Origin of the sequence: Variovorax nitratireducens (assembly GCF_051216545.1) — a bacterium.
Taxonomy (GTDB): Bacteria; Pseudomonadota; Gammaproteobacteria; order Burkholderiales; family Burkholderiaceae_C; genus Variovorax.
The window spans coordinates 1-52,925 of record NZ_JBPJZO010000010.1 but is presented as its reverse complement, the minus strand read 5'-3'; the positions used below and the strand labels follow the sequence as shown (position 1 = coordinate 52,925).

Sequence of the window (52,925 nt, the reverse complement as noted above, 5' to 3'; positions counted from 1 at the left end):
GCGCAAGTTGTCGGGCAACCCCGATGACCCGCGCCGATTCTCAATCAGCGATCTCGAAAGCTACGTCCAGATCACGGGCGACACGACGCCCATCCTGTACCTGGCGCAGAAATTCTGCGTGGGCAATGACGAGAAGCAGCGCGCCGCGCTGAGCGCCTTGGCGAACCTAGCGCCGCAACTGCAAGCCCTATTGAAAGCGGCGGGGGTAGCAGGTTGAAAACCATCGTCATGTGGCTCGCCATGCGCGGCCTTCTCAATCAACGCTGGTTCCGCGTGTGCGGCGGCTGGCTCGTTCGTAGGTCTGGAGCATGGAAATGAGTTACGACAACGCGCCCGCGGCAACGCACTTCAACTATGTCGTTTTCTTCCCGCAGACAAACCGCGTGAAGGTTGGCGTCACCGGCAACCCGCGCAAACGCGTCGGGTACTACAAGCAAGAAGCCACGCGGCACGCCCTTGGCTACGTGACCATGTCGGTCGGCCGAGCGCAACCCAAGCACTTCGCCCGCATCGTCGAAACGGAAATCTGCCGCTACCTAAAGCCTTACGCCATCCCAAAGCACCGCGAGTGGTTCGAAATGGATGCAGAGGGTTTCGAGGACATGAAGGCCATGACGAAGCGCTTCCAAGACGGCGTACGCGCCGCATTCGCGACGAGGGCCGCACATGCTTGACTTGAAACTGATCCGCATCGACGGGGGAACTCAATCGCGCGTCTCTCTCAATCAAGAGACTGTCGCCGAGTACGCCGAAGCCTACAAAGCAGGCGCACAGTTCCCCGCGGTGACAGTCTTCTTTGATGGCACCGACCGTTGGCTGGCCGATGGCTTCCATCGCTTCTTCGCCGCGAAGGCTGCGGGGAAGAAGACCATTCTCGAATCGATCATCCCAGGGACGCTGCGTGACGCCGTGCTGTTCAGCCTCACGGCAAACGGCACGCACGGCCTCAAGGCCAGCAACGCGGACAAGCGGAAGGCGGTTGAAACGCTGCTCAATGACTGCGAGTGGGCCGGCTGGAGCGACCGGAAGATCGCCGAACATTGCGGCGTCAGTCACCCATTCGTGGCAGCCATCCGCAATCCTGTCGTGGCTGAAAAGCAAAAGGCGAACCGCGACACCAGCATCGCCAAAAAGGTTGCCAAGGTGGAATCGGATTCCACTCCGGTCGCCGCAGCGAGCGCGCCCAAGCCCGCGCCGAAGGTGAAGCAGGAACCCGAAGACGCAGAGTATTTCGGCCCGTCGCAGGAGGAAATCGACGCGGCGCTTGAGGACGCAAACCAAGACATCGAGACGCTTCACAAGTTGCTGGAGTCTGACGACAAGCTCGCCGCGCTGAAGGCTGAGAACGATCAGCTTCGCGCCGAGTTGGCGGTAGTGAAGATTTCGCGCGACGGCTACATGAACCGCTCGAACGAGTTGATCACGCGGATCAAGACGCTCAAGCGGAAGCTTGAAAAGGCCGAAGCGAATGTCTGATCTCTTCGCGCCGAACTACGGCAACGCTCGTTTTCCTGATCCGCGCCTGTTTCAGACCGCCGCGCACGAAGCGTTGCGGCAGGGTTTGCGCGAAGGTCACAAGAACCAGATCCTGATGAGCCCGACCGGCTCCGGGAAAACCTATCTCGGGTTGCGGATCGCGCATGAAGCCCTGGCCAAGGGCAAACGCGCGCTGTTCGTTTGCGACCGTCGCACGCTGATCGACCAGACCAGCGCCACGGCCGACCGCTACGGCCTGAGTGCGCACGGGATCATCCAGGCCGACCACTGGCGCACCGACTACAGCAAGCCGTTCCAGATCGCCAGCGCGCAGACCCTGGCTCGCCGTCAGTGGCCCGAAGCTGACGTGATCATCGTTGACGAAGCGCACACGAAGCACGACGCATGGACGGAGCACGTTGCGACTTGCAAGGCTGCGGTCATCGGCTTGTCCGCTACGCCGTTCTCGACCGGATTGGGAAAAATCTTCTCGCGCCTTGTCAATGCAACAACCATGAACGAGTTGACGCAAGCCGGCGTGCTGGTTCCCATGCGTGTCTTTTCGTGCACCCGCCCGAACATGGAGGGCGCGAAGGTCAAGAGCAGCGGCGAATGGGCCGACAGCGCGGCGGAAGAACGCGGCATGGAGATCATCGGCGACGTGGTGGCCGAATGGATCAAGTACGGCGAAGGTCGCAAGACGATCGTCTTCGGCGCCACCATTGCCCACTGCGAAGAACTCTGCCGCCAGTTCGTGAATGCTGGAATCATGGCGTCGGTGTTCACGTCCGACACCAAGGAGGCCGAGCGCCTCGACTTGCTGAAGGAATACCGGAAGCCCGATTCGACCCTGCGCGTGCTGATCAGCGTGGAAGCTCTGGCGAAGGGCTTCGACGTTCCGGACGTGGGTTGTGTGGTCGATTGCCGGCCGCTGCGCAAATCCTTGTCCACCGCAATCCAGATGTGGGGCCGCGGCCTTCGGGCATCGCCTGAGACGGGCAAGAAGGATTGCATCCTGCTCGACCACTCAGGCAACATCCTACGGTTCGCCGAGGACTACACCACGATTTTCTTCGACGGCCTGGACGTGCTGGACATGGGCGAGACGCTCGACAAGGCGGTGCGCAAGGAGCCGGAAGAGGGCGAGCGCAAGGGGTGCCCTGCATGTGGGTATCAGCCGTTCGCCAAGCGCTGCATGTCCTGTGGTTTCGAGATCGTCAACACGTCATTGGTCGAACAGATTCCCGGCCACATGCGCGAGGTGACCATCGGCAAGGCGCGCGCCGCGGACAACCACGAACACCTCTGGCAGCAAGCCTGTTCCTATGCCCGCTCGCACGGAAACCCGGCGACGATGCAGGGCAGGGCGGCGCACATCTTCAACGACATCGTGGGGCAATTCCCTCCGCGGGGCTGGCACATCGACAACACGCCAGGCGCTGAGATCAGCCGGCCGGTGTTGAACAAGATCAAGGCCAAGACGATTGCATGGGTCAAGGCCAAGCAAGCGGCTGATCGGGCGGTTCCAGCATGACCGACTTCATCACGTTTGCACGGGCGCACGGTGTCGAGATCGACCCTTCGAGGCTCTATGCGAGCGACAAGATCAAGCGCTGCCCGACGACCGACAAGCCGCGCAGCACGAACGGCGCGTACTTCTGGGATGGTGGCCGCGGATGGGTCTTCAATTGGTCGGCAGAGGCGCGGGTGCAATGGTTTGAAGATCCGAGCGCCAAGGCATGGACGGAAGAAGAAAAACGCGCATGGGCAATGAAGCGCCGTGCCTCTGCCGCTGAAGCCGACCGCAAGCATGAGAACGCCGCATTGCATGCCGCGATGTTGTTGCGCTCCACGGTTCCAGGCTCGCACGACTACTTGATTCGCAAAGGGTTGTCCCACATCGATGGGCTGGTTCTGCCACAGGGCGAGTTGCTGGTGCCGATGCGCAACCTCGCGACGAACGAATTGCAGGGCGCCCAGATCATCCGTTGGATCGAATCGGAAATGAAGTGGGAAAAGAAGATGGTTCCCGGCATGAGGGCCAAGGGCGCAGTGCTTCGCCTTGGCGCCAGAACGGCCGCAGAGACGATTTTCTGCGAAGGGTATGCCACTGGCCTATCCATCGAGCTTGCGGTGCGCCAGATGCGCCTGAACGCGGCTGTGCTCGTTTGCTTCAGCGACTCGAACATGGTGCACGTCGCCAGCCTGCTCACCAAGGGTAGGCGCCTCGTATTCGCCGACAACGACACGTCCGGCGCTGGTGAACGCGCAGCGCGCGAAACCGGCCTTCCCTATTGCATGAGCGCCAAAGAAGGCGAAGACGCCAACGATGTGCACAAGCGCGGCGGATTGCTGCCGGTGTGTGGACTGTTGATGGAAGCGCGCCGTCAGGAGTTCGCTGTGCCATAGCGACGAACTGCTTTCTCACTGCGCTGGTTGGATCAGGTTAACAACAGCGGCGCAGGGTGAGTCCCCTACTGTTGGATAGGTGCTGAAACAGGGGAAAGGGTGGCGAAGTTAGCGCCCTTGCATCGAACGGCTGACGGGTCATGAAACACGGCGACGGTTCATGTGAAGGCTCACCCAGGAAGGGCTGAGTCTGTCCGACTCGGGTTCATGAATAGGGACTTACAGCCTTCATACAGATAACAGAGGACGCAATGCAAAAGACGATCGACAACGAAATCAAAGCCGCGGCGGTTGCCCGCTACCAGTCCGGCGAAGCGGCTCGCAACATCGCAAAGGATTGCGGCGTTGCTCTGAGCACGGTCTACGACTGGATCGGCGGCGTGGAGCGCAGGCAGCCGGCACGCCGCAAGGCTATCCCCCTGGTGCTGCGTGCGGTGTGGCATGTCCCTAACAGCGTTTTCGATCTGGCGGCACGATGAATGACGACCGCACAACATCTGGCGTGGCTCTTGAAGCTGCTGGAGCCGCCGTACACGAACGGGTGGAAGCTGCATTGCTGGAGGCGGGCGAAGGAATTGGAGCCGGAGCATCCGGGCCTCTCCGCAGCGCTCGCGGCAGCTATGACAAGCACGGAATCGAACGGGAAGCCCGACGCGCCGCCAAGGACGGATTGACGCGCCGCGATGCCTGTCCGCACCCCTACGGATCGCCGGCTGGCATCCATTGGACTGCGGTGTTTCTGTTGGCTGGTGGGTCGCTATGAGTAAAGCCATCTTCCGCCTGGTGCACCAGGAAGCCCGACGCCGTGCGATGGCATGCGTGGCCGAAGCGCCAGACGGCCACACAGTCACTGTGGCCGAGCCAACCCGCAACGCCGACCAGAACGCCAAGTTCCACAGCATGTGTGGCGAACTGGCGAAGTCTGGCCTGCCGTGGGCCGGGAAGCCCCGAACGCTCGACCAATGGAAGGTGCTGCTCGTGTCTGGCCATGCTCAGGCCACGAAAGAGGGCTCAGACATGGTGCCGGGCATCGAGGGGGAGTTTGTCAACCTGCGTGAATCGACTGCTCTGATGTCGATTCGCCGCAGCTCGAGCCTCATCGAGTACACGCTGGCATTCATGGCGATGCACGGCGTTGTGGAGGCAGCATGAGACGCGCCGCAAAGATCGACGCCAGCCAGACGCAGATCGTTTCGGCGCTACGTGCGGCCGGCGCTTCGGTGCAGAGCTTGGGGGCTGTAGGTGGTGGGTGCCCTGACCTCCTTGTAGGACATGCCGGCAGGACGGTACTCATGGAAGTCAAGGAGCCGCACGTCAGGGGAAGGCTTCGGCCGTCTCAGATCGATTGGCATATGGCTTGGGTGCCATATGGAGGCCCGCTGTTCGTGGTGGAGACGCCAGAGCAGGCGCTGAGAGCTTTGGGGGTTGTTGCATGACGATCGTCTCCTACCCGAAGCGAGTCGCCATCCGAAGCAAGGCATTGCTAGAAGCCTGCCGGCAGATTCCGTGCCAGCACACCGGAGTCAGTGACGGCACAGTCTGCGCCGCTCATTCGAATTGGGCAGAGCACGGCAAGGGCAAAAGCCTCAAAGCGGATGACAACCGAGTTGCGGCATTGAGCTACGCCGCGCACGCAATGCTCGATCAAGGCAGCCGGCTCGCTCGCGACGAGCGCCGCTCTATGTGGTGGGCAGCGCATGTTTCCACCGTCCGCGAGCTCGTGAAGCGCGGCCTGTGGCCTTCCAACGTACCGATTCCAGACATCAGGAGTTTTGACGCATGAACAACGAAAAGACCATCCACGACATCCTCAAGCCGATCGCCGGCCTGATCCTCATCCTTCCATCTGCAGCTGCCCTGTTGGCGCTGGTGTTCGTTTGGTATGGGGCAGTTCGTCGTCGAGCAGTAGCTCCGACTGAAAGGCACGCATGCTGACCTTCCTGTCCATCGCCCTTGTCCTCTGCATCTTGGCGCGCATCCGAATGAACGCAGCGCCTCGGATCCTCGTGCGCATGAACGCCGACCCGTTCCTTGCCGGCCTGGTTGACCTCCTGCCGCCTCAGGACGACATGGCGTGGTGCCCGAGCTACTGGAACCTGTGGACGTTCAAGCAGTGGGAGACGTGGCTTCTGTGGGAAGCGACGTTCGACGGGCGGCTGACGCCGGATGTGGTGGAAGCAAAGGAAATCGCATGACGCTCGAAGAAATGGAAGTTCAAGCCCAGCGGGCGCTCGACGGTATGAAGGTGAACCTGGAAGTAATGGCCCGCAACCAGATAGTCCTCATCGCTCTGGTTCGCAACGCAAAAGTCGCTCTTGCGAAGGCGAAGCAGATGCCAGGAGCGGCGGGAAGCCCGATTGACGAGATGCTCAGGAAGTTTACAGGTGGCGCGTTATGAAACCAGAGCAGCGCTACCGCCTGGTCGAACTCCTGCCCCTGATGCGGCAGCACGCCCGCTGCAAGCCCACGCAGAACGGCTACTTCGCCGCGATGCACCAGTGCGACGAACTGCGCGACTTCCTCGACTGCGACCCATCCGACAAGACGCCGGAACAGTGGCTGCTCATTGCTGAAGAAGCGACAAAGGAGACGGCATGAAGATCGCCGACCGCTACGCATCCGCCATCCGTTCGAGTTGCCTCACGGTCGATGAGCGGACAACCTTCAGCGATACCGATGTGCTGGGAGCTATGGGGTTGGCTTCCCGAACGCTGGATCAGGAGGGCCATCCTCTGGCCGTCGCGCTCGAGCGCCTGTTCGCAGGGGACAACGGCGCTTCCATGATCATCGTCCAGGTGTTGAGTGACATGGCTTGGCGCCGAGCCCGCACAACGAAAGTCAGGCTCAACCGCATGGGAGCATCAGACATGGCGAAAGCCTGCCTTGCATGGCACAGAGACGGCGTGTGCAAAGCCTGCGGTGGTCATGGAACGTTGGTGATCCCCGGATCCACGACGCTCGGCCCTCACGATTGCAAACCCTGCAGAGGCGATGGAAAGGTGCCTTTCGAGCGTCAATTCAATCTAGAGCAGCGGGAATTGGCTGGCTGGCTTGTGGCGCAAATGGAGCGTGAGCAGAGCAGGGCGGGCCCCGCCGCGATGAAGGCATTGGCGCCAAGGCTCGATCTCTGACCCTTGCAACGTGAATGTGCTTGCATTATGATCAAGCAAGCAGAGATGCTTGAAAGGTAAATATGCAAGCGAAGACCAAGCCGAAGGCCGCGGGAGGTATTGCAAGAGCGCTCGCTCTTTCACCTGAAGAGCGCAGCGCAATCGCCCGCAAGGGGGCCTACAAGAAGGCTGGGGTTCCGTCTGCGACGCATGCCGGCGAGGTTCGCTTTGGCGATGTCGTCTTGCCCTGCTATGTACTTGAGGATGGGCGGCGCGTGCTCACTACGCGCGGGATGATGGCTGCGCTTGGCCGCACATGGCGAGGTCGAAAGTACTCTGGGACCGAATTGCCCGTTTTCCTAGAGGCAAAGAACCTTTTCCCTTTAATAATCAACAACTTAGATCCGGTACTAAGGCAGGTCGATTTCGTGACCGACAAGGGCAGTAAAGCGGAGGGCTTCGAAGCGGCGTTGCTCCCTATGGTGTGCGAGGTGCATCTGGAGGCGCGGCAGGCCGGACTGCTGGCCGCATCGCAGCTGCCCGTCGCCCAGCGCTGCGAAATGCTCGTCCGATCGCTCGCCAAGGTCGGCATCACCGCCTTGATCGACGAGGCGACCGGCTACCAAGAGGTTCGCGACCGTGACGCCCTGCAGGCATTGCTCGACAAATATCTACTGCAGGAGCATGCAGCCTGGGCCAAGCGCTTCCCCGACGAGTTCTATAGGCAGATGTTCCGCTTGAAGAACTGGGACTTCCCGACGCCGGGAGGCGCCCGACCTGGCGTTGTCGGCAAGTACACCCTAGACATCGTCTACGAGCGGCTTGCCCCAGGGCTGGTGGATGAGCTGAAGGAGCGCAACCCCAAGTCCGAAGCCGGGTATCGCAAGACAAAGCATCACCAGTGGCTCACCGACGATGTCGGCCATCCGGCCCTCACGAACCACATCCACGCTGTCATGGGTCTTATGCGAGCGAGTAAGACATGGGAGATGTTCAAGAGCCTGCTCGATTCCGCCTTCCCGAAGAAGGGGACGCAGTTCCGGCTCGCGATAGACGAATAGACGACTTCGCATGCACTGGATGCATTCCCCTTGCGGCGACATTGACATCATGATACGATTCGCGCGCCGTACAAATACCGAGTGTTTCGGTAAAAATAATAGCGGGCCGCCTTTGATGGCGTAGCCACCTCCACAGATTTATGAGCCGCCCTTCGAAAGACTGGCGGCTTTTTCGCGTTCGCCGGGCGGCCACACTCCTGACAGGCTGATTGCCACCAGGGCCGCACCCGGCAACACATCGCTTAGCGCAACGCCAGCGCACTCCGGCCCCTGCCTCAAGGCAATGGCGGGTGAGGTGTACAGGCAGACGGCCACCCACAAGGGAAGTCCTATGGCCCTCACTACGCTGAAGCCAAGGCTCGGCACAGCAACCACAAGCAGGGTGCGCACCATGGACACCAAAGCAGGCGCAACAGAAATGGAGCGCGGGCGTGCATGGATGGCCAAGAGGCAGCGAGTAGCCCTCGCCCATGGCTACAAGTGCGCTACCTGCAAGCGCCTATGGGTGCCAACCCGAGACCAGATAGACCACCGCATCCCAAGGGAGCAGGGCGGCAGCAACAACGAGAGCAACCTGCAGGCCTTGTGCAACGAGTGTCACAAGGCGAAGACGGATGCTGAAGCAGTCCAACGGGCGAGAGGTTACTGATGGCGCATAAGAACGTAGGTGTCCAGATGCTCGAGGCGCTTGGCATGTCGGCAACCCGTTGCATGTCGCTCAACCTGGAGATCCACCCTCACCATGTGGTCGCTACTGCCACCTATATGTCCGATCCGGCTGGGATAGGCGAACTCATCAAGGTCATCCGAATCCTCAAGGCGGCCGAGATCGACGCTCCTGCGCAGTCCTGAAGCGCCCTGACCCGATCGAGGGGGAGGGGGTGGGGACGAAGTCGGCAGGGCCGATCGCCGGGAAACCGCTCGGTTCCGCACGCAGACAATAAATCTCCCTCTGGGGCTATTCAAATGGCAATCAAATGGCTGGCGTAGCAGGCAAGAGCGGCGGTAGGCGTCCTGGCGCCGGTCGGAAGCCGGCAGAGCCTGTTTTCATTGCGCCGGAAGTCGCTATGGCAGTCGATGGCGAGCCGCTTGACCCGCGTCCGACCCTGGAGTTGGTCGCGCTCGGCCATATGGAAGTGAGCGCGCAACAGTTCAAGGCGCTGACCGCACTTCTTCCCTACGTTCACACCAAGAAGGGCGACGGCGGGAAAAAGGACGCGCAAGGCGATGCAGCGAAGAAGGCTGGCGCTGGAAAATTTGCTGCTGCGGCCCCTCCGCTGAAGTTGGTTGGCCGATAAATGCCGGAATGGTCTACCGCCTGCCCTGATTGGGCGGATCGGCTGCGCGCGGGTGGTTCGATCATCCCGCCGCCGATCTTCCCGGAGGAGGCGGAGCGCGGTCTTGCGGTAATGCGCGAGTTGAAGATTGTCGATGCGCCTGGTAGCCCGACCATCGGCGAGGCGTGCGCGCCCTGGGTGTTCGACCTGGCTCGGTCCATCTTCGGCGCATACGACGTGGATTCTGGCCGGCGACTCATCACTGAGTGGTTCGTCCTGATCCCAAAGAAGAATTCGAAGTCGACGGTAGCCGCGGCGATCATGCTGACGGCGCTGATTCGGAACTGGCGGCAGTCGGCGGAGTTCATTTCGTTGGCGCCCACGGTGGAAATCGCGAACAACAGCTACGCGCCAGCGCGTGACATGTGCCTCAAGGACGAGGATTTGGACGCGATGATGCATGTTCAGACGCACGTCAAGACCATCACGCACCGGGAAAGCGGCGCAAATCTGAAGATCGTCGCGGCCGACAACAACACGGTCGGCGGCAAGAAGGCGGTCGGAATCCTGATTGATGAGGCTTGGCTGTTCGGCAAGGTGGCGAACGCCGAAAACATGCTGCGCGAGGCGACTGGTGGCCTGGCTTCACGCCCTGAGGGGTTCATCATCTGGCTTACAACGCAGTCAGACGACCCTCCTGCAGGGGTGTTTCGGCAGAAGTTGCAGTACGCACGCGATGTGAGGGACGGCAAGGTTCTCGATCCGCGGTTCGTTCCAATCCTCTACGAGTTTCCTCAGGAAATGATCGAGGCGAAGGAGCATCTGAAGCCCGAGAACTTCCCGATGGTGAACCCGAACATGGGCTATTCCGTCGATCGCGAGTTCCTGGAGCGCGAGTTCCACAAAGCCGAGAACGATGGCGAAGAGTCGATGCGCGGCTTTCTGAGTAAGCACGCCAACGTCGAAATCGGGCTTGCCCTGCGCTCTGATCGCTGGGCCGGCGCGGACTACTGGGAGCGTCAAGCGCGGCCTGCGGGAATGACTCTGAAGCAGTTGCTCGAGCGCTCCGAAGTGGTGGACATCGGGATTGACGGCGGCGGTCTGGACGACTTGCTCGGCCTGGCGGTGCTGGGCCGCGACAAGGTAACGCGCGACTGGTTGCTCTGGACTCATGCATGGGCGCATCCCTCTGTTTTGGAGCGCCGCAAGAGCGAGGCGGCTAGGTTCTACGACTTCGCCAAAGACCGCGACCTAACGCTGTCCAAGGTGATCGGCGACGACATCACAGAGGTGACGGAAATCGTCGCCCAGGTGCAGGAATCCGGGTTGCTAGACATGGTTGGCGTCGACCCTGCCGGCATCGGCGGCATCCTTGACGCGCTCATGGAAGCGGAGATCCCGCAGGAAAAAGTAATCGGCATCTCGCAGGGATGGAAGCTCGGCGGTGCCATCAAAACAACCGAGCGCCGGCTGGCCGAAGGTGGATTGATCCACGGCGGCCAGCGTCTCATGAACTGGTGCGTGGGCAACGCGAAGGTTGAGCCCCGCGGCAATTCGATTCTCATCACGAAGCAAGCATCGGGCACGGCAAAGATCGATCCGCTGATGGCTACTTTCAACGCTGTGTCATTGATGGCCCTGAATCCTGAATCGAAGGGCAATTTCGATGACTTCATTCGCAACCCCTTGATCCTCCGATGAACCCTTTCTACGCTCTCGGCAACTGGGTGATGGGGGGGTTGCGCCGTGTTTTCGGCCTGCAATTCGCCTCGCCCGGGAGCTACGCGCAAGAAGCCGCTGCGGAGGTGACGTGGGATTCGGCAATGCAGTTGTCGGGCGTCTGGGCCTGCGTGAAACTGCTTGCAGAGACGGTCGCGAGCCTGCCTCTGACGCTCTACAAAACGACCGAAAACGGCCGAAAAGTTGCTGAATCGCACGCACTTTCTATCATTTTTTCCGGGAAACCGAACCGATATCAGACGAAAGTCGAATTCTTCGAGACGGTAATGCTCAACCTGGTGATGCACGGCAATGCGTATTGCCGAATCACTCGAGCGGGAGACCGGATAACAAGCCTCCTGCCTCTGATGTCGGCACAGATGGAAGTCACGCTCCTGCAGGGCGGGGCTGTCGTCTATCAGTACACGAACGGGGCGGATGTCTCGGTGTACGCGGCGGAAAGCATCTGGCATCTGAAGTTGATGGGCAACGGGATCATCGGGATGTCGCCGCTGGCCTACCAGCGCAACACGCTGGGCATTGCGCAGGCTGCCGAAGGCGCGGTGACGAAGATCTACCGAAACGGCGCGAAGCCTTCCGGTGTTCTGACCGTCGACCGCATCCTCACGCCGAACCAGCGCGCAGAAATCAAGAGCAACTTCAGCACGTTGAGTGAAGGCACTGACGACCGGATGCTCACACTGGAAGCCGGGATGAAGTTTCAGGCAGTCAGTTTGACGCCGCAAGACATCGAGCTCCTAGCTTCGCGCAAGTGGCAACTCGCCGAGATCTGCCGTTGGTATGGCGTCCCTTCGGTAATGGTCAACGACAACAGCGGCTCGACGGTCTGGGGATCCGGTATCAGCGAGATCGTCGCCGGCTTCTACAAGGTCACGCTGCGCCCGATCTGCGAAAAGATCGAGGCTAGCATTCTGTGCAACCTGCTCACGCCGGCCGAGCGTCTGCGCTATTCCGCGGAGTTTGACTTCGACGCTCTGCTTCGCGCTGACCAGAAGTCGCGCTATGAGTCCTATCGCATCGGTATTGCTGGCGGGTTCCTGACCCCCGACGAGGCCCGCGAAAGTGAGAGCCGCGCATCCATGCCTGGCGGCGGGAAGTTGTACATCCAAGGCGCAATGGTGCCTATCGAATTGGCAGGGACGAAGCAACCGGCGCCCGCGCCGCAAGGGAATAACGATGGAATTCAAGACCCTCAAACTGACTGACGCACAGATCAAGTTTGCGTCGGACAAACCGACCTTCACTGGTTATGCGTCGGTCTTTGGTGGCGTAGACGACTATGGAGACACCATGCGGCCGGGCGCGTTTACCAAGGCAATCTCGGCGAACGGTGGTGAGGTCAAGATGTATTTCAACCATCTGCACCAGCGCCGAGAACTGCCGATCGGAAAGATGTTTCTTGAGCAGGATGACCACGGGTTGCTGGTCAAACACGCAGAGTTCACGCCCGGGCTGAAGATGGCCGAAGACGTGCTCGCCGCAGTGCGTCACGGCACCATCGACGGGCTTTCTATCGGCTACGGCCTTCGTCCGACCGGCTACAAGAAAAGCGCCACAGGGCGCGAGATCCACGAGATTGAGTACCTGAAAGAGGTTTCGATCGTGGACTACCCGGCCGACGAATCGGCCCGAATCATCGATGTGAAGTGCGCTCTTGACGAATGCGCTTCCCTCAAGGAAATCGAAACCCTACTGCGTGAGGCTGGCGGGTTCTCGAGGGCTGATGCAACGTCCCTGGTGGGGCGCATCAAGACCCTGGCGCGTGGTGATCACGACGCCGAAGTGAAGGCTGCCATGGAGGTGCGCGACTTGTTCGCGAGCTTCCGCACGTAGCCACCGCCAACCCTCCGCAATCCAGCCGCCCTTGAGGCGGCTTTTTCATTTCCGAAAGGCAAATCATGTCCGATGAAGTCAAGTCGATGGTCGAATCCGGCCTCAAGAGCGTGGGCGAGAAACTCGACCAGGCAATCACCAAATTCGAAGGCCAGCTCGCCGAAAAGGGCAAGGTCGATACCGAAGTGAAGAGCGAGGTCAAAGAACTGTCCGAACAGTTCAAGAGCCTCGCCGCTTCGGTGACCGACCTGTCGCAAAAGCAGGAAGCTGGCATCAAGCACGAAGACGAAAAGCTCTCTGCCGGCGCCGAGTTCATCAAGAGCGAAGGCTTCAAGCAGTTCCAGACCGGCCAGCGCGAAAAGGTTCGCATGGAAGTGAAGAACACGGTCACCGCCATTTCGGGCACGACCACGTTCCCGCAGCAAAATCAGGCCCTGATCCTGCCGCCGTTCAAGCCGCTCTCGATTCGCGATCTGCTCCCGTCCGTGCCGGTCTCGACCAACATGGTGAACAGCCTGCGCGAACTGTCGTGGACTAACGATGCGGCGGAAGTCTCGCAAGGGGCTGCCAAGCCGGAATCAGACCTGACCTTCGAAGCCTACAACGTGCCGATCACCACGGTGGCGCACTGGATCAAGGTGTCGAAGCAGTTGATGGAAGATGCACCGGCCGTCATGGCTCGCATCGACGGTCGCCTGCGTGACGGCCTTGCCCAGCGCATCGACCTGCAACTGCTGAACGGCAACGGCACTTCGCCGAACATCTCGGGCATCACCGACTCGGGCAACTTCACCGCCTACACGAGCACTTCGACCGACAACCTGGTCGACGCGATCAACAAGGCGAAGTACCTGCTCTGGGCCAACGGCTACACGCCGGATGCCGTGATCGTGAACCCGGCCGACTGGGGCGCTCTAGAGCGCACCAAGTTGACTGATGGTGCGTACATGTACGGCGCCCCGGGCGTTGCTGCCGGCATGAACCCGTTCGGCCTGCGCATCGTGCTCTCGACCAACATGGCCGCGGGCTACTTCGCGGTCGGCGCGTTCAACCGCTCGACCACGGTCTACAACCGCACTGGCGCGGTGGTGGAAATGGGCTATGTCGGCTCCGACTTCACGAACAACCTGGTGACGATCCGCGCGGAAGAGCGCCTCGGCCTGGGCGTGGAACTCCCTGGCGGCATCATGTACGGTCAGTTCGACGCGTAATGGAACGGCGGGGCTTCGGCCCCGTCTTTTCGCGCACGAAAGGTTGAAATGAAAGTTTCCATCCTCTCCAAAGTTCTGCTGCATGACCAATTGGGTCGTCTGAAGCAGGGCGACACCGCAGAACTCCCCGACAAACTCGCTGAGCAGTGGCGCGCCAAAGGCTGGGTCGAACCCTACGACACGAAAGTGATCCGTGAGCGCCCCTCCGTGCCCGCTGGCGACAAGCAGTCTGCATCGCAAGCGGGCCAAGCCTCACCCGAGCAGACGCCGAAGCCGTCAAAGCGTGGCGGCAGGCCGAAGAAGGCCGGGGCGTAGTCGTCGCCAACACCTCCTTTCGCATGGCGCCATGGGCTGATGCCCTGTTCGCGATGGATGTTGACTGGTGGCGCACCTATATCGAAGAAGTGAAGCGGGACTTTCGAGGCCATCGGTTCAGCAGCAACAAGCTTCCTGAAGAGTTTCAGGTGAAGCACCTGATGCCCGCTCATTTCAAGGCGCACCACAACTCGGGTTGCGGGGCGATCGCATTGGCAGTCCAAGGTGGCGCAGACCGGGTTTTGATGCTTGGCTACGACTGCCAGAAGACAGACGGGAAGGCCCACTGGCACGCGGACTATGCCAAGTTGGGCAATGCCGGATCGATCGACAAATGGCCGGCGCGTTTTCAGTCTCTCGCGAACGATTGCGAGGGCGTAGAGATCATCAATTGCAGCCGCGAGACCGCCCTAGAGGTGTTCCCGTGCATGAGTTTGGAAGAAGCGCTTGAACAAGTTGCCGCCTGACACAGTGCGAGGTCGGATCCGTGGATGGATCGAGCGCCACGCCGAAAAACTCGGCGATGACGTGCTCGAGACCGGCAGCCGGATCCACCGGCCCGGGATCTGGTGGCTCGTCAATCGAGATCTTGCACGCGGAAAGTGGATGGGCGTTGACATGCAGGCCGGCGAAGGCGTCGACCAGGTTGCCGACATTCACGAACTTCCGAAGGAATGGGAAGGCCGGTTCTCTGGCGTGCTGTGCAGTGAGGTTCTGGAGCACGTCAAGCGGCCATGGATCGCGCTGCCGGAACTAAAGCGAGTACTTCGCCCTGGTGGCTGGCTGGTTGTAACAACGCTTACCAGTTTCCCGATCCACGGCTTCCCGGATGACTACTTCCGCTACACGCCGAACGGCCTGAAGTCTCTGCTCGAGGATGCAGGGTTCAAAAACGTGGAGACTGTCAACGAGGGGTCCATCAGGATCCGCCTGAACAACCACGGACAGGAATGGTCTCAGCGCGATCTTCCGCTGCACGTCTTCGGAATCGCGCAGTGTTGACCCTGCTAACGGCGACGGGCTGCCGGCCAAAAGCCTGGGCGCTGTGCGAGCTTTGGATGGCCGCACAGGATTACGACCGCGCCGTGCGCTGGGTGATCGTGGATGACGGCGAGGAGGCGCAGCCGATCAGCTTCGCGCGTGCCGGCTGGTCCTTGGAGGTTGCCCGACCGGCGCCTCGGTGGAAGCCCGGCATGAACAGCCAGGCGCGAAACCTCGCCGCTGGGCTGGCGCGGATTGAGAGAGATGCATACGTGGTCGCAATCGAGGATGACGACCACTACAGCCCGGGGTATCTGTCGGCCGTCCATGGGTGGCTTGACCGTAGCGAGCTCGTCGGAGAAAGCCACGCGCGCTACTACAACGTCGCCCAAAGGAAGGGGCGGCAACTGATCAACAGCAGGCACGCAAGCCTGTGCAGTACGGCGATGCGCGGCGCGGCGCTGGAGCAGTTCCGCAAGGAATGCAAACCGGGCGTCTCGTTCATCGACTTGAACCTATGGCGAAACTTCCACGGTACGCGCGGGCTGTACGAGACGAAGCATGTTGTCGGCATCAAAGGGTTGCCAGGGCGCGGCGGCATCGGCATCGGACACAGCAAGGAATTCAACGGAACACATGACCCAGATGGCGCGATGCTGCGCGGATGGGTTGGCAAGGACGCGGAACTCTATCTATGAGCACGATCACACTCGCACAGGTCAAGGAGGCGCTGCGCGTCACCGACACCAACAGCGACGCGCTTCTGACTCGTCTGCTCGCATCGGCGATTCAGGAATGCTTGCGCTTCACCAATCGAACCGAACTGCCGACCCTGCCGCTGGACTACCCGGATGAGAGCAGCAGCGAGGACATCGAATCGAGTGAAGACCCGGTTGCTGCGGATGCGTGCCAAGGCGTCATGGTCATGATTCATGCCGACTTCGACGCGAGTCCGGCTGATCGCCCAAGGTTTCGGGCCGCTGCAGAAGATCTTTGGCAACCCTATCGTCGGCTGATGGGGGTCTGATGTTCGCCCAGCAGATCAACAACAAGGTCAGCATTCAGCAGGCTGGGCTTGTGCAGGATGCGCTTGGACAGATGATCCCGGGCTGGCCCGAACTTGCTGCTGTGTGGGCTGATATTCGCTACTTGTCGGGTCTTGAGGCTGTTCGCGCTGATGCTCCGGTGAGCGTCGCCAAGGTGAGTATCCGAATCCGAAAGCGCACTGATGTGACCGCTGGAATGCGTGTCGTGGATGCTGACGGCGCGGTCTACAACATTCAGACCGTCTTGCCGAACAAGCAGAACCGGCAGTACGTCGACCTCGCGTGCGAGCAAGGGGCGAATCTTGGCTAACTTTGTCGAAGGCAAGTTGACTGGCGACTTTGAAGGAGCACTTTCGAAGTTCGAGAAAGTGATTCAAGAGAAGGTTCTGTTCTCTGGCGCCGCGGCGATGGGTCGAGTGATCTATGACGAGGTGAAGCTGAACGCCTCACCTCCGCGCCTGGGCCGCAAGACCGGCAACCTGTTCGAAGCGATCTACTGGGCCTACTCGCCAGAGAAATCGACCGACTCGCAGAAGACCTACCGTATCAGTTGGAACAAGACCAAGGCGCCGCACGGGCACTTACTCGAGTTCGGCACTTCCAAGATGCCAGCACATCCCTTCCTGCGGCCGGCATTCAGCCGCGTCGGCGAGGCCATCAAGGTAGGGCGTGAACGCATGGCCCAGCGCCTGGCGAATGAAACATGAGCCTCGAGTCCGATCTTTTCAACACGCTAAAAACGCTTGTGAGCAACCGCGTTTATCCAGACGTGGCGCCGCTCGGCGTGGTGAAGCCATACATGACATACCAGCAGGTTGGAGGCGATGCCCCGACCTTCTTGGAGGCGGCGGTCCCGAGCAAGCGCAATGGGCGTATGCAGATCAATGTCTGGTCGACCACCCGCGGAGAAGCAAATTCTCTGGCGCTGCAGGTCGAAGCGGCTCTCGTCGCGGCAACTGTGTTTCAAGCCAAGCCCCTGGTCGCGTTCGTTTCTGACAAGGAAGACGAGACCAACCTGTTCGGTACTCGTCAAGATTTTTCCATCTGGTCTAACCGCTAGACCTTCTTTCCCCTCCCGCCCTTTCCGGGCACATCAACCAAGCCGCCTTTGAGCGGCTTTTTTTCGTTCTCCGAAAGGCTCATCATGGCAATTTCCCTCCCCAATGGCGCCCTTATCGCCATCGCTTCCGGCTACGGCGTCTCCAAGGCTGTGTCGGCCATCACCAACGCCAACCCCGGCGTCGCAACGCTGGAAGCCGCGCACGGCGTTGCGACCGGCGACATCATGGAAGTCACCAGCGGCTGGTCGCGCCTGACCGAGAAAATCGTCAAGGCTGGCACTGTCGCGACGAACGACGTTCCGCTCCTGGGCATCGACACGAGCCTGACTAGCATCTACCCGATCGGCGGCGGCGTGGGTACGGTTCGCGAGATCACCGGCTGGACGCAGCTCGCCCAGATCCTCGGCTCCAGCTCGCAAGGTGGCGAACAGCAGTTCCTCGAATACCAATTGCTTGAAGCGGACGCACAGAAGCGCATCCCGACCGTGAAGTCTGCGGGTGGCTTGACCCTGCAAGTCGCGGACGATCCGACGCTGGCCGGCTACATCCTGGCCTCTGTCGCCAACGATGACCGCCTGCCGCGCGCCGTGCGCGTCACGCTGCCGAGCGGCGCGACGATCTTCTACAACGCCTACATCTCGCTCAACAAGACGCCAACGCTCACTGTGAACGAGATCATGGCCGTCGAAGTGACGCTGTCATTCCTGTCTGAACCAGTTCGGTACGCCGCGTAATGGCGAAGTTCGCACTGAAGGCCAGCCCGACCTTCGCCGCCAAGGTCGGCTTTCCGACCGCTGGCGGCGAGACGGTCGATGTGCTGGTCACGTTCAAGCACCGGACGAAGAAGGCGCTCTCCGAGTTCATCGAGTGGCGCCAGGGCAAGGGTGACGACGAGATCTTTGCCGAGATGGTCGTCGGCTGGAGCCTGGACGACGAATTCAACAAGGAAAACGTTTCCATGCTGCTGGAGAACCACATCGGCGTGGCGCTCGCGGTCTACCGCGCCTACCTCGAAGAACTGACGCAGAGCAAGCTAAAAAACTGAGGGCGGTCGCACGCGCTTTCTACACGCCCGACCCTGAGCCGCCTACGCCCGAAGAGGCTGCCTATTTCGGGTTGACCGTGGAGGAGGCGTGCGACCGCGCCCCCACGGAAGTCTGGCCGGACAACTGGCAGGCGCTGATCGTCTTCACGACGATGTCCACCCAGTGGCGGGGCAGCAATGGCCCGACCGGGTTCGACTACGGCGTGCTGCCTGAGATCTGGCGGCGCACCAAGACACCCATCGACACGCGAGACGAGGTTTTCGATTGCCTTCAGGTGATGGAACTCGCCGCGCTGGAACAAATGCGCTCGAAACCGAAAGCACAAATACATGGCTGATGTAATCGGACGCGGAGTAATCGAAGTCTCTGCCGACGCTACCAAGCTGAAGGCGGTGGTCTATGACGCAAAGCGCTCCATCAAGAGCCTTGGCAAGGACATCGGCGACTCGATGGGCACGGCGTCGGCACGCGCGTCGCGGTCGATCGACAACTACGTAAAGAAGCTCCAGACTGCAGCCGCGACCAACGGCAAGTCCGCTCGCGAAACCGAACTCTATTCGCTGGCGCTGCGCGGTGCGTCCAAAGCGCAACTAGACGCCGCTGATTCGGCTCTAAAGCTGTCCGAAGGCTACGAGCGTGGAATCGAGATGGGCAACCGTCTTCGCGTCGGCTTCATCGCACTGGCCGCTGCTGCTGGTGCTGCCTTGGTCGCTACCGCGGCAGGCGCAAACGCTCTCATCGGGCAAGTCGGCAAATACCAAGACCTAGCCGAGAAGATCGGCGACACCGCCGTCAACATCTCCTCGCTCAAGACCGCATCGGATGTCGCCGGCACGTCCATCGACACCATCGCTGCGGCGTCGGTCAAACTGACCTCCGCACTCTCCAAGACAGACGACGAATCCAAACTTGTCGGCGATGCCATCAGCGGCCTCGGCCTAGACTTCCAGAAGTTCAAGGCGCTGTCTCCCGTCGAGCAACTTCAGGCCGTCGCTCGCGCGATGGATGGTTTTGCGGATGGTTCCGAGAAGACCGCCTATGCTGTCGCTCTCTTCGGCAAGTCCGGCGCCGAACTCCTTAGCTTTCTCAAGGAGTACGCGGTAGAAGGCACGAACGCTGCCTATGTGACCGACCAGCAAGCCAAGGCTGCCGACGACTTCAGCGACGCCCAGGCTCGCCTTCAATCTCAAGTTCAGCAGTTCCTGCAGGTTGCCGCAGTCGATGCGATTCCGATCCTGAACGACATCACCGACCTTCTGAAGTCGATCGCTAAGGAAGAGGACGGCACCAGCGCGGCGACAGACATCCTGAAGGGTGCTCTGGGTGGCGCCGTCACGGTGTTTCAGGCGATCACGGTGGTTGCCTCCGACGTCATCTTCACGTTCAAGGCGGTCGGCCGCGAGATCGGCGCCATTGCCGCGCAACTGGTCGCTCTTGCATCGCTGGACTTCGCCGGCTTCAGCGCCATCAGCGACGCGGTCAAGGACGACGCGGTCAAGGCGCGCTCCGAACTCGACAAGTTTCAAGCGCGTGTGATGGCGATCGGTCAACAGTCGTCCAAGTTCGTAGACCCTCGCATCCTCGGCAGCACGGGCACCATCGCCGAGCAGGCGGCGGCGCTTCGTCCGAAACTCAACATCGGCCGCCTGAGCCAAGACAAGACGGCCAAGGGTGGGAAGGGAAAGGTTGACAACAGCGCCGCCCAAGAGGCCAAGGCTCAACTCGCCTTCGACCTGGAAGAGATCCGCAAAGCCCAAGAGGCTCTTTCGAACACCATCTCGAACGGCGAAAAGATCCTGCAGGCAGAACGCTCTGCCAACCTAGTCAGCGAAGCCGAGTACTACGCGAAAAAGCGTTCGTTCATCCAGGAGAACGACCGCGTCGAACAGGCCGCCGCTGAGAAACAGATCGAACGCCTGCAGCAAGAGAAACTGACCGGCAAGGAAAAGATCGACAACGACCGCAAGATTCTCGACGCACAGGCGAAGCTCGCCAAGCTGCGCGAGAACTCCGCCGCGGCCCTGAAGGTTCTGGCGATCCAAGAGGCAGACGCGCTCGACCAAATTCGTATTAAGTACGAACAGGCCGCCGCCGCTGCGCAGTCCTACGTCGACACCATCTCGAAGCAGAACGCGCGCGACCTGGACGGGCTTGGCAAGGGAAACCTACGCCGCGAGCAAGACAGTCGGCGCAATCAGCGCGAAGACCAATTGCAGGGCCGGCGTGACTCGCTCGACCAACAGCGACGCGCTGGGCAGATCACGTCGGAGGAGTTTGACCAGTACCTGCAGCTTGAAAAGGACGCGCACGATCGCGCCCTGGCATCCGACAAAGACTACTGGGAAAAGAAGCTCGAGCTGCAAAAGGACTGGACCTTCGGGGCGAGCGAGGCTCTGTCGAACTACTACGACGAAGCCCAGAACAAGGCCAAGCACTTCGAGGAGACCGTGACGAACGGCCTCAAGGGGCTGGAGGATCAGTTCACCAACCTATTCACGGGAAAGAAGTTCGATGCAAAGTCCTTGCTAGAGGGCATCCAAGGCGACCTGGCGCGCGGCTTTGTCAAAGAGAACATCACGGGGCCGCTGTCTGGCTTCCTGAAAGACTCGCTTGGAGGCGATGTCGGGGGTCTCCTGGGTAGTCTGCTCGGAGGCGGCAAGAAGAAGGGTACAGATGGCGCGCTGTCGACCAGCGCCTCCGCGAGCACTTCGGCGCTCGATAAGTTGACTATCGCTGCTTCCAACGCGGCGTTGGCGCTGAGCAATACCGTGGCAGGGGAGGGTGGAAGCTCGGGCGGCGGCGGATTGTTTGGAATGCTCGGTGGCCTCTTTGGCGGCACCGGGGCTGAAACATCGCTTGCGAACTCAATGTCTGGCGACTCGTTGGACAACCTTTTTAAGTTGACCGGCAATTTCGCGGGCAGGGCCATCGGCGGACCTGTAGCCGCCAATGGAATCTATGAAGTCGGCGAGCGCGGCCCGGAGATGCTGAACGTCGGAAATCGAAATCTGTTGCTCATGGGTTCCCAGGGTGGCAACGTGACGCCGATCTCGGAAGGCAAGAGCAGGCGCGGGGATACCTACATCAGCGTTCCAGTCAGCGGCCAGGTCGATCGCAGGACTCGCCTCCAGATCGCAGGCGATGTCAGCGCCGAGATCCGTCGCGCAGGGCGGTACGCATGACCTTCATTGACGCGCAACTCAACCGGCGGGTGAATGTCGGTTTTCGCGGCGGACCATCCTGGAACACGCTCGTGAAGGAAATGGCGAACGGAAAGAACCGGCGCCGGCAGGACTGGGCGCTTCCGCACCACAAGTACACGGCCGACTGGACGTTACTCAACCCGATCGACCAGAACGACGTTCTAGCGGCATTCATCGCCTGTCGCGGGCAGCTGCACTCGTTTCGGTTCAAGGACTGGAATGACTTTCGGGCCACGAGCCAGACCATGGCGGTCGGCGACGGCACCAGCACCGCCCGCCAGCTCACCAAGACCTACACCTTCGGCTCGACGTCATTCGTCCGCACGATCACGCTCCCTATCGCCAGCACGGTCGTGATCACTGCCAACGGCACGCCGATTGCCGTTACCACGGATCCGCTGACCGGCCTTGCCACGCCGGCCGCGCCCTGGCCCTCTGGCCAGGTCATCAAGTCTTCGTTCGAATTCGATGTCCGCGTGCGCTTCGCTGCCGACTTCATTCCGTTCGACCGGGACACCGTGATCTCGGCGGCCGTCAGCATCGACCTGGTCGAGGACTTCGTCGTATGAGGGACGTTCCTGTGGCGCTGCAGGCGCACCTCGATGGCGGTGTTTGCACCACCGCGTTCCTCGTTCGCATCGAGCCCGTCACGGCTGGGTATTCGGCCTTCGGCATCACCAGCCTCGATCGGGACGTGGTGTACGACGACGGCGATGGCGAGATCACCTACCTGTCGGCGATCGGCATGGTTCCTTCTGCGATCGCCAGCGCATCTGACATGAGCGTCGACAACTCGACCGCCGAGCATCTGATCCCGGAGTTCGACATTCCATTCAGCGACGCCGAGCTCACTGCCGGCATCCTCGACTTCGCCTGGTACTCGCGCTACCTCGTCAACTACGAAGATCTGACCATGGGCCACGTCGTGGTCGAGCACGGCCAATGCGGAGAGATGCGAAACCTTCAGGGCATGACGTTCACCTCGGAAATGACCTCCCTGTCGAAGCTTCTCAAGCAGTCGATCGTCGAGAAGGATTCCTTGACCTGCCGCGCCACCTTCGGCAGCAAGCCGATCGGCACGCCAGACGCAGACATCGTGGAGCGCTTTCCCTGCGGCAAGGACTACACCTGGGTCGACGGCGAAGTTCTCACGGTGGGCGCGGAGTCGAACCGCACCTTCACTGCGTCGATCTCCGGAGCGACCGGCACCTACACGCCTGGCATGGTGAAGTGGGTCGAAGGCGCGAACGCCGGCCGGCAGTCTGAAGTCGAGGAGTTCACGGCTGGCGCAACGGTCGACCTGGCTTTTGAAACCATGTTTCCTATCCAGGTGGGCGACACCTTCCAGATCCGCCGTGACTGCACGAAGTGGGTGGAAGGCGACAACGGCTGCAAGGACCACTTCGGCGAGCCGGAGTGGAAGCTCCACTACCGCGGCGAGCCCTACATCCCGGTGGCCGATGCAGACCAGATCAACACGCCTGGCGCCACGGTTGGCGCAGGGCTCGGTGGAAGCACGACATGAGCCGCCTCGTAGCCCGCGCCCGCACGCACATCGGCGTGCCCTACCGCCACCTTGGGCGCACCGCGCAGCATCTCGACTGCGCCGGTCTGCCGTGGCTCAGCTATGCGGAAGAGGGGGTCGCGCTGCCCGATCTCAAGAAATACGGAAGAACGCCGTTCGACGATGGCCTCATGCGTGCGGTGGAAGACGCGCTGGGCGCGCCTGTGTGGGTGGGTTCGGTTGGCCGGGTCGTCTCGCGCGCCTTGCTCCAGGTCGGCGACGTCGTCGCAATGCGATTTGTCAAGGAGCCGCACCACCTGGCCATCGTCGGAGACGACGCTTGGCACGGGCTTTCGCTCATTCATGCAGACGGTACCCCGCAGGCCGGCCCGCATGGCCGCATGCTGCCAGGCAAGGTGGTTGAGCACGGGTTGACCGATCACTTCCTGGCGATGATCGCCGCGGTCTTCCGGAGGCCTTTGTAATGGGTCGCTCTGCATGGGGCATCGTCGGCGGCGTCGTAGGTGCGTTCTTCGGGGCGCCGCAGCTCGGCTACATGGTCGGCAACGTGGTCGGCGGCATTGCCGAAGGGCCAACGCGCGTCCAGGGCCCGCGGATCGGCGAGACGGGCGCCCAGACATCCGCGGAGGGCGCTCCTCGAGGGATCGTGTACGGCACGGTCGATGTGACCGGGAACGTCATGGCGTGCGGGCCGCTGATCAAGGCGGACGTAGAAACGGAGCAGGGCAAGGGTGGCGGCACGATCACATCGACGGAGCACTGCTACCGCACCTTTGCCATCCGCATCTGCGAAGGCCCCATCGGGGGCGTGACGCGGATCTGGGAAGACGAAAAGCTCGTCTACGACGTGCGGCCTGGCTCGCTGATGATCGCGGAGTCGCAGCAATGGCTGTTCGGATCTGGCATCTACCTGGGTACCGAAGACCAGCTGCCCGACTTCTTCCTTGACTACAACATCCCGGTTCCGGGTGGGCATCCGGCGTACCGCGGCACCGCGTACATGGTGCGGGTCTTCGTTGACCTGACCGACCGCCGCGGCTCGATTCCTCAGTATCGATTCGAGGTTGCCGGTTCTACAACTGCGACGGAAGTCATTGGCCCGCTGATCGTCAATGACTGGACAACCGGTCGGCCTGAGCATCTGCAGGGGGATACTCTATTCCGTCTCACTTCTGGTATTGATGACGGGTACACCAGTTTCACCGAGGCCGCAGCAGCACAGGTGGCGGCGAACATCGGAAGCACACCAAGCGCATCCGATGCCACTACCTTCATTGCGTTCGACACCAATACGAACGATACATGCAATGTGTTCGACGGCGGAGCGACGATCGCTGACAACCCACAGATAGTTGTATATCGACTCGCCGCGCGGGAGCCGGACGTGTGGCTTCAGGACTTCGCAGATTACGGGTCTTTCGTTTGCGGCATGTTCGCTAACGAGGGGACAGTTGTCGATGACGGCCTTCTGTATGGCATGGATCCTGGAGGCGCATCCGACATTGTCCTTTCGAAGCTCGTTCACTATGAGTCGTCGCCCACCGGGCCCTATTCCTACTTTTTCAACAACTGCACGAACTATCCAACGATCGGCGGCAATTTTCCACAGGCCAGGGGAACGCCAAACCTGAAGCTGTGGGTGACGCGCATCCCGTCGCCGCCGGTGGGGTTCGAAACAGTCGTCGGCACTGCCAAGCAGCTGTGCGCCGTGGAGTATCGAGACGGCGTGCTGTTCCAGAACGCGCTTGGCCCCGTGCTTCTCCCGGGTGACTCCAACTACGACGATTCAGCCTTCTGGGAGGATGCGCGCGACGCCGCGGTGCTCGAGGGGACCATGGATCCCGACGTTGTGGTCTACCCCGTTGTGGTTTCTTCATATGCCTCTGGCACGTCGACGCTCGCGGGTCTTCCTGTGTCGCTCGGCATCATCGTTTCCGACCTTCATGACCGCTGTAGCGTGCCGGCCAGCAAGTACGACGTGTCCGATCTCTCTGACATGGTCGCCGGCCTTCTGCTCGCCGGCGACTACACGGGCGCCGACGCGATCAACACGCTGAGGGTTCCCTACTTCTTCGACAAGAGCGAACACGACAAGAAGCTGTGGTATCCCAAGCGAGGCGCTGCCGTCGTCACCACGCTCACCATCGACGACCTGGTCGAGGAGCCCGACGACTCCCTGCGACAACAGGCGATCGAATATCCGAAGAAGTCGCACCTGTTCTACAAGCACGCGGCGAGCGGGTACAAAGTGCCCAAGGCCACCAGCACGCGCAGCAGCCCGGACGCGCGCGTGGTGGGTGAGATCAGCGTTCAGGTCCCTGTGGTGCTGAACGAGGACCAGGCCGCACAGATGGCTGCGAAGCTGCACAAGGTCGCATGGGCCGAGGCCGATGGCGAGGTCACTCTGTCCGTGCCGGAGAGCTTCATCAAGTACACGCCATCCGACCCGATCGGCCTGTCGCTTCGTGGGCGGGTCAACCGTCTGCGCATCGAGTCGGCAGAGCATGCGGACGGCGTCATCTCGTGGAAGCTGCGACGCGACCGCCAAAGCGCGTACACCTCGAGCCGCACGGGCGTTCCGATCCCCGACCCAACGCCGCCACCGCCGACCATCGTGGGGCAGACCGCGTTCGCGTTCATGGACATCGGCAGCCGGGCGGATTCGGAAGATGACCTGCACTACCTGGTGGCCGGCTCCGGCGGCATGCCGGCATGGTATGGCTGGACGCTTCAGCGCAGTCTTGATGCGGGGGCGAACTACACCAAGGTCGCCAGTAGCAACACCGCGGCAGTCATGGGCTCGCTGCTGGACGCGATTACCGTCGCTTCGGAGTTCTACACCGACACGACCAACGTGGTGCGCGTGCAGCTGTACCGCGACACGCAGACGATCGACAGCCTCACGGATGCGCAGTTCCTGTCCGAAGGCGGGGCCTTCGCGCTCGCCAAGCCTGACGGCTCCTATGAGGTCATGCAGTACCTTGATGCGACCGACGAGGGCGACGGCATCTTCGCGCTGACGATGCTGCACCGGGGGCAGCTGAACTCGGGCTCGAGCTCGCATTCGGTTGGGGCCATATTCGTGATGCTCAGCCGCGCACAGCACATCCCGGCGCAATCGGGGTGGATCGGGCAGAACCTGACGCACCGCCCCCTGAGCTTCGACCAGTTGCCCGAAGACGCCACCCCGCAGACCAACACCTACTTCGGCCGGTCGCAGCTGGAGTGGACCGTCGCCTCGTTGTCGCTCGCGCGGGATGTGTCGGACATCGTTGCCGGGTCCTGGGCGCCGCGGCATCGCTTCGGCACGGATGACGCTCCAGTCGCCTCGACCAACTTCCAGGGCTACCGCATCGCTCTGGATGACGGCGTGCTGCCGGTAGTCACGTTCGACTCGGCGACGGCGAGCTTCGCCTACGACGCCTCTGCACTCGGCGCGCCTCTCACGGTGCGCGTCTCTGCCCTCAACCGGATCACGGGCGCAGGTCCGGCGACTTCAGGATCAATATGAGCACTCCCATCCTTCCCTTCGCCGTCTGGGCCTCTGGCACCAACCAGAACAGCATCCCGGCCAACGACAACTCCTTGCGCCACCAGATCCTGAACGGCCTTCTCCTGAGCAAGGCAACCACCGCGCAGCCTGGTAGCCCGACCGATGGGGATATCTACATCATCCCGGCCGCGGCAACGGGTGCGCAGTGGGCGACGTTCGACGAAGACGACATCGCGATTTTCATGGGCGGGACGTGGTATGCCTTCGCGCCGAGCGAGGGCGTTGTCGTCAACTTCGATGGGTCGCAAGAGCAATGGACGACGGCCAGCGGGTGGGCGGCGGTGGGCGGCGCGGGCTCGGTGGCCGCCGAAGACGTCACCTACGACAACGCGACCAGCGGCCTCGTGGCCACCGACGTGCAGGCAGCGGTTGATGAGCTCGCCGGCTTGAGCGGAGCGACGAAGTTCGTGAACATCGCTCTGTCGGACATGTCGACGGATCTCACGACCGGAACGGCCAAGGCGCAATGGTTCGCCCCTGAAGATGGCGACCTGGCTTCGGTCTATATCGGCGTGCACGACCCATCTTCTTCTGGCGTGGTACGCGTCGACATGAACGACTCGGGCGGGTCTGTTTTCACCACCAGGCCGGCAATCGATGCGACCGAGGCGACCAGCATCACGGGAACTGCTGCAGTGCTAGATGGGACCGTTTCCTTTTCCCGCGGCGACAAATTCACCTTTGACATAGATGACGCTGGAACCGACGCCAAGGGCTTGCAAGTCTGTGTGGAGTACACGCCGACATGAGCATGCTCATCGATGCCTACCGCTTCGGCGGCGCTCCAGGGGGGGCGGATTTCTACAGCCTCGTCATGGCTGAAGGGCCGGTTAACTATTGGCGAAACGCCGAAGCAAGCGGTACGGTGATGGTGGATGAGGTCGCGGCGAGCGGCAATTACAGCGGGACAGTTTCGCTGGGAAACGCTGCGCTGTATCCAGGTTCAGGCGCTCTGACAACAGCGGGTGGAAACTTTGCCGGCGGAACCTGGGGCCAGTCTTCCTCATTTCCTGCGTCTTTGACCGCGATGACGCTTATCACCATTATTCGCCCCACGGACCTTACTGGAGTGAGGCTGATCGGTGTTCAGCGCGATCAAGACCTTGGGGGGCGGAAATATCAATGGCGATCTAACGGCGCTGCGATGGAGTTCGTCAAGATCGTCGGAGGGGTTACAACCCTTTCGCAGGCGTCCATGCTGGCGATCAACACGACCTACTTGCTTGCGTTCGAAGTTGACGCAGCAGGCAACTACGCGATGTACCGGGACGGGGTTTCCGTACAGACGGGGACGATGGCCGGCACTGATTACGGTGGCGCTGGCGATGTCTACAGAATTGGATTTGCCGCTGGCCCGGTCGCTACTTTGGAGGGCAGGACCTGCGAGAACGTTGTATTCGACAAGGTGCTTGGCCCAACTGTCCACGCAGACCTATTCGCGGCCACCGGCCTCTAACCCCACAAGAGATCCCGATGAAAACCATCTACACCTTCATCCTGAACTGGATCATTGCCAAGTGGAAGCGCCTGCGCGAGCGATCGACCGGAGGCAAGACATGAGCCACTTCGTTGCCAACCTGCGCCACTACATCCTGCGCGCGCGAAGCATCCCGCTGGACCAGGACAAGTCGGAGGTTCGGATCTACGCAGCGTTGCTGACCGCCGTTGCCGGGTACTTCTTAGTCGCCGAGCCAATCTTCGTGCTGCTCACGGTTCCTCAGTCTCCACTGTTCAAAGTGGCGGCCCTCGCACCTTCAATCTGGTGCGTCATCGTCGCGTTCCTGATCTGCCTTCTGTGCATGGTGCCTCACCTCTTGGCTTTGATCTTCAGACCTTCCAGTCTCAGCACCACATGGCCTCGCGGCATAGCGGCGCGCGCAGCATTCGGCGCGGCCGTGACGTGGCTCTACCTCGGCAATCTGGCGATGCCCATGGATCTCGGCGCCATCGAGTGGGCCTACTTCTTCCGCGCCTTCTGTTCGCTGATGCTTTCCTTCAGCTACGGCTTTTCGGTAAACGCCCAAATGGGTAGAGAGAAACTTCATGCAACGAACGACTAGCTGCCTCCTGGTCGCGTGGCTGCTTTGCTACAGCGCATTGAGCTACGCGGCCTCTACGCTGGTAGATGACGTCGCTCAATACGACTGGGCATCGCTCCTGTGCGCTCTGGCTGCAGGGCTGCTCGGCGGTGCCGGACGGACGATCCTCACGCTCGTCGGCGAGAAGGAGATCGTTGGCAACATCCGCCTCGTGCTGATGAAGGATCTGGTGGTCGCGATGATAGGGGGCGGCTTCGCCTATATCGCCATCCAGGGATACAACAGCGTCGCAGGCGCCGTGACCATTGTCTCGCTCCCGGCGATCGCTCGAGACTTCCGAATCCTTGTCATCGTCGTGGCTGGCGCCTCCCGTGGCCGCTGGCTCGGCGTGGTCGACCGCTTCGCCACTGATGCCATCGCCAACGCCCGCCAGAAGATGCGCGGCGGCGCGGCCGAGGATCCGCCGTCCATCACGGCGCCACTGGAGAGCAAATGATGAACGAGAACCGCAAAGCCTTCCTCGACATGCTCGGCGTGTCGGAGGGCACCAGCACCAGCTCGATCACACAGAACAACGGCTATGACGTGATCGTGACCGGCGTCGATGGCCCAGAGATCTTCACCGACTACAGCGAGCACCCCTTCGCCAGTGGTCGCAAGCCCAAGCAGATCAACAGCAAGGGCCTGTACTCGACCGCTTCGGGCCGCTACCAGTTCATGAAGGTGCATTGGCCGCACTACCGCGACATCCTGAACCTGCCCGACTTCGGCCCCGAGTCGCAAGATCTGTGGGCAATCCAGTTGATTCGCGAGCGTGCTGCGTTGCCGCTGATCGATGGCGGCCGGTTTGATGAGGCTGTGGCACGCGTGCGCAATCTGTGGGCGTCTCTGCCGGGCGCCGGCTACGGTCAGCACGAGAACGACTTGGCGAAGCTGCGCGCGGTCTACCTGACGGCTGGCGGGAGGCTCGCATGAATCCGTGGCTCCTGCTAGGCGCGCTCGCCTTTTCCGTTTTCACCGGGGTCACGGGCTACGTTCGCGGCCAGTCTGCCGGCGCTGATCGTGTCATTGCAAAGCAGGTAGCCGTAGACCAAGCCATTCGAGATACACGCGCTGCGGCGCAACAAGGGGCCGCAGATGCCATCGCTCAAATCAAGGTCACCAACACCACAGTTCGCGGCAAGACCGAAACCATCGTTCGCGAGAATGTTGTGTACCGGGATTGCAGGCATGCTCCTGACAGCGTGCGCGCCATCAATGCCGCTCTCACGGGAGACACAGCCGAGCCCGCTGGTGGTGGCAAGCTGCCCGCGCCTGAGCCCGTTAAGCGATGACACTTTCGGCGCAACTACGCTGAAACTCGTGGAGATCGCCGGGCAATACCGCGAATGCCGCGAGGCCGCTCTCGCCGGTCAGGTGCCGCAATGATCGCCCGCCTCTGCGTGATATTCGGCAACGTCCTGCTGGTGATCGGGATACTGCTCGGCATCGTGATCGTCGGGTCGCTGGCGTTCGTGCGGTAGCGGTGGCGTGCTCTCCGCGGGAGGCGTTTACCTGAGGCTGTCAGGCGGGGACGCTGCGCCGCAATTCCGGCTTCGTGTGGGCGACCTCACGCAAGCTATCGAACGAACCCCGGCAGCGGCGCAAGCACAGCCCGCATGCGTGTGACGTAGCCTTGTTGTGCCCGGTAAACCAATCCCACCCAGCACGCTCAGCGGCCTGCAATGAAGGAACGGTTGTCTTGCAGAAAATGCACTGGATTGTCATTTCATTCTCCATATCAGGTAGGGGGAGGGGAGTCAGGCCTTAGATTCGCGCGGCAATCTGCTCGGCAGTCTCGCGGTAATAGCTTTCCATGAGCGTCTTCATGTTCTTGTGCCGGCTGATGCGGGCCAGCGTCATGACATCCATTCGCCGCGACAACCAAGTCAGCGCGCTTGCCCTGGCGTCGTGGAACGTCAGCCCGTCTATCAGCAACTCGTCAGTCAGGTCGGAGAACGTCGCACTGGCGATGTCCGGCTGGATCGTGAAAGCCGGGTACTTTGCCAATAGAGCCGCGCCCTTGCGCGGGAGCGGAACCTTGACGGGCGCGGACGCTTTCCCGCTGCCCTTGTCCCGATCGAGTACCGCCACCTTGCCGACCAGCCGGGCGCGCAGGATCTCGTTCAGCCGCATGCTCGTGTGCAGAGCGATGTGGAAAGCCCTGATGGTCTCCACCTCGCGCTCGTTCCGGTTCTCGGCGCGCAGCACCCGCTTGATCAACTGCCATGTCCAGACCTGATGCCGGGCCGCGTTGTGCGCCGGCATCCGCACGCCCTTGCATGGATTGACGGCCACCACCTTCCACTCTTCCACGGCCACGCGGAACAGGCAGCGCAAGACGCTGAACTGACGGATGACCGTGGAGCCGCTGACCTCCTTCAGCCGAGCGTCCCGCCACTCCCCAAGCTTTACGCTCGTGAACGCCACCAGCGGCGTGTGCTCGCCGAAGTACAGCGCCATCTCGTCCAGCCTGCGTTCTTCCCACTCCGCGGCCCCAGGCGCCTTCTCTTTGGCCGCTGTCGAGAGATACTTGGTGATCGCCCGACCGAAGGTCATCCCGCCCGAACCCTTGGCCGCATCCAGATCCAGTTCGGCATCCCTGGCCCACTTCTGAGCCTCCCGCTTCGTCTCGAAAACCTTGCTGGTTCGGGCTCCATGCTTCTGAACCTCGGCCCTCCATCCGTTGCGGAACTTCCTGATGTAGGCCATGTGTGCGGGATTCGTGTGCGGGAACTGTGCGGGGAGCTACTGTATCCCGCTTTGTCGCACACAGCGTCAACCAGTGGCAGGAATGGCGCTCTTTCCACTCAATTCCGCCAACTGAGTCCACACCACGGCAGCAAGACCTCGTCGACCGCAGCGCTGATCGATGCGGTCAAGCCGCGCATCGCGGTCGTGCAAGCCGGCTATCGCAACCGGTTCGGCCACCCGGCCGACGAGGTCACTCAACGCTATCGCGAGCGTGGCATCCCGGTGGTCGATTCGGCGCATTGCGGTGCCATGTGGTGGCACAGTAGGGCGCCGGACGCGTGGCGGTGCGAGCGTTCGGCGGCGCTGCGCTATTGGCACCACCGGGCGCCGTGAGCGCGAAATTCAGGGCGGGTCGGGACGAGGATTGGCCTCGAACTTGCTAAGCTATGGCGAAGGAGATTGGTCGTTCTATGCATAAATTCGACGAGATGTACGAGAAGCTGCCCTACGCAGGCGCGGCGATCCGGAGCCACTACCAGCGCTACGACCAATGGCTCGCGAAGCAACCCGGCGAGGTGATGCGTGCGCGGCGCGAAGAGGCGGAAATGATCTTTCGCCGGGTTGGCATCACCTTCGCGGTGTATGGCGCCAAGGACGAGGACGGCTCGGGCACCGAGCGCCTCATCCCGTTCGACCTGCTGCCGCGGATCATTCCCGCGCACGAGTGGGCCGAGATGGAAAAAGGCCTGGTGCAGCGCGTGAATGCGCTCAACCGCTTCATCTACGACGTCTATCACGACCAGGACATCGTCAAGGCCGGCATCATTCCGGCCGAGCAGATCAACAACAACGCGCAGTTCCGCCCCGAGATGATCGGCGTGAGCGTGCCGAACAACGTCTATTCCAGCATCGCGGGCATCGACATCATCCGTGCCCCGGACAGCAACGGCAATGGCGAGTACTACGTGCTCGAAGACAACCTGCGGGTGCCGAGCGGCGTGAGCTACATGCTCGAAAACCGCAAGATGATGATGCGGTTGTTCCCCGACCTGTTCAACCAGAACCGGGTGGCGCCGGTCGCGCACTACCCCGACCTGCTGCTCGAAACGCTGCGCGCCATCGCGCCGCCGGCCACGGCCGAGCCCACCGTGGTGGTGCTCACGCCCGGCATGTACAACAGCGCCTACTTCGAGCATGCCTTCCTCGCGCAGCAGATGGGCGTGGAACTGGTCGAGGGCCAGGACTTGTTCGTCAAGGACGACTTCGTTTACATGCGCACCACGCGCGGCCCGAAGCGCGTCGACGTGATCTACCGCCGCGTGGACGACGACTTCCTCGACCCCGAGGTGTTCCGCCCGACCTCGACACTCGGTTGCGCCGGCCTGATGCGCGCCTACCGCGCCGGCAATGTCGCGATCTCGAACGCGGTCGGCACCGGCGTGGCCGACGACAAGTCGATCTACCCCTATGTGCCCAAAATGATCGAGTTCTACCTCGGCGAGAAGCCGATCCTGAAGAACGTGCCGACCCACATGTGCCGCAACAAGGACGAGCTCGATTACGTCGTTGCCAACATGAAGGATCTGGTCGTCAAGGAGGTGCATGGTGCCGGCGGCTACGGCATGCTGATCGGCCCGGCCTCGACCCAGGCCGAGATCGAGGATTTCAAGAAGGCCGTGCTGGCCAAGCCCGACGGCTACATCGCGCAGCCGACGCTGAGCCTGTCGACTTCGCCGACCTTCGTCGATGCCGGCATCGCGCCGCGCCACATCGACCTGCGGCCCTTCGTGCTGTCCGGCAAGGAGGTGCAGATGGTGCCGGGCGGCCTCACGCGCGTGGCGCTGAAGGAAGGCTCGCTGATCGTCAACTCGTCGCAAGGTGGCGGCACCAAGGACACCTGGGTGCTCGAAGCCGACCGGCGCTCGGCGATCAAGCCGACCGCAGCCACTTCATCGCAGTCGCAAACCCAATCGGCATAACAACAGGGAGCCACCGAGATGCTGTCACGCACCGCCGACCACCTCTACTGGATGTCGCGCTACACCGAGCGCGCGGAAAACACGGCGCGCATGCTCGACGTCAACTACCAGACGTCGCTGCTGCCGCAATCGGCCGAAGTGGCCAAGTACGGCTGGCAGGGCCTGCTGTCGATCAGCGAACTGCTACCGTCGTACAACAAGAAGCACGACCAGATCCTGCCCAACGAGGTGATGGAGTTCATGGTGAAGGACGAGGATAACCCCTCGTCGATCCTGTCGTGCCTGCGGGCCGCACGTGAGAACGCACGCGCGGTGCGCGGCGCGCTCACCACCGAGGCCTGGGAAACGCAGAACACCACCTGGCTCGAAGTCAACCGCATGCTGCGCGCCGGTGAGTTCGAGCGCGACCCGGCGCAGTTCTTCGAGTGGGTCAAGTTCCGCTCGCACCTGTCGCGCGGCGTCACGCTCGGCACCATGCTGCAGGACGAGGCGTTCTATTTCTCGCGCCTCGGCACTTTCCTGGAACGCGCCGACAACACCGCGCGGCTGGTCGACGTGAAGTTCCATGCGCTCAACAGCGAGTTCTTCGGCGCCGCCACCGAGGAAGACCAGGAATACGACTTCTATCACTGGAGCGCGATCCTGCGCAGCGTCTCGGCCTTCGAGGTCTATCGCAAGGTCTACCGCGACGTGATCAAGCCTGAGCGCGTGGCCGAACTGCTGATCCTGCGCGCCGACATGCCGCGTTCGCTGCATGCGAGCCTGCACGAAGTGGTCAGCAACCTGGCCAAGGTTGCCAACGACCAGAGCGCCGAAACGCAACGCCGCGCCGGCAAGCTGCTGGCCGACCTGCAGTACGCACGCGTCGACGAGATCCTCGCGACCGGGCTGCATGCCTATCTGACGCAGTTCCTCGACAGGGTGAATGAAATCGGTGGACGCATCAGCCAGGACTTCCTGGTGCCGGCGCATTAGGGTTTCGCCTCCAGTCTTCGCGCACTTCTCTTGACGGTTCGGGGTAGGCCGCTGGCGGCGGGTGGTCCCTTCCGCGAATGTCCCGCGGCCTGCGGCCTCCTCCTTTATTTCGCTGCAGGGGCCACCCGCCGCCAGCGGCCTTGGGCGCGCTCTGCTTGATCAGCGCGAAACGGTCACGCCGCGTCCAGGGTCAGGGCGGTGGGGCACGCTGCGCAGCGAAATAAAGGAGGAGGGCGAAGCCCGGGGGACATTCGCGGAGCAGCGTGCCCCGCCGCCCTGAGCCCGCCCGGAACCTCGGCGCCCCTGATCCCACCCCGGAACCTCAGCGCTCAAATCAAACGTCGGACGCTGCGAACGCAAGACCGTATCAAGCAGTCGTGGCTTGGCGGACGGCCCGCTCCCATCGCGCCATCGACTCCTCCGCCTGGGCGCGGCCCATGGTCGGAATGAAGCGGCGCTGCACCCGCCACTGTTTCGACAACTGTTCCGTGCTTTCGTAGATGCCGCTCGATAGGCCTGCGAGATAGGCGGCACCGAGCGCGGTGGTTTCGATCACTTCGGGCCGCACCACCGGGATGCCCAGCAGGTCGGCCTGGAACTGCATGAGCAGGTCGTTGACGCAGGCGCCACCGTCGACGCGCAGTTCGGCCACGGGCTTGCCGCCGGCCGCTACGGCGTCGCGGCTCATGGCCTGCAGCAATGCGGCACTCTGGTAGGCGATGCTTTCCAGCGCGGCCCGTGCGATGTGCGCGACCGTGGTGCCACGCGTGAGGCCGGTGATGGTGCCGCGCGCATCGGCATTCCAGTAGGGCGCACCCAGGCCGGTGAAGGCGGGCACCATCATCACGCCACCGGCATCGGGCACGCTCTCGGCCAGCCCCTGCACCTGGGCGCTGCCCTGGATCGCCTTGAGGCCGTCGCGCAACCACTGCACCACGGCGCCACCGACGAACACGCTGCCCTCCATTGCGTACTGCGGCTGGGCGCTGGTTTGTGCGGCGCTGGTCACGAGCAGACCGTTGTGCGAAGGCTGGAACGCGTCGCCGGTGTGCATCAGGAGAAAGCAGCCAGTGCCGTAGGTGTTCTTGGCCATGCCAGCCTGGAAGCAGGCCTGGCCGAACAGGGCGCTTTGCTGGTCGCCCGCGACGCCGCCGATCGGGATGGCGCGGCCGAGCAGTTGCGCATCGACGTCGGCGAAATGTGCGCTCGAGGGCTTCACGTCGGGCATCAGCGCGGCGGGAATGTCGAGCGCCTTCAGCAGGTTGGCATCCCAGGCGTTGTCGTGCACGTTGAACAGCATCGTGCGCGACGCATTGCTCACGTCGGTGACATGCACCTTGCCGCCGGTCAACTGCCAGATGAGCCAGCTGTCGATCGTGCCGAACGCGAGCTCGCCGCCTTCGGCCGCGGCACGCGCGCCCGGCACGTTGTCGAGCAGCCAGCGCAGCTTGGTGCCGGAGAAGTAGGCGTCGATGACGAGGCCGGTCTTGTCGCGGATGATGTCGGCCATGCCCTCTTCGCGCAGTTGCGCACACATCGGTTCGGCGCGCCGGTCCTGCCAGACGATCGCGTTGTGCACTGGCTCGCCGGTCTTGCGGTTCCACAGCACGGTGGTCTCGCGCTGGTTGGTGATGCCGATGGCATGGATGTCCCGGGCTTCGAGCTTCGCCTTCTGAAGCACTTCGCGCGCAGTGGCCAACTGGCTCTTCCAGATCTCGCGCGGGTCGTGCTCGACCCAGCCCGGTTGCGGATAGATCTGCGTCAGCTCGCGCTGGGCCATCGCGACGATGCGGCCCTCGCGGTCGAACACGATGCTGCGCGAACTCGAAGTGCCCTGGTCCAGGGCCAGCAGATAGGTCATTGGGACCTCGTCACAAGGGATTGTCGGGAGCGATGTCGCAACGCACCTGTGCGCGGGCGAGCAACTCGGGGAAGGGCGGCGGTGGCGGCGCGTCGGTGAAGAGCCGGTCGATCTGCGAGAGGTTGCCGAGCTCGATCATGGCCGGCCGGTTGAACTTGCTCGCGTCGGCCGCGAGCCAGACCTCGCGCGCCTGCGCAATGATGGTCTGCGCCACCTTCACTTCACGCAGGTCGAAGTCGCGCAGCGAGCCATCGGACTCGATGCTCGAGACGCCGATGAGCGCGATGTCGACCTTGAACTGGCGGATGAAGTCGATCGTTGCTTCGCCCACGATGGCGCGGTCGCGCGGCCGCACCGAGCCGCCGGCCACGATCACTTCGCAGTGGGGGTTGTCGCTGAGGATCGCCGCGACATTGAGGTTGTTGGTGATGATGCGCAAGCCGGTGTGGCGCAGTAGCGCCTTCGCAATGGCCTCGGTCGTGGTGCCGATGTTGAGGATCAGCGAGCAGTTGTTCGGCACCTGCGCCGCCACGGCGCGCGCGATGCGCGCCTTGCCCTCCGCGTTCAGCGTTTCGCGCTGCTGGTAGCCGATGTTCTCGGTGGTGGAAGTCGGCACGCGCACGCCGCCGTGAAAGCGCGTCAGCAAGCCCTCGTCGGCCAGTCGCTGGACGTCACGGCGCACAGTCTGCAGCGTCACGCCCAGCATCTCCGCCAGCTGCTCGACCGTGACCGCGCCGCGTGCGCGCACCGTATCGAGCAGGTTGATCTGGCGGGGATTGGAGTTCACGGAAACGGATGGAAAGAGCGGAGGAGGCACTTTAGGGCGAAAGTAAACGAACATGACTAAGGGTTAACTCCGAGGAAAATCGCGCAGTAAGGAACCAAAATGAACACACACGAAAGTGTCGCGCTTGTCCATCGTGAACAAAGTCACAGTCCCCTTGATTACCCCTGCCGTGAGCGCCATCCTGTCCCCCGAGCCTGTTTCCGAGATCGACTGCGACGTGCTGATCGTCGGCGGCGGCATCAATGGCTGCGGCATTGCGCGCGACCTGGCCGGGCGCGGCTGGCGGGTGGTGCTGTGCGAGAAGGACGATCTTGCCTCGCACACTTCGTCGTCTTCGACCAAGCTGATCCATGGCGGCCTGCGCTACCTCGAGTACTACGAGTTCTCGCTGGTGCGCAAGGCCTTGCAGGAGCGCGAGGTCCTGCTGCGGAGCGCGCCGCACATCATGTGGCCGCTGCGGTTCGTGATGCCGCACGACCCCTCGATGCGCCCGGCCTGGATGATCCGCATCGGCCTGTTCATGTACGACCACCTTGCCAGGCGCGAAGTACTGCCGGGTTCGCGCACGGTCGACCTGCACCGGCATGCGGCCGGCGCGCCGCTCAAGAAAAGCTACCGGCGCGGCTTCGTGTATTCCGACGGCTGGGTGGACGATGCGCGCCTGGTGGTGCTGAACGCGCTCGATGCGCGCGAGCGCGGCGCGCAGGTTTTCACGCGCACCCGGTGCGTTGCCGCGCAGCGCGGCAGCGAGGGATGGGTCGCCACGCTCGAAGGGCCGCAGGGCATGCGCACCGTGCGCGCACGCGCTGTGGTCAACGCGGCGGGCCCCTGGGCCGAATCGTTCCTGCGCAGCGTGGCGCGCTCGGCGCATGGCGAGATGCTGGCCAAGAAGAGCCTGCGACTGGTCAAGGGCAGCCACATCGTGGTGCCGCGCCTGTTCGAGCACGACCACGCCTACATTTTCCAGAACCCCGATAAGCGGATCATCTTCGCGATTCCGTACCAGGACGCGTTCACGCTGATCGGCACCACCGACATCGAGATCGCGGGCGACGAGCCCGGCGCGGCGCGCATCGGCGACGACGAGATCGCCTACCTCTGCACCCAGGCCAGCCGCTATTTCGAGAAACCGATCATGCCGGCCGACGTGGTGTGGACATATTCCGGCGTGCGGCCGCTGCTCGACGACGCCTCGGGCGACCCTTCAGCCGTCACGCGCGACTACCTGCTCGAACCCAATACCGAAGCCGCACCGCTGATGTCGGTATGGGGGGGCAAGATCACCACCTTCCGCAAGCTGGCGGAAGACGCGGCCGACGAGGTGGGTCGCATGCTGGGCGAGACCCGTGCAGCCTGGACCGACGGCGCTTTCCTGGCCGGCGGCGACCTGTCGGCGTGGATCGGCGCAGCCAGGCGGCCCGATGAGGATTTCGAGCGCTTCGTCGTCGCCGTACAGAAACGGTACGTCTGGCTGCCTGCCGCGCTGGTGCGCCGGCTGGCGCGCGGCTATGGTGCACGGGTCGAACTCGTGCTCGGCGACGCGGCATCAATGGCCGATCTCGGCGCCGAGGTGGCGCCGGGTCTTTTCGAGCGCGAACTGCGCTATTTGCAATCCGGTGAATGGGCGATGACGGCGCACGATGTGCTGTGGCGCCGGTCCAAGCTCGGGTTGCACTGCAGCGCGGCGGAACGCGCGCAGGTCGAGGCCTGGTTTCAGGCGGAGGGGAGTGCATGCAACTGACACTGGAGCGCGTCACCAAGAAGGTCGGCGCGCAGACCTGGCTCTACGAGCAGAGCATCGCGCCGAAGACCGGTGCGGTCACGGTGCTGCTCGGCGCCACGCAGGCCGGCAAAACCAGCCTGATGCGCCTGATGGCCGGGCTCGACACGCCGAGCACGGGCCGGGTCGTGGTCAACGGCAAGGATGTCACCGGCATGGCGGTGCGCGAGCGCAACGTGGCCATGGTTTACCAGCAGTTCATCAACTATCCCTCGCTCAAGGTGGCTGACAACATTGCCTCGCCGCTCAAGCTGCGCGGCGAGCCGAATATTGATGCGCGCGTCAAGGCGCTCGCCGACAAGCTGCACATCGGCATGTTTCTCGACCGCTATCCGCAGGAACTGTCGGGCGGCCAGCAGCAGCGCGTGGCGCTTGCGCGGGCGCTGGCCAAGAACGCACCGCTGATGCTGCTGGACGAACCCCTGGTCAACCTCGACTACAAGCTGCGCGAAGGCTTGCGCGAAGAACTGACGCAACTGTTTGCCAGTGGCGACTCGACCGTGATCTACGCCACTACCGAGCCTGGCGAGGCGTTGCTGCTCGGCGGCTACACCGCCGTAATGGATGCCGGCGAACTGCTGCAGTACGGCCCGACCGCCGAGGTCTTCCATGCGCCGCAATCGTTGCGCGTGGCGCGAGCCTTCAGCGATCCGCCGATGAACCTGCTGGCAGGCCGCGCCGTGGCCGGCGGCGTGCAGCTCGAAGGCGGGCCGATGCTGCCGCTGGCGCTGCCGGCCGGCAACGACGGCAAGCTCACGGTCGGCCTGCGTGCGAGCGCGCTGAACGTCGACGCGGGGCAGGGCGACGTCGCGCTGTCCGGCAAGGTGGAACTGGCCGAGATCTCCGGCTCCGACACGTTCGTGCACGTGCACACGGTGGTCGGCGAACTGGTGGCGCAACTCACCGGCGTGCACCGGCTGGAGCTCGGCGAGGCGATCACCCTTTACTTCAGCGCCACACAGGCCTATGTGTTCGACGCGAGCGACCAGCTGGCCGTCGCGCCCGCCTGGCGCAAGACGCCCTGAGGAACGCCATGTCACGCATTGACCTCGATCTCGCGCACGCCTACCGTGCCAACCCCACGCAGGAAAGCGACTACGCGTTGCTGCCGCTGAAGATGAGCTTCCGCGACGGCGGCGCCTACGCGCTGCTCGGGCCCTCGGGCTGCGGCAAGACCACCATGCTCAACATCATTTCGGGCTTGCTGGTGCCGTCGCAGGGCACGGTGACCTTCGACGGCCGCGACATGACGCACGCCACGCCGCAGGAGCGCAACATCGCCCAGGTGTTCCAGTTTCCAGTGATCTACGACACCATGACGGTGGCCGAGAACCTGGCGTTTCCGCTGCGCAACCGCAAGGTGCCGGCCGACCAGATCAAGAAGCGTGTCGGCGAGATCGCCGAGATGCTCGACATGAGCGGCCAGCTCAACCAGCGTGCAGCCGGCCTCGCGGCCGATGCCAAGCAGAAGATTTCCCTGGGCCGTGGGTTGGTGCGCAGCGACGTGTCGGCGGTACTGTTCGACGAGCCGCTCACGGTGATCGACCCGCACCTCAAGTGGCAACTGCGGCGCAAGCTCAAGCAGATCCACCGCGAACTCAAGCTCACGCTGATCTACGTCACGCACGACCAGGTCGAGGCGCTCACCTTTGCCGAAGAGGTCGTGGTCATGACGCGCGGCAAGGCGGTGCAGGTCGGCAGTGCCGAAGCGCTGTTCGAGCGGCCGGCCCACACCTTCGTCGGCCATTTCATCGGCTCGCCGGGCATGAACTTCATGGCGGCGCAAAGCCATGCCGGCAGCCTGGAAGTGGCGGGCACCCAACTGCGGCTGGCGCGCAGCCTGCCCGAAGGCGCGCTCAAGCTCGGCATCCGGCCCGAATACGTCAGGCTCGCTGCGCCCCATTCGGCGGGCGCGGTGCCGGCCACGGTGACGCTGCTGCAGGACGTCGGCACGCACCAGATGCTGAGCGCCAAGGCCGGTGACGGCGTGCTCAAGGTTCGACTGCATTCCGACGTGGTGGTGCCCGCTGTCGGCGAGACGGTGTGGCTGCAGGTGCTGGACACGCACACCTGCTACTACCAAAACGAGGAGCTGGTCGCATGAGCACGACAACCAAACCCATCAACCAGAAAGCCTGGTTTCTCGTTCTGCCGGTGCTGATCTGCGTCGCTTTCTCGGCCATCGTGCCGCTGATGACGGTGGTCAACTATTCGGTGCAGGACATCATCTCGCCCGAACGGCGCGTGTTCGTCGGCACCGAATGGTTCGCGGCGGTGATGCGCGACGGAGAGCTGCATTCGGCGCTGTATCGCCAGCTAGGCTTCTCGTTTGCGGTGCTGGCGGTGGAGATTCCGCTCGGCATCATGCTCGCGCTGTCGATGCCGGCCGCAGGCTGGAAGGCATCGGCGGTGCTCGTGATCGTCGCGCTCTCGCTGCTCATACCGTGGAACGTGGTCGGCACGATCTGGCAGATCTACGGCCGCGCCGACATCGGCCTGCTGGGCTACACGCTGCAGAAAATGGGCATCGAGTACAGCTACACCGGCAATGCCACCGACGCCTGGCTGACGGTGCTTGTGATGGATGTGTGGCACTGGACACCACTGGTGGCGCTGCTGTGCTACGCCGGCCTGCGCTCGATTCCCGACGCCTACTACCAGGCCGCGCGTATCGATGGCGCGAGCAAGCTCGCGGTGTTCCGCTTCATCCAGCTGCCCAAGATGCGTGGCGTGCTGATGATCGCGGTGCTGCTGCGCTTCATGGACAGCTTCATGATCTACACCGAGCCTTTCGTGCTGACCGGCGGCGGCCCCGGCAACGCCACCACCTTCCTGAGCCAGTACCTCACGCAGAAGGCAGTCGGGCAGTTCGACCTGGGCCCGGCTGCCGCCTTCTCGCTGATTTATTTCCTGATCATCCTGCTGCTGTGCTTCATCCTCTACAACTGGATGCAGCGCGTGGGCACCCAAGAAGTGGAGGTGGAGCAATGAACGACAAACGCTTCCAGAAGCGCAGCATCTTCCTGCTGCTCTACATCCTGTTTGCTCTGTTGCCCATCTACTGGATGATCAACATGAGCTTCAAGACCAACGAGGAGATCCTGTCGAGCTTCTCGTTCTTTCCGCAGCACTTCACCTGGGCGAACTACGCACGCATCTTCACCGACGAGAGCTGGTATTCGGGCTACATCAACAGCCTGATCTATGTCGGCATCAACACGGTGATCTCGCTCACCGTGGCGCTGCCCGCGGCATATGCGTTTTCGCGCTACTCGTTCCTTGGCGACAAGCATGTGTTCTTCTGGTTGCTGACCAACCGCATGACGCCGCCCGCGGTGTTTTTGCTGCCGTTCTTCCAGCTCTACACGACCGTGGGCCTGATGGACACGCACCTCGGCGTGGCGTTGGCGCACCTGCTGTTCAACGTGCCACTGGCGGTGTGGATCCTGGAAGGCTTCATGAGCGGCATCCCGCGCGAGATCGACGAGACGGCATACATCGACGGCTATTCGTTCCCGCGTTTCTTCCTCACGATCTTCCTGCCGCTGATCAAGGCCGGCGTCGGCGTGGCGGCGTTCTTCTGCTTCATGTTCAGCTGGGTCGAGCTGCTGCTGGCACGCACGCTCACCAGCGTCAACGCCAAGCCGATCGTTGCCACGATGACGCGCACCGTGAGTGCCTCGGGCATGGACTGGGCGACGCTGGCGGCGGCCGGGGTGCTGACCATCGTGCCGGGCGCGATCGTGATCTGGTTTGTGCGGCACTACATCGCGAAGGGTTTCGCGATGGGCAGAGTCTGATGAACACCCCCAGTCTTCGCGCACTTCGTGTCGCTTCGCCAACCCCCTTGCAGGGGGCAACACCAGCGGCCCGGCAAAGCCGGTTCCGCGGTATTCCCCGAGCAATCCAAATAGGAGCAAGTTGAACATGTTCGAATGGATGGTCTGGACGACGCCGGTGGCCGTGTTCTTCACGTGCATCGGCCTGATGCTGGTCGGCATGACGGTGTGGGAGTTCAAGTCGCCCACCGTGATGCGAAAGGGCTGGCTGCCGATAGAAACCACGCGTGGCGACCGCCTCTTCATCGGGCTGCTCGCGGCCGCTTACGTAAATCTGGTCTTCATCGGCCTCGCGGGCAAGTTCCAGGAGTGGATGGGCCTGGCGGCAGAGCCGTCGATCTGGGTGAGTTTCGTGCTGTCGATGGTCGTTTTGGCCTTGACTATGCGCAAGGGCTGAACGAAGGTTCCAAGCTGTCCGGCTCTCCGCATCCCCGGAGCCGAGATCTGACAAACCGGGGACGCAACAACCGAGGAGACGAGTTCATGAATATGCGCTACACCGCACTCGCAGCCGCTGTCGCATTGACGCTGGTGGCTTGTGGCAAGAAGGAAGAATCCGCGGCACCTGCCGCACCTGCCACGCCACCCGCGGCCACGGCGCCGGCGCCGGCGCCGGCACCTGCCGCGCCGCCGCCGGCCGCAACTGCACCGGTGGCTGCCGGATCTGTCACGTCCGAAGCGGCCAAGAAATGGATCGACAACGAGTTCCAGCCCTCCACGCTGTCGAAGGATCAGCAGGGTGCCGAACTGAAGTGGTTCGCCGATGCAGCCGCCAAGCTCAAGACTGCGGGCGTGAGCGAGATCTCGGTCGTCTCAGAGACCATCACCACGCATGAGTACGAGTCGAAGACGCTGGCCAAGGCCTTCGAGGAGATCACCGGCATCAAGGTCAAGCACGACCTGATTCAGGAAGGCGACGTGGTCGAGAAGCTGCAGACCTCGATGCAGTCGGGCAAGTCGATCTACGACGGCTGGATCTCCGACTCCGACCTGATCGGTACGCACTACCGCTACGGCAAGATCATGAACCTGACCGATTACATGGAAGGGGCGGGGAAGGAGTGGACCAATCCCGGCCTGGACGTCAAGGACTTCATCGGCACGAGCTTCACAACGGCGCCCGACAAGAAGCTCTACCAGTTGCCCGATCAGCAATTCGCCAACCTCTACTGGTTCCGCGCCGACCTGTTCGCGCGCCCCGATCTGAGGGAGAAGTTCAAGGCCAAGTACGGCTACGACCTGGGCGTGCCGCTGAACTGGAGCGCCTATGAAGACATCGCCCAGTTCTTCAGCGTCGACGTGAAGACCATCGACGGCAAGCCGATCTACGGCCACATGGACTACGGCAAGAAGGACCCGTCGTTGGGCTGGCGCTTCACCGATGCCTGGCTGTCAATGGCCGGTACCGCCGACGTGGGCATTCCGAACGGCATGCCGATCGACGAATGGGGCATCCGCGTTGGAGACGACAAGTGCACGCCGGTCGGCGCATCGGTTTCGCGCGGCGGAGCGACCAACTCGCCGGCCGCCGTCTACGCGCTCACCAAGTACATCGACTGGATGAAGAAGTACGCGCCCAAAGAGGCCACGGGCATGACTTTCGGCGAGGCCGGCCCGGTGCCCGCGCAGGGCCAGATTGCGCAGCAGATCTTCTGGTACACGGCCTTCACCGCAGACATGACCAAGAAGGGCCTGCCAGTCGTGAACGAGGACGGCACGCCCAAGTGGCGCATGGCGCCCGGCCCGAACGGCCCGTACTGGAAGCAGGGCATGCAGAACGGCTACCAGGACGTTGGTTCGTGGACCTTCTTCAGTGGCCACGATGCCAACAAGACGGCAGCTGCCTGGCTCTACGCGCAGTTCGTGACTTCGAAGAGCATCTCGCTGAAGAAGACCATCGTGGGCCTGACACCGATCCGCGAATCCGACATCCAGTCGCAAGCCATGACCGACATGGCGCCCAAGCTTGGTGGCCTTGTCGAGTTCTACCGCAGCCCCGCGCGCGTGGCGTGGACGCCGACTGGCACCAACGTGCCCGACTACCCCAAGCTCGCGCAGCTCTGGTGGAAGAACGTGGCCGAAGCCGTGACCGGGGAGAAGACGCCGCAGAAAGCCATGGACAACCTGGCCGACGAGATGGACAACGTCATGGGCCGTCTGGAACGCGCCGGCATGGCCAAGTGCCCGCCCAAGCTCAACGCCAAGAGCGATCCCAACAAGTGGCTGAGCGACCAGCAGGCGCCGTGGAAGAAGTTGGCCAACGAAAAGCCGAAGGGTGAAACCATCGACTACGACAAGCTGCTGACCGCCTGGAAGGAAGGCAAGGTGCGCTGAGGCCTGCCAGCCTTTTGCCTGCCCACGGAGGCTGCCGCATGCGAGTGCGGCAGCCTTTTTTTTGCGCTCACCTACATTTGCAGACTTTCCTCTTCCTTCTTTCTGCGCTGCCGTGACTTCCCTTTCATCGAGCACATCCGTGCCGCCGCCCAAGCGCGTACTGGCGATCCGCTACTCACAGACCGGGCAGCTCGACGCGGTCGCCGAACAGATCCTGGCCCCGCTGCGTGCCGATCCGGGCATCCACGTCCATGTGGAAACGCTGCGCCCGCTGCAGCCGCATCCGTTTCCCTGGCCGATCCTGACCTTTTTTGACGCTTTTCCCGAATCGGCCCACATGCGGCCCCCGCCGCTCGCGCCGCTTTCGCTCAAGGGCGACGAAAACTTCGATCTCGTGATCCTGCCGTACCAGGTCTGGTTTCTGGCGCCCTCGCTGCCGATCACCGCGTTCCTGCAGCATCCGGTGGCGGCACGGCTGTTGAAAGGGAAGCCGGTGGTCACCGTGATCGCCTGCCGCAACATGTGGCTGCTGGCGCACGAAAAGCTGAAAGGCTTGCTCGCAGCCACCGGCGCGCGGCTGATCGACAACGTGGTGCTGATCGATCCCGGCAACACCTTCGCCACCTTCATCACCACACCGGCCTGGCTGCTATTCGGGCGCAAGCGTGGCTTCTGGGGCATGCCGGATGCGGGCCTGAGTGCGGCGCAGATCACTGGCGCGCGCCGCTTCGGGCTGGCGCTGCGCGACGGGTTGCGCAGCGACGCCGAGCGCGGGTCGCACCCGTTGCTGGCCGGCCTCGGTGCGGTGGTGGCGCAGCCACGGCTCTACATCAGCGAGAAGGCAGGCACCCGCAGCTTCTTTCTCTGGGGCAAGCTGATCATGGCGGCCGGCAAGCCGGGCAGCTGGCAGCGCAAGCCGTTGTTGGCACTGTATGTGCTCTTCCTGTTTGCGCTCATTGTCACGGTCGTTCCCGTGAGTTTGAGCCTGCAGGCCCTGTTTCGGCCTTTGTTCAGGGGATGGCTGACTAAAATGAAAGCCCGATTCGAGCATCCATCCGGCTCGGCCACCGACCGCAGCCACCTCTATGACGATTGATGTCTTCCTGACCCGTACCGCCGCCTTCCTGCCTTTTTCCCCGGTCAGCAATGAAGAAATCGAAGACGTTCTCGGCCGCATCGGCGGCAAGGCGTCGCGCGCGCGCCGGCTCATCCTGCGCAGCAACGGCATCCTGTCGCGCCACTACGCGGTCGACCGCGCCACCGGCAAGGCGGCGATGAGCAACGCGCAACTGACGGCGCAGGCCGTCCGCGCGCTGGGCGACATCGGTGCCGTCGATTGCCTGGCCACCGGCACCTCGCTGCCGGACCAGTTGCTGCCCAATCACGCGGTGATGGTGCATGGCGAACTCGGCTGGCCGCGGCTCGAGGTGGTGTCGTGCGCCGGTGTCTGCCTGGCCGGCACGGCTGCCCTCAAGCACGCGTGGTTGTCGGTGCGTGCCGGCGATGCACGGCGCGCCGTGGCCACCGGGTCGGAACTGGTGTCGCCGTTTCTCATGGCTTCCCACTTCGAGGCCGAGCTCGAGCACAAGCTCAAAGCGCTCGAAGAGCGGCCTGAAATCGCTTTCGAGAAAGATTTCTTGCGCTGGATGCTGTCCGATGGCGCCGGTGCCGTGCTGCTGGAGCGCGCGCCGCGCGGGCCGCTGTCGCTGCGCATCGACTGGATCGATCTTTCATCGGCCGCGCACGAACTGCCGGTCTGCATGTACGCGGGTGGCGACCGCGATGCCGGCGGCGCGCTGCAAGGCTGGATGCAGACCCCACCCGACCAGTGGCAGGCGAAGTCGACCTTCGCGATCAAGCAGGACGTGCGGCTGCTCAACGAGAACATCGTGCGCGCCACGCTCGGCGAGCCGCTGCAGGAACTGATCGCGCGGCGCGGCCTGGAGGCGAGCGAGATCGACTGGTTCCTCCCACACCTGTCTTCGCACTATTTCGTGGCGCCAGTGCAGCAATGCCTGAAGGCGGTCGGGTTGCCAATTCCGCGCGAGCGCTGGTTCAGCAATCTCGCGCAAAAAGGCAACACCGGTTCGGCCTCGCCCTTCATCCTGCTCGACGAGCTGTTTCGTTCGGGGCGCATCCAGAAGGGCCACAAGCTGCTGATGTTCATACCCGAAAGCGGCCGCTTCTCGAGCGGCTTCATCCACTTGGAGGCGGTATAGCCATGGACATCGAAGCCGTTCCACAGGAAGGCAACGCCACGCTCGACGGGCATCGCAAGCTGATGTACGCGCGCGATGCGCAAGGTCGCAGCGTCACGGTCGGCTCGCGCGGCTGGGAGGCCGAAGAAATCTGCACGACCCATGCGGTCGATGCGCTGGTCGAACAGGCGCAGGCCGCGCGCGACCGCGTGGCCGCCGGCACGGCATCGCCGCTCGAATACTGGATGTACCAGCGCCGCATGGACGTGGCGCTCCTGTCGCAGACCAGCGGCTTCTGGCAGTGGCGCGTGCGACGTCATCTGCAACCTCGCAACTTCGCCGCGCTGTCGCCCAGGCAACTGGCACGCTATGCCGACGCGCTGGGCCTGTCAGTGCCAGCCCTCCAACACCTGCCATGACCTTCGAACACCAGCATGCGGCGCACTGCGAGAGCGGCGTCATCTCCAACCTGCTGCGCCACCATGGCGTGCCGATGACCGAGAGCCTGGCGTTCGGCCTCTCGTCGGCGCTGTCGTTCGCCTACCTGCCATTCATCAAGCTTTCGGGCCTGCCGCTGATTTCGTACCGCATGCCGCCCAAGTCCATCATCAAGGGCTTGCTGGCGCCGCTGGCGGCGCGCTTTCGCTTCGAGACGTTCCGCACGCCGGAGGCGGGTCAACGGCGGCTCGACGCGCTGCTCGCCGAGGGCCAGCTCGTGGGCCTGCAGACCTCGGTGTACTGGCTGCCGTACTTCCCGCCCAACATGCGCTTTCACTTCAATGCGCACAACCTGCTGGTCTACGGCAAGGAGGGTGACGACTACCTCATCAGCGATCCGGTGTTCGAGACGCCGATGCGCTGTGCCAGCGCCGACCTGTCGCGCGCGCGCTTTGCCAAGGGCGTGCTGGCGCCGAAGGGGCTGATGTACTACCCGCAGGCGATCGGGCACAAGGTCGTCGAGCCGGCCGCCATCGTCCAGGCCATCCGCAAGAACATCCGCACGATGCTGGCGCCGATTCCCATCGTCGGCGTGCGCGGCATGCGCATGCTGGCCAACAAGCTCGAGCGGCTGCCCGCGGGCGATGCGCACACCGTCGACTTCGTCGGCCACATGGTGCGCATGCAGGAAGAAATCGGTACGGGCGGCGCGGGTTTCCGGTTCATCTACGCCGCGTTCCTGCAGGAAGCCGCGCAACTCGCAGCCATGCCGCAGCTGGTAGCGTTCTCCGACCGGCTCACTGCCATCGGCGACAACTGGCGCGGCTTCGCGCTGAAGGCGGCGCGCATGGTGAAGGGCCGCGAAGCGGTGGATCCGCCTGCATTGGCGAAACTGCTGCGTGCCCAGGCCGACCAGGAAGAAGCCTTTTTTCGCGACCTGAAACGCGCCGTCGCATAAGGCGCAGATGCTCGCGCTCGAACACGTCAGCCACCGCTACCCCGGCGCTGCCAACGCCGCGCTGGACGATGTGTCGCTGACGGCGCAGCGCGGCAGCGTGCTGGGACTGCTCGGCCCCAACGGTGCCGGCAAGACCACGCTGATCTCGCACCTGTCGGGCGCGCTGGCGGTGCAGGGCGGCCGGGTGCTGATCGATGGCGAACCGCTGCAGGCGGTGCGCGCGCGCACCCCCACGCGCATCGCCGTGGCGCCGCAGGAGTACGCGTTCTATCCGATGCTCACTGTGGCCGAAAACCTGGCCTGCTTTGCGGCGGCCGGCGGACTCGGCGGCGCCCGCAAGAAGGCACGCATGGTCGCCTGCCTGCAGTTCGCGCAGCTCGAGGCCTTTGCCGGCAAGAGGGCAGAGCGTCTGTCGGGCGGCCTGAAGCGCCGGCTCAACCTGGCGATCGCCTTGCTGCCGGAGCCCGAGCTGCTGCTGTTCGACGAGCCGACGGTCGGCGTCGACCCCCAATCGCGCGCGTTCGTGCTCGATGCCATCAAGACGCTGGCGGCCGGCGGGGCCGCAGTCATCTACGCCACGCACTACATGGAAGAGATCGAGGCGATCGCCGATCGCGTTGCGATCCTCGACCAGGGCCGCCTGCTGCGCGATGGCACGCTCGACCAGCTGCTGTCCGAAGGCGCCATGGTGCTCACGCTGCGTGCCGATGGCATCGATGCGGCGCTGCTGCAGCGCTTCGGCACGGTCGAGCAGGGCGTCGACCACTGGCGCGTGCGCCTCGGCACCCACCGCCGCCCGGCCGAGGTGCTGGCGGCGCTCGACGCTGCGGGCGTGACCGTGCGGCAGGCCGAGTTCGGCCGCTACAACCTCGAGCAGCTGTTCATGGCGCTCACCCGGCGCCCGTTGCGCGACGCGGAATGACGATGTTGCCAGCACTCGTCAAGAAAGAACTGCTCGCACTCACGCGCGACGTGCATGGGCTGGCCGCGCTGTTCCTGATGCCGGTGATCTTCATCGTGCTGATGTCGCTCGCGCTCAAGGACTACTACAACCCGCCGCTGGCCGCGCTGCCCTATGCGGTCGATCAGCGCGACACCGATGAGCCCGCGCAACTGATGCTGGCCGGCTGGCGGCGCGCGCACGGCGTGCCGCAAGCCTTGCCGGCCGACTGGCAGGCAGCGTTGCGCAACGGGCAGCTCAAGTACGTGATCGTGCTGCAGGCCGGCTTGTCGGACGCGCTCCATGCGCCCGCGCTGCCGACCGCGCCGCGGGTGCAGTTGCTGGCCGAGCCGGGCATCGACGGCAACCTGTTCAATGCGCTGCGCGCCGAGCTGATCGGTGCCGCGGGCGAGGTCAAGGGCCGGTTGGAGTCTCAGGTGGCGGGAGGGCCGCCGCCACCGCCCGGCGCGTCGATCGCGGCGCTGGTGCAGGCCGAGCGCTTCACTGGCGGCGGCACGCGGCCGACCGCGGTTCAGCAGAACGTGCCTGCGTGGCTGGTGTTCGGCATGTTCTTCGTGGTGGCGTCGCTGTCCAGCCTGTTCATTCAGGAGCGGGCATCCGGCACGCTGGGGCGGCTGCGCAGCCTGGGCGTGTCGCGCGCGATGCTGCTGGCGTCCAAGGCGCTGCCCTACCTCGGTGTCAATGCGCTGCAGGCGTTGTTGATGCTGGCGGTCGGCGTGTGGCTCATGCCGTTGCTGGGAGGCGATGCGCTGTCGCTGGTCGGCATCCGCTGGGGTGCTTTGGCGCTGGCGCTGGGTGCCATCAGCCTGGCCGCCGTGAGCTTGTCGCTGGCGCTGGCTTGCGCCGTGCGCAGCCACGCGCAGGCCGCCACGGTCGGGCCCATCGTCAATGTGCTGATGGCGGCGGCCGGCGGCATCATGGTGCCCAAGTTCGTGATGCCGCCGTTCATGCAGCGCGTCGCCGAGCTGTCGCCGATGAACTGGGGCCTCGAAGCGCTTCTGACCGTGCTGCTGCGCGGCGGCGGTGTGGCCGCCACCTTGCCCGACGTGGGCCGCCTCGTCGCATTTGCGGCCACCATGCTGTTTCTGGCCGCATGGCTGTTCCGGAAGCCGACGGCATGAACGATTTGTCCGACCTGATTGCCGAGCTGAAGGCCATGGTGCTCGAAGCCGTGGAAAAAGAGGCGCCGGAAGGCGGCTTGACCGACGACGAACCGCTGTTCGGCCCCGAGGCCCGGCTCGACCTCGATTCGCTTGACGCATTGCAGGTGTCGATGGCGATCCAGCAACGCTACGGCGTGCGCATGCCCGACAGCAAGGACACGCGCCGTGCACTCACGTCCATCGCGCACCTGGCGCAACACCTGCAAGCACGCGGCCCATGAAGAAGGTCTACCTGACCGGCCGCGGGGTGGCCTGCGCGCTGGGTGCTGACCTGGCCAGTTCGCTGGCCGCTCTGCGCAGCGGCGGCGTGGCGGCCACGCCGGTCACCGTAGCCGAGGGCTTCAGCTGGCCCGTGCACACGCTGCCGGACGAGGGGGGCAGTTGGCGCGAGCGCCTGGGCCGCACCGTGCGCAGCGTGGTCGCGCAGAGCGGCGCGCTTGCAGCGCCCGGCATACCGCTGTTCGTGGCCTCGTCCTCGCTCGACGTGGGTTATGAAGAGAGCGACCACCTGTTCGCCGGCGACGTGCAGACCTTCGCCGACGTCGTCGCCGCAGCGATCGGCTGGCAGGGCCCGGTGTTCACGGTGTCGACCGCCTGCACCTCGGCCGTCAACGCGGTGCTGGCCGCAGCCGATCTCATCCGCGGCGGCGAAGTGACTCAGGCCCTGGTGCTGGGCATCGAGTTCAGCAACGCCTTTACGGTAGCGGGCTTCGGCGGCATGCAACTGCTGTCGCCCGAGCGCGCCCGCCCGTTCGGTGCGCAGCGCGACGGCCTGGTGCTGGGCGAAGCCGTGGCCGCGCTCTGGCTCGGCGCCGCGCCCGCACGCTGGCGCATTGCAGGCGGTGCCAACGTGGTGGACGGCAGCAACCCCACCGGCGCCGAAGCGGGCGCGGTGATCGCGATGTGCCGCGCAGCCCTGCGCCAGGGCGGCTTGCGCCCGGAGGACATCGATCTCGTCAAACCGCAGGCCGCCGGCAGTCCGGCCAATGACGCGATCGAAGCCGCTGCCTTGAAGCAGGTGTTCGGCGTGCTGCCGCCGCTGGTGGCGCTGAAGCAACTGATCGGCCACACGCTCGGCGCCTCTGGTGCGGCCGAGCTGGTGCTCCTCACCGCCTGCATCGAACGCGGCGCGTGGCCTGGCGCAACGCACGAAATCGACCCTGCGCTGGAACTCGCGCTGGCCTCGCAGGCGCCGGATCGGCTGCGCTACGTTCTTCTCAATGCGATCGGTTTCGGGGGCGGGCATGCGGCGCTGGTGCTGGAAGATTGCGGCGCATGAACTTCGCGCTCGAAGCGATCCCGGGTTGGCGCGTGGCCGCGCATGCCGAAGCCGATCCGCCGCCTTCGGCCTGGCGCGACGATCTCGCCACGCGCCTCGGCCAGCGACCCCGCCGCCTCGGCCTCTGGGCCGAACTCGCGCTCTACGGTGCCTGCCGCTGCCTTGATGCGGCCGGCGAGCACGCATTGCCGGCCGGTGCCCGCGTGCGCGTAGCCAGCCTGAGCGGTGCGCTGAGCGCCACGCGCGCGGGCGTCGGCCAGTTGCGCAGCGGCCTGCCGATGCCTTTCAGCTTCATGCAAAGCCAACCGGCCCTGATGCTCGCCGCGCTCGGCCAGGCGCTGGCCTGGCAGGGTGACGCGAGCTTCGTGGTCAGCCGCGACCCGCAGGCGCTGCAACGCCTGGCACTGCAGGGCGCGGGCTCCGACGGGCTGTTGATCGGCTGGGTCGAAGAAGAGGGCGAGGCACTGCGCACCGGCTGGTGGCGTCTGGTGCCGGCTTGATACGGGCTCGCATTCACAGCGTCGGACGTTGATCTGAGCGCTGAGGTTCCGGGGCAGGCTCAGGGCGGCGAGGTTCTGATGTGGGATCAGAGCCGTTCTGAGGTGTGAGCGTTGAGCGCTTTGGTTCCGGGACGAGATCAGGGCGGCGGGGCACGCTGCTCCGCGAATGTCCCCCGGCCTGCGGCCTCCTCCTGATATTGTTCCTCCCGCTCCCGAAGCGCTGAAGGGAGCCCGTCCGGTAAACCCTGTGCTCC

The 52,925-nt window shown here is 63.4% G+C and carries 65 protein-coding genes (1 of these 65 running past the window's edge); 62 read left to right on the top strand and 3 right to left on the bottom strand.

Going from position 1 to position 52,925, the window contains the following annotated elements; all coding sequences use genetic code 11:
* The 43 genes from ACSFA8_RS20775 to ACSFA8_RS20565 form a co-directional block, all read left to right on the top strand.
* Positions 1-217, top strand: partial view of a phage regulatory CII family protein gene (locus ACSFA8_RS20775; protein WP_435481373.1) — the 3' portion only. 137 nt of this gene lie to the left of the window's left edge; only the last 217 of its 354 coding nucleotides appear in the window; the start codon falls outside the window, past its left edge; the stop codon is at positions 215-217.
* A gap of 97 nt (positions 218-314) precedes the next feature.
* Positions 315-674: a GIY-YIG nuclease family protein gene (locus ACSFA8_RS20770; RefSeq protein ID WP_435481372.1), complete on the top strand. Its 360-nt coding sequence runs from the start codon at positions 315-317 to the stop codon at positions 672-674.
* Position 675: 1 nt separating this feature from the next.
* Positions 676-1,476 carry a hypothetical protein gene (locus ACSFA8_RS20765; RefSeq protein ID WP_435481371.1) on the top strand — a complete coding sequence of 267 codons (801 nt, stop codon included), beginning with the start codon at positions 676-678 and terminating at the stop codon, positions 1,474-1,476.
* Positions 1,469-3,010 carry a DEAD/DEAH box helicase gene (locus ACSFA8_RS20760; RefSeq protein ID WP_435481370.1) on the top strand — a complete coding sequence of 514 codons (1,542 nt, stop codon included), beginning with the start codon at positions 1,469-1,471 and terminating at the stop codon, positions 3,008-3,010. The genes ACSFA8_RS20765 and ACSFA8_RS20760 overlap by 8 nt, the downstream gene beginning before the upstream one ends.
* Entirely contained in the window at positions 3,007-3,885 is an 879-nt protein-coding gene (locus tag ACSFA8_RS20755) for a toprim domain-containing protein (RefSeq protein ID WP_435481369.1), read from the top strand. Before ACSFA8_RS20760 ends, ACSFA8_RS20755 begins: the two co-directional genes overlap by 4 nt.
* A 251-nt stretch (positions 3,886-4,136) precedes the next feature.
* Positions 4,137-4,364, top strand: coding sequence for a helix-turn-helix domain-containing protein (locus ACSFA8_RS20750; RefSeq protein ID WP_435481368.1), 228 nt, complete (start codon positions 4,137-4,139; stop codon positions 4,362-4,364).
* Between the two features lie 280 nt (positions 4,365-4,644).
* On the top strand, positions 4,645-5,037 hold the full coding sequence (locus ACSFA8_RS20745; RefSeq protein WP_435481367.1) for a recombination protein NinB: 393 nt from the start codon (positions 4,645-4,647) through the stop codon (positions 5,035-5,037).
* A 280-nt stretch (positions 5,038-5,317) separates the two neighbouring features.
* Complete coding sequence (locus ACSFA8_RS20740; protein WP_435481366.1) at positions 5,318-5,668, top strand: hypothetical protein; 351 nt, start codon at positions 5,318-5,320, stop codon at positions 5,666-5,668.
* On the top strand, positions 5,665-5,820 hold the full coding sequence (locus tag ACSFA8_RS20735) for a hypothetical protein (protein WP_435481365.1): 156 nt from the start codon (positions 5,665-5,667) through the stop codon (positions 5,818-5,820). The genes ACSFA8_RS20740 and ACSFA8_RS20735 overlap by 4 nt, the downstream gene beginning before the upstream one ends.
* The gene (locus tag ACSFA8_RS20730) at positions 5,814-6,080 is read left to right on the top strand and encodes a hypothetical protein (RefSeq protein ID WP_435481364.1); all 267 of its coding nucleotides are present in this window, start codon (positions 5,814-5,816) and stop codon (positions 6,078-6,080) included. Before ACSFA8_RS20735 ends, ACSFA8_RS20730 begins: the two co-directional genes overlap by 7 nt.
* On the top strand, positions 6,077-6,283 hold the full coding sequence (locus tag ACSFA8_RS20725; RefSeq protein ID WP_435481363.1) for a hypothetical protein: 207 nt from the start codon (positions 6,077-6,079) through the stop codon (positions 6,281-6,283). Before ACSFA8_RS20730 ends, ACSFA8_RS20725 begins: the two co-directional genes overlap by 4 nt.
* Entirely contained in the window at positions 6,280-6,483 is a 204-nt protein-coding gene (locus tag ACSFA8_RS20720; protein WP_435481362.1) for a hypothetical protein, read from the top strand. Before ACSFA8_RS20725 ends, ACSFA8_RS20720 begins: the two co-directional genes overlap by 4 nt.
* Positions 6,480-7,016: a hypothetical protein gene (locus tag ACSFA8_RS20715; protein ID WP_435481361.1), complete on the top strand. Its 537-nt coding sequence runs from the start codon at positions 6,480-6,482 to the stop codon at positions 7,014-7,016. The genes ACSFA8_RS20720 and ACSFA8_RS20715 overlap by 4 nt, the downstream gene beginning before the upstream one ends.
* 62 nt (positions 7,017-7,078) lie before the next feature.
* Positions 7,079-8,056 carry a P63C domain-containing protein gene (locus ACSFA8_RS20710; protein ID WP_435481360.1) on the top strand — a complete coding sequence of 326 codons (978 nt, stop codon included), beginning with the start codon at positions 7,079-7,081 and terminating at the stop codon, positions 8,054-8,056.
* A 283-nt stretch (positions 8,057-8,339) separates the two neighbouring features.
* Complete coding sequence (locus ACSFA8_RS20705; RefSeq protein ID WP_435481359.1) at positions 8,340-8,705, top strand: HNH endonuclease; 366 nt, start codon at positions 8,340-8,342, stop codon at positions 8,703-8,705.
* 26 nt (positions 8,706-8,731) lie between these two features.
* Complete coding sequence (locus tag ACSFA8_RS20700) at positions 8,732-8,908, top strand: hypothetical protein (RefSeq protein ID WP_435481358.1); 177 nt, start codon at positions 8,732-8,734, stop codon at positions 8,906-8,908.
* A 215-nt stretch (positions 8,909-9,123) separates the two neighbouring features.
* Positions 9,124-9,354: a hypothetical protein gene (locus tag ACSFA8_RS20695; protein ID WP_435481357.1), complete on the top strand. Its 231-nt coding sequence runs from the start codon at positions 9,124-9,126 to the stop codon at positions 9,352-9,354.
* Entirely contained in the window at positions 9,355-11,034 is a 1,680-nt protein-coding gene (locus tag ACSFA8_RS20690) for a terminase large subunit (protein WP_435481356.1), read from the top strand.
* Entirely contained in the window at positions 11,031-12,278 is a 1,248-nt protein-coding gene (locus ACSFA8_RS20685; protein WP_435481355.1) for a phage portal protein, read from the top strand. Before ACSFA8_RS20690 ends, ACSFA8_RS20685 begins: the two co-directional genes overlap by 4 nt.
* On the top strand, positions 12,250-12,906 hold the full coding sequence (locus ACSFA8_RS20680) for an HK97 family phage prohead protease (protein ID WP_435481354.1): 657 nt from the start codon (positions 12,250-12,252) through the stop codon (positions 12,904-12,906). The genes ACSFA8_RS20685 and ACSFA8_RS20680 overlap by 29 nt, the downstream gene beginning before the upstream one ends.
* Before the next feature lie 65 nt (positions 12,907-12,971).
* Positions 12,972-14,117, top strand: coding sequence for a phage major capsid protein (locus ACSFA8_RS20675; protein ID WP_435481353.1), 1,146 nt, complete (start codon positions 12,972-12,974; stop codon positions 14,115-14,117).
* A 48-nt stretch (positions 14,118-14,165) separates the two neighbouring features.
* On the top strand, positions 14,166-14,432 hold the full coding sequence (locus ACSFA8_RS20670; RefSeq protein WP_435481352.1) for a hypothetical protein: 267 nt from the start codon (positions 14,166-14,168) through the stop codon (positions 14,430-14,432).
* Between the two features lie 23 nt (positions 14,433-14,455).
* The gene (locus tag ACSFA8_RS20665; protein WP_435481351.1) at positions 14,456-14,899 is read left to right on the top strand and encodes a hypothetical protein; all 444 of its coding nucleotides are present in this window, start codon (positions 14,456-14,458) and stop codon (positions 14,897-14,899) included.
* Entirely contained in the window at positions 14,880-15,434 is a 555-nt protein-coding gene (locus ACSFA8_RS20660) for a class I SAM-dependent methyltransferase (RefSeq protein ID WP_435481350.1), read from the top strand. The genes ACSFA8_RS20665 and ACSFA8_RS20660 overlap by 20 nt, the downstream gene beginning before the upstream one ends.
* Complete coding sequence (locus ACSFA8_RS20655) at positions 15,428-16,111, top strand: glycosyltransferase family A protein (RefSeq protein ID WP_435481349.1); 684 nt, start codon at positions 15,428-15,430, stop codon at positions 16,109-16,111. The genes ACSFA8_RS20660 and ACSFA8_RS20655 overlap by 7 nt, the downstream gene beginning before the upstream one ends.
* Positions 16,108-16,440 (top strand): head-tail connector protein, encoded by a 333-nt coding sequence (locus ACSFA8_RS20650; protein ID WP_435481348.1) that lies wholly within the window; start codon positions 16,108-16,110, stop codon positions 16,438-16,440. The genes ACSFA8_RS20655 and ACSFA8_RS20650 overlap by 4 nt, the downstream gene beginning before the upstream one ends.
* On the top strand, positions 16,440-16,769 hold the full coding sequence (locus tag ACSFA8_RS20645; protein ID WP_435481347.1) for a phage head closure protein: 330 nt from the start codon (positions 16,440-16,442) through the stop codon (positions 16,767-16,769). The genes ACSFA8_RS20650 and ACSFA8_RS20645 overlap by 1 nt, the downstream gene beginning before the upstream one ends.
* Positions 16,762-17,166 carry an HK97-gp10 family putative phage morphogenesis protein gene (locus tag ACSFA8_RS20640; protein WP_435481346.1) on the top strand — a complete coding sequence of 135 codons (405 nt, stop codon included), beginning with the start codon at positions 16,762-16,764 and terminating at the stop codon, positions 17,164-17,166. Before ACSFA8_RS20645 ends, ACSFA8_RS20640 begins: the two co-directional genes overlap by 8 nt.
* On the top strand, positions 17,163-17,519 hold the full coding sequence (locus ACSFA8_RS20635) for a DUF3168 domain-containing protein (RefSeq protein ID WP_435481345.1): 357 nt from the start codon (positions 17,163-17,165) through the stop codon (positions 17,517-17,519). Before ACSFA8_RS20640 ends, ACSFA8_RS20635 begins: the two co-directional genes overlap by 4 nt.
* Before the next feature lie 84 nt (positions 17,520-17,603).
* On the top strand, positions 17,604-18,254 hold the full coding sequence (locus ACSFA8_RS20630; protein ID WP_435481344.1) for a phage tail protein: 651 nt from the start codon (positions 17,604-17,606) through the stop codon (positions 18,252-18,254).
* The gene (locus ACSFA8_RS20625; protein ID WP_435481343.1) at positions 18,254-18,565 is read left to right on the top strand and encodes a phage tail assembly chaperone; all 312 of its coding nucleotides are present in this window, start codon (positions 18,254-18,256) and stop codon (positions 18,563-18,565) included. Before ACSFA8_RS20630 ends, ACSFA8_RS20625 begins: the two co-directional genes overlap by 1 nt.
* Before the next feature lie 77 nt (positions 18,566-18,642).
* A complete protein-coding gene (locus ACSFA8_RS20620) occupies positions 18,643-18,903 on the top strand; it encodes a DUF1799 domain-containing protein (protein ID WP_435481503.1) in 261 nt (86 codons plus the stop codon).
* A complete protein-coding gene (locus ACSFA8_RS20615; RefSeq protein WP_435481342.1) occupies positions 18,896-21,748 on the top strand; it encodes a phage tail tape measure C-terminal domain-containing protein in 2,853 nt (950 codons plus the stop codon). The genes ACSFA8_RS20620 and ACSFA8_RS20615 overlap by 8 nt, the downstream gene beginning before the upstream one ends.
* Positions 21,745-22,338, top strand: coding sequence for a DUF2460 domain-containing protein (locus ACSFA8_RS20610; RefSeq protein WP_435481341.1), 594 nt, complete (start codon positions 21,745-21,747; stop codon positions 22,336-22,338). The genes ACSFA8_RS20615 and ACSFA8_RS20610 overlap by 4 nt, the downstream gene beginning before the upstream one ends.
* Complete coding sequence (locus ACSFA8_RS20605; RefSeq protein ID WP_435481340.1) at positions 22,335-23,294, top strand: DUF2163 domain-containing protein; 960 nt, start codon at positions 22,335-22,337, stop codon at positions 23,292-23,294. Before ACSFA8_RS20610 ends, ACSFA8_RS20605 begins: the two co-directional genes overlap by 4 nt.
* Positions 23,291-23,758 (top strand): NlpC/P60 family protein, encoded by a 468-nt coding sequence (locus ACSFA8_RS20600; RefSeq protein WP_435481339.1) that lies wholly within the window; start codon positions 23,291-23,293, stop codon positions 23,756-23,758. Before ACSFA8_RS20605 ends, ACSFA8_RS20600 begins: the two co-directional genes overlap by 4 nt.
* A complete protein-coding gene (locus tag ACSFA8_RS20595; RefSeq protein ID WP_435481338.1) occupies positions 23,758-26,805 on the top strand; it encodes a phage tail protein in 3,048 nt (1,015 codons plus the stop codon). The genes ACSFA8_RS20600 and ACSFA8_RS20595 overlap by 1 nt, the downstream gene beginning before the upstream one ends.
* Positions 26,802-27,596: a DUF2793 domain-containing protein gene (locus ACSFA8_RS20590; protein ID WP_435481337.1), complete on the top strand. Its 795-nt coding sequence runs from the start codon at positions 26,802-26,804 to the stop codon at positions 27,594-27,596. The genes ACSFA8_RS20595 and ACSFA8_RS20590 overlap by 4 nt, the downstream gene beginning before the upstream one ends.
* Complete coding sequence (locus ACSFA8_RS20585) at positions 27,593-28,303, top strand: LamG-like jellyroll fold domain-containing protein (protein ID WP_435481336.1); 711 nt, start codon at positions 27,593-27,595, stop codon at positions 28,301-28,303. Before ACSFA8_RS20590 ends, ACSFA8_RS20585 begins: the two co-directional genes overlap by 4 nt.
* Positions 28,304-28,403: 100 nt before the next feature.
* Positions 28,404-28,907 (top strand): hypothetical protein, encoded by a 504-nt coding sequence (locus ACSFA8_RS20580; protein ID WP_435481335.1) that lies wholly within the window; start codon positions 28,404-28,406, stop codon positions 28,905-28,907.
* Complete coding sequence (locus ACSFA8_RS20575) at positions 28,891-29,382, top strand: hypothetical protein (RefSeq protein ID WP_435481334.1); 492 nt, start codon at positions 28,891-28,893, stop codon at positions 29,380-29,382. Before ACSFA8_RS20580 ends, ACSFA8_RS20575 begins: the two co-directional genes overlap by 17 nt.
* Positions 29,379-29,861, top strand: coding sequence for a glycoside hydrolase family 24 protein (locus ACSFA8_RS20570; RefSeq protein WP_435481333.1), 483 nt, complete (start codon positions 29,379-29,381; stop codon positions 29,859-29,861). Before ACSFA8_RS20575 ends, ACSFA8_RS20570 begins: the two co-directional genes overlap by 4 nt.
* Positions 29,858-30,220 (top strand): hypothetical protein, encoded by a 363-nt coding sequence (locus ACSFA8_RS20565; RefSeq protein WP_435481332.1) that lies wholly within the window; start codon positions 29,858-29,860, stop codon positions 30,218-30,220. The genes ACSFA8_RS20570 and ACSFA8_RS20565 overlap by 4 nt, the downstream gene beginning before the upstream one ends.
* A gap of 472 nt (positions 30,221-30,692) precedes the next feature.
* On the opposite strand, the gene ACSFA8_RS20560 is transcribed toward ACSFA8_RS20565, so the two are convergent.
* Positions 30,693-31,637, bottom strand: coding sequence for a tyrosine-type recombinase/integrase (locus ACSFA8_RS20560; protein ID WP_435481331.1), 945 nt, complete (start codon positions 31,635-31,637; stop codon positions 30,693-30,695).
* Between the two features lie 51 nt (positions 31,638-31,688).
* Here ACSFA8_RS20560 and ACSFA8_RS20555 point away from each other — a divergent pair, with 51 nt between their 5' ends.
* From ACSFA8_RS20555 to ACSFA8_RS20545, 3 genes are all read left to right on the top strand, one after another.
* Positions 31,689-32,012 carry a ComEC/Rec2 family competence protein gene (locus tag ACSFA8_RS20555; RefSeq protein WP_435481330.1) on the top strand — a complete coding sequence of 108 codons (324 nt, stop codon included), beginning with the start codon at positions 31,689-31,691 and terminating at the stop codon, positions 32,010-32,012.
* 77 nt (positions 32,013-32,089) lie between these two features.
* Positions 32,090-33,598: a circularly permuted type 2 ATP-grasp protein gene (locus tag ACSFA8_RS20550; protein ID WP_435481329.1), complete on the top strand. Its 1,509-nt coding sequence runs from the start codon at positions 32,090-32,092 to the stop codon at positions 33,596-33,598.
* Positions 33,599-33,616: 18 nt separating this feature from the next.
* A complete protein-coding gene (locus ACSFA8_RS20545) occupies positions 33,617-34,573 on the top strand; it encodes an alpha-E domain-containing protein (RefSeq protein ID WP_435481328.1) in 957 nt (318 codons plus the stop codon).
* A 367-nt stretch (positions 34,574-34,940) separates the two neighbouring features.
* On the opposite strand, the gene glpK is transcribed toward ACSFA8_RS20545, so the two are convergent.
* Positions 34,941-36,434, bottom strand: a complete 1,494-nt coding sequence (gene glpK / locus ACSFA8_RS20540; protein ID WP_435481327.1) for a glycerol kinase GlpK — start codon at positions 36,432-36,434, stop codon at positions 34,941-34,943.
* 10 nt (positions 36,435-36,444) lie between these two features.
* The gene (locus tag ACSFA8_RS20535) at positions 36,445-37,221 is read right to left on the bottom strand and encodes a DeoR/GlpR family DNA-binding transcription regulator (RefSeq protein WP_435481326.1); all 777 of its coding nucleotides are present in this window, start codon (positions 37,219-37,221) and stop codon (positions 36,445-36,447) included.
* Positions 37,222-37,390: 169 nt separating this feature from the next.
* Between ACSFA8_RS20535 and glpD the strand changes: the two genes are divergently transcribed.
* From glpD to ACSFA8_RS20455, 16 genes are all read left to right on the top strand, one after another.
* The gene (glpD, locus tag ACSFA8_RS20530; RefSeq protein ID WP_435481325.1) at positions 37,391-38,962 is read left to right on the top strand and encodes a glycerol-3-phosphate dehydrogenase; all 1,572 of its coding nucleotides are present in this window, start codon (positions 37,391-37,393) and stop codon (positions 38,960-38,962) included.
* Complete coding sequence (locus tag ACSFA8_RS20525; RefSeq protein ID WP_435481324.1) at positions 38,953-40,026, top strand: ABC transporter ATP-binding protein; 1,074 nt, start codon at positions 38,953-38,955, stop codon at positions 40,024-40,026. The genes glpD and ACSFA8_RS20525 overlap by 10 nt, the downstream gene beginning before the upstream one ends.
* A gap of 8 nt (positions 40,027-40,034) precedes the next feature.
* Positions 40,035-41,105 (top strand): ABC transporter ATP-binding protein, encoded by a 1,071-nt coding sequence (locus ACSFA8_RS20520; protein WP_435481323.1) that lies wholly within the window; start codon positions 40,035-40,037, stop codon positions 41,103-41,105.
* Positions 41,102-41,992, top strand: a complete 891-nt coding sequence (locus tag ACSFA8_RS20515) for a carbohydrate ABC transporter permease (protein ID WP_435481322.1) — start codon at positions 41,102-41,104, stop codon at positions 41,990-41,992. The genes ACSFA8_RS20520 and ACSFA8_RS20515 overlap by 4 nt, the downstream gene beginning before the upstream one ends.
* Positions 41,989-42,801 (top strand): carbohydrate ABC transporter permease, encoded by an 813-nt coding sequence (locus ACSFA8_RS20510; RefSeq protein ID WP_435481321.1) that lies wholly within the window; start codon positions 41,989-41,991, stop codon positions 42,799-42,801. Before ACSFA8_RS20515 ends, ACSFA8_RS20510 begins: the two co-directional genes overlap by 4 nt.
* 127 nt (positions 42,802-42,928) lie before the next feature.
* A complete protein-coding gene (locus ACSFA8_RS20505; RefSeq protein WP_435481320.1) occupies positions 42,929-43,237 on the top strand; it encodes a DUF2160 domain-containing protein in 309 nt (102 codons plus the stop codon).
* Positions 43,238-43,323: 86 nt separating this feature from the next.
* Positions 43,324-45,174 carry an ABC transporter substrate-binding protein gene (locus ACSFA8_RS20500; RefSeq protein ID WP_435481319.1) on the top strand — a complete coding sequence of 617 codons (1,851 nt, stop codon included), beginning with the start codon at positions 43,324-43,326 and terminating at the stop codon, positions 45,172-45,174.
* A 139-nt stretch (positions 45,175-45,313) separates the two neighbouring features.
* Positions 45,314-46,270, top strand: a complete 957-nt coding sequence (locus ACSFA8_RS20495; protein ID WP_435481318.1) for a dialkylrecorsinol condensing enzyme — start codon at positions 45,314-45,316, stop codon at positions 46,268-46,270.
* Entirely contained in the window at positions 46,260-47,393 is a 1,134-nt protein-coding gene (locus tag ACSFA8_RS20490; protein WP_435481317.1) for a beta-ketoacyl-ACP synthase III, read from the top strand. The genes ACSFA8_RS20495 and ACSFA8_RS20490 overlap by 11 nt, the downstream gene beginning before the upstream one ends.
* 2 nt (positions 47,394-47,395) lie before the next feature.
* The gene (locus tag ACSFA8_RS20485; protein ID WP_435481316.1) at positions 47,396-47,791 is read left to right on the top strand and encodes a DarG family dialkylresorcinol biosynthesis protein; all 396 of its coding nucleotides are present in this window, start codon (positions 47,396-47,398) and stop codon (positions 47,789-47,791) included.
* Positions 47,788-48,768, top strand: a complete 981-nt coding sequence (darH, locus tag ACSFA8_RS20480; protein ID WP_435481315.1) for a BtrH-related acyltransferase DarH — start codon at positions 47,788-47,790, stop codon at positions 48,766-48,768. The genes ACSFA8_RS20485 and darH overlap by 4 nt, the downstream gene beginning before the upstream one ends.
* Positions 48,769-48,775: 7 nt before the next feature.
* Positions 48,776-49,690, top strand: coding sequence for an ABC transporter ATP-binding protein (locus ACSFA8_RS20475; protein WP_435481314.1), 915 nt, complete (start codon positions 48,776-48,778; stop codon positions 49,688-49,690).
* A 2-nt stretch (positions 49,691-49,692) separates the two neighbouring features.
* Positions 49,693-50,850 (top strand): ABC transporter permease, encoded by a 1,158-nt coding sequence (locus ACSFA8_RS20470; RefSeq protein ID WP_435481313.1) that lies wholly within the window; start codon positions 49,693-49,695, stop codon positions 50,848-50,850.
* On the top strand, positions 50,847-51,113 hold the full coding sequence (locus ACSFA8_RS20465) for an acyl carrier protein (RefSeq protein ID WP_435481312.1): 267 nt from the start codon (positions 50,847-50,849) through the stop codon (positions 51,111-51,113). Before ACSFA8_RS20470 ends, ACSFA8_RS20465 begins: the two co-directional genes overlap by 4 nt.
* Complete coding sequence (locus ACSFA8_RS20460) at positions 51,110-52,171, top strand: beta-ketoacyl synthase N-terminal-like domain-containing protein (RefSeq protein WP_435481311.1); 1,062 nt, start codon at positions 51,110-51,112, stop codon at positions 52,169-52,171. Before ACSFA8_RS20465 ends, ACSFA8_RS20460 begins: the two co-directional genes overlap by 4 nt.
* Entirely contained in the window at positions 52,168-52,671 is a 504-nt protein-coding gene (locus ACSFA8_RS20455) for a hypothetical protein (RefSeq protein WP_435481310.1), read from the top strand. Before ACSFA8_RS20460 ends, ACSFA8_RS20455 begins: the two co-directional genes overlap by 4 nt.
* Positions 52,672-52,925: the final 254 nt, after the last annotated feature.

Bases quoted from the DNA above. Each gene is read 5' to 3' on its own strand.
- ACSFA8_RS20770 (WP_435481372.1), top strand. From the start codon at position 315: ATGAGTTACGACAACGCGCCCGCGGCAACGCACTTCAACTATGTCGTT.
- ACSFA8_RS20760 (WP_435481370.1), top strand. From the start codon at position 1,469: ATGTCTGATCTCTTCGCGCCGAACTACGGCAACGCTCGTTTTCCTGAT.
- ACSFA8_RS20755 (WP_435481369.1), top strand. From the start codon at position 3,007: ATGACCGACTTCATCACGTTTGCACGGGCGCACGGTGTCGAGATCGAC.
- ACSFA8_RS20750 (WP_435481368.1), top strand. From the start codon at position 4,137: ATGCAAAAGACGATCGACAACGAAATCAAAGCCGCGGCGGTTGCCCGC.
- ACSFA8_RS20745 (WP_435481367.1), top strand. From the start codon at position 4,645: ATGAGTAAAGCCATCTTCCGCCTGGTGCACCAGGAAGCCCGACGCCGT.
- ACSFA8_RS20740 (WP_435481366.1), top strand. From the start codon at position 5,318: ATGACGATCGTCTCCTACCCGAAGCGAGTCGCCATCCGAAGCAAGGCA.
- ACSFA8_RS20735 (WP_435481365.1), top strand. From the start codon at position 5,665: ATGAACAACGAAAAGACCATCCACGACATCCTCAAGCCGATCGCCGGC.
- ACSFA8_RS20730 (WP_435481364.1), top strand. From the start codon at position 5,814: ATGCTGACCTTCCTGTCCATCGCCCTTGTCCTCTGCATCTTGGCGCGC.
- ACSFA8_RS20725 (WP_435481363.1), top strand. From the start codon at position 6,077: ATGACGCTCGAAGAAATGGAAGTTCAAGCCCAGCGGGCGCTCGACGGT.
- ACSFA8_RS20720 (WP_435481362.1), top strand. From the start codon at position 6,280: ATGAAACCAGAGCAGCGCTACCGCCTGGTCGAACTCCTGCCCCTGATG.
- ACSFA8_RS20715 (WP_435481361.1), top strand. From the start codon at position 6,480: ATGAAGATCGCCGACCGCTACGCATCCGCCATCCGTTCGAGTTGCCTC.
- ACSFA8_RS20710 (WP_435481360.1), top strand. From the start codon at position 7,079: ATGCAAGCGAAGACCAAGCCGAAGGCCGCGGGAGGTATTGCAAGAGCG.
- ACSFA8_RS20705 (WP_435481359.1), top strand. From the start codon at position 8,340: ATGGCGGGTGAGGTGTACAGGCAGACGGCCACCCACAAGGGAAGTCCT.
- ACSFA8_RS20700 (WP_435481358.1), top strand. From the start codon at position 8,732: ATGCTCGAGGCGCTTGGCATGTCGGCAACCCGTTGCATGTCGCTCAAC.
- ACSFA8_RS20695 (WP_435481357.1), top strand. From the start codon at position 9,124: ATGGCAGTCGATGGCGAGCCGCTTGACCCGCGTCCGACCCTGGAGTTG.
- ACSFA8_RS20690 (WP_435481356.1), top strand. From the start codon at position 9,355: ATGCCGGAATGGTCTACCGCCTGCCCTGATTGGGCGGATCGGCTGCGC.
- ACSFA8_RS20685 (WP_435481355.1), top strand. From the start codon at position 11,031: ATGAACCCTTTCTACGCTCTCGGCAACTGGGTGATGGGGGGGTTGCGC.
- ACSFA8_RS20680 (WP_435481354.1), top strand. From the start codon at position 12,250: ATGGAATTCAAGACCCTCAAACTGACTGACGCACAGATCAAGTTTGCG.
- ACSFA8_RS20675 (WP_435481353.1), top strand. From the start codon at position 12,972: ATGTCCGATGAAGTCAAGTCGATGGTCGAATCCGGCCTCAAGAGCGTG.
- ACSFA8_RS20670 (WP_435481352.1), top strand. From the start codon at position 14,166: ATGAAAGTTTCCATCCTCTCCAAAGTTCTGCTGCATGACCAATTGGGT.
- ACSFA8_RS20665 (WP_435481351.1), top strand. From the start codon at position 14,456: ATGGCGCCATGGGCTGATGCCCTGTTCGCGATGGATGTTGACTGGTGG.
- ACSFA8_RS20650 (WP_435481348.1), top strand. From the start codon at position 16,108: ATGAGCACGATCACACTCGCACAGGTCAAGGAGGCGCTGCGCGTCACC.
- ACSFA8_RS20645 (WP_435481347.1), top strand. From the start codon at position 16,440: ATGTTCGCCCAGCAGATCAACAACAAGGTCAGCATTCAGCAGGCTGGG.
- ACSFA8_RS20635 (WP_435481345.1), top strand. From the start codon at position 17,163: ATGAGCCTCGAGTCCGATCTTTTCAACACGCTAAAAACGCTTGTGAGC.
- ACSFA8_RS20630 (WP_435481344.1), top strand. From the start codon at position 17,604: ATGGCAATTTCCCTCCCCAATGGCGCCCTTATCGCCATCGCTTCCGGC.
- ACSFA8_RS20625 (WP_435481343.1), top strand. From the start codon at position 18,254: ATGGCGAAGTTCGCACTGAAGGCCAGCCCGACCTTCGCCGCCAAGGTC.
- ACSFA8_RS20615 (WP_435481342.1), top strand. From the start codon at position 18,896: ATGGCTGATGTAATCGGACGCGGAGTAATCGAAGTCTCTGCCGACGCT.
- ACSFA8_RS20610 (WP_435481341.1), top strand. From the start codon at position 21,745: ATGACCTTCATTGACGCGCAACTCAACCGGCGGGTGAATGTCGGTTTT.
- ACSFA8_RS20605 (WP_435481340.1), top strand. From the start codon at position 22,335: ATGAGGGACGTTCCTGTGGCGCTGCAGGCGCACCTCGATGGCGGTGTT.
- ACSFA8_RS20600 (WP_435481339.1), top strand. From the start codon at position 23,291: ATGAGCCGCCTCGTAGCCCGCGCCCGCACGCACATCGGCGTGCCCTAC.
- ACSFA8_RS20595 (WP_435481338.1), top strand. From the start codon at position 23,758: ATGGGTCGCTCTGCATGGGGCATCGTCGGCGGCGTCGTAGGTGCGTTC.
- ACSFA8_RS20590 (WP_435481337.1), top strand. From the start codon at position 26,802: ATGAGCACTCCCATCCTTCCCTTCGCCGTCTGGGCCTCTGGCACCAAC.
- ACSFA8_RS20585 (WP_435481336.1), top strand. From the start codon at position 27,593: ATGAGCATGCTCATCGATGCCTACCGCTTCGGCGGCGCTCCAGGGGGG.
- ACSFA8_RS20580 (WP_435481335.1), top strand. From the start codon at position 28,404: ATGAGCCACTTCGTTGCCAACCTGCGCCACTACATCCTGCGCGCGCGA.
- ACSFA8_RS20575 (WP_435481334.1), top strand. From the start codon at position 28,891: ATGCAACGAACGACTAGCTGCCTCCTGGTCGCGTGGCTGCTTTGCTAC.
- ACSFA8_RS20570 (WP_435481333.1), top strand. From the start codon at position 29,379: ATGATGAACGAGAACCGCAAAGCCTTCCTCGACATGCTCGGCGTGTCG.
- ACSFA8_RS20565 (WP_435481332.1), top strand. From the start codon at position 29,858: ATGAATCCGTGGCTCCTGCTAGGCGCGCTCGCCTTTTCCGTTTTCACC.
- ACSFA8_RS20560 (WP_435481331.1), bottom strand. From the start codon at position 31,637: ATGGCCTACATCAGGAAGTTCCGCAACGGATGGAGGGCCGAGGTTCAG.
- ACSFA8_RS20550 (WP_435481329.1), top strand. From the start codon at position 32,090: ATGCATAAATTCGACGAGATGTACGAGAAGCTGCCCTACGCAGGCGCG.
- ACSFA8_RS20545 (WP_435481328.1), top strand. From the start codon at position 33,617: ATGCTGTCACGCACCGCCGACCACCTCTACTGGATGTCGCGCTACACC.
- glpK (WP_435481327.1), bottom strand. From the start codon at position 36,434: ATGACCTATCTGCTGGCCCTGGACCAGGGCACTTCGAGTTCGCGCAGC.
- ACSFA8_RS20525 (WP_435481324.1), top strand. From the start codon at position 38,953: ATGCAACTGACACTGGAGCGCGTCACCAAGAAGGTCGGCGCGCAGACC.
- ACSFA8_RS20520 (WP_435481323.1), top strand. From the start codon at position 40,035: ATGTCACGCATTGACCTCGATCTCGCGCACGCCTACCGTGCCAACCCC.
- ACSFA8_RS20515 (WP_435481322.1), top strand. From the start codon at position 41,102: ATGAGCACGACAACCAAACCCATCAACCAGAAAGCCTGGTTTCTCGTT.
- ACSFA8_RS20510 (WP_435481321.1), top strand. From the start codon at position 41,989: ATGAACGACAAACGCTTCCAGAAGCGCAGCATCTTCCTGCTGCTCTAC.
- ACSFA8_RS20505 (WP_435481320.1), top strand. From the start codon at position 42,929: ATGTTCGAATGGATGGTCTGGACGACGCCGGTGGCCGTGTTCTTCACG.
- ACSFA8_RS20500 (WP_435481319.1), top strand. From the start codon at position 43,324: ATGAATATGCGCTACACCGCACTCGCAGCCGCTGTCGCATTGACGCTG.
- ACSFA8_RS20490 (WP_435481317.1), top strand. From the start codon at position 46,260: ATGACGATTGATGTCTTCCTGACCCGTACCGCCGCCTTCCTGCCTTTT.
- ACSFA8_RS20485 (WP_435481316.1), top strand. From the start codon at position 47,396: ATGGACATCGAAGCCGTTCCACAGGAAGGCAACGCCACGCTCGACGGG.
- darH (WP_435481315.1), top strand. From the start codon at position 47,788: ATGACCTTCGAACACCAGCATGCGGCGCACTGCGAGAGCGGCGTCATC.
- ACSFA8_RS20475 (WP_435481314.1), top strand. From the start codon at position 48,776: ATGCTCGCGCTCGAACACGTCAGCCACCGCTACCCCGGCGCTGCCAAC.
- ACSFA8_RS20470 (WP_435481313.1), top strand. From the start codon at position 49,693: ATGTTGCCAGCACTCGTCAAGAAAGAACTGCTCGCACTCACGCGCGAC.
- ACSFA8_RS20465 (WP_435481312.1), top strand. From the start codon at position 50,847: ATGAACGATTTGTCCGACCTGATTGCCGAGCTGAAGGCCATGGTGCTC.
- ACSFA8_RS20460 (WP_435481311.1), top strand. From the start codon at position 51,110: ATGAAGAAGGTCTACCTGACCGGCCGCGGGGTGGCCTGCGCGCTGGGT.
- ACSFA8_RS20455 (WP_435481310.1), top strand. From the start codon at position 52,168: ATGAACTTCGCGCTCGAAGCGATCCCGGGTTGGCGCGTGGCCGCGCAT.